The organism is Klebsiella sp. MBT K-1 (genome assembly GCF_002556465.1).
Classification (GTDB): domain Bacteria; phylum Pseudomonadota; class Gammaproteobacteria; order Enterobacterales; family Enterobacteriaceae; genus Klebsiella; species Klebsiella grimontii.
Map to the genome: position 1 here is coordinate 56,398 of NZ_PDEL01000015.1, position 57,671 is coordinate 114,068.

Annotated in this window: 48 protein-coding genes (2 of these 48 only partly in view); 17 read left to right on the plus strand and 31 right to left on the minus strand. The window is 56.4% G+C overall.

Going from position 1 to position 57,671, the window contains the following annotated elements:
* On the plus strand, positions 1-24 hold the 3' end of the coding sequence (locus CMQ96_RS21420) for a YpfN family protein (protein ID WP_004123464.1). The gene continues 180 nt to the left of window position 1, outside the view; 24 of the gene's 204 nt are visible here — the last part of the coding sequence; its start codon lies off the left edge, out of view; it ends in the stop codon at positions 22-24.
* 232 nt (positions 25-256) lie between these two features.
* On the opposite strand, the gene ypfH is transcribed toward CMQ96_RS21420, so the two are convergent.
* The 6 genes from ypfH to dapA form a co-directional block, all read right to left on the minus strand.
* A complete protein-coding gene (gene ypfH / locus CMQ96_RS21425) occupies positions 257-955 on the minus strand; it encodes an esterase (RefSeq protein WP_004136522.1) in 699 nt (232 codons plus the stop codon).
* Positions 956-1,032: 77 nt separating this feature from the next.
* Complete coding sequence (locus CMQ96_RS21430) at positions 1,033-3,033, minus strand: tRNA(Met) cytidine acetyltransferase TmcA (RefSeq protein WP_098067306.1); 2,001 nt, start codon at positions 3,031-3,033, stop codon at positions 1,033-1,035.
* A 12-nt stretch (positions 3,034-3,045) separates the two neighbouring features.
* Positions 3,046-3,915, minus strand: coding sequence for a neutral zinc metallopeptidase (locus CMQ96_RS21435; RefSeq protein ID WP_098067307.1), 870 nt, complete (start codon positions 3,913-3,915; stop codon positions 3,046-3,048).
* 120 nt (positions 3,916-4,035) lie between these two features.
* Positions 4,036-4,749, minus strand: coding sequence for a phosphoribosylaminoimidazolesuccinocarboxamide synthase (purC, locus tag CMQ96_RS21440; RefSeq protein ID WP_024359332.1), 714 nt, complete (start codon positions 4,747-4,749; stop codon positions 4,036-4,038).
* A gap of 108 nt (positions 4,750-4,857) precedes the next feature.
* Complete coding sequence (bamC, locus tag CMQ96_RS21445) at positions 4,858-5,892, minus strand: outer membrane protein assembly factor BamC (protein ID WP_004104418.1); 1,035 nt, start codon at positions 5,890-5,892, stop codon at positions 4,858-4,860.
* Positions 5,893-5,908: 16 nt separating this feature from the next.
* Positions 5,909-6,787, minus strand: coding sequence for a 4-hydroxy-tetrahydrodipicolinate synthase (gene dapA, locus CMQ96_RS21450; RefSeq protein WP_004136508.1), 879 nt, complete (start codon positions 6,785-6,787; stop codon positions 5,909-5,911).
* A 153-nt stretch (positions 6,788-6,940) separates the two neighbouring features.
* Between dapA and CMQ96_RS21455 the strand changes: the two genes are divergently transcribed.
* Entirely contained in the window at positions 6,941-7,510 is a 570-nt protein-coding gene (locus CMQ96_RS21455) for a glycine cleavage system transcriptional repressor (RefSeq protein ID WP_004123480.1), read from the plus strand.
* Positions 7,511-7,513: 3 nt separating this feature from the next.
* Complete coding sequence (gene bcp, locus CMQ96_RS21460; RefSeq protein ID WP_004104423.1) at positions 7,514-7,984, plus strand: thioredoxin-dependent thiol peroxidase; 471 nt, start codon at positions 7,514-7,516, stop codon at positions 7,982-7,984.
* A 78-nt stretch (positions 7,985-8,062) separates the two neighbouring features.
* On the opposite strand, the gene CMQ96_RS21465 is transcribed toward bcp, so the two are convergent.
* Complete coding sequence (locus CMQ96_RS21465) at positions 8,063-9,130, minus strand: AI-2E family transporter (protein WP_004123481.1); 1,068 nt, start codon at positions 9,128-9,130, stop codon at positions 8,063-8,065.
* A gap of 229 nt (positions 9,131-9,359) precedes the next feature.
* Here CMQ96_RS21465 and bepA point away from each other — a divergent pair, with 229 nt between their 5' ends.
* Both bepA and arsC read left to right on the plus strand, forming a co-directional pair.
* Positions 9,360-10,823 carry a beta-barrel assembly-enhancing protease gene (gene bepA / locus CMQ96_RS21470; RefSeq protein WP_004136506.1) on the plus strand — a complete coding sequence of 488 codons (1,464 nt, stop codon included), beginning with the start codon at positions 9,360-9,362 and terminating at the stop codon, positions 10,821-10,823.
* A gap of 9 nt (positions 10,824-10,832) precedes the next feature.
* Positions 10,833-11,192, plus strand: coding sequence for an arsenate reductase (glutaredoxin) (gene arsC, locus CMQ96_RS21475; RefSeq protein WP_004136504.1), 360 nt, complete (start codon positions 10,833-10,835; stop codon positions 11,190-11,192).
* 28 nt (positions 11,193-11,220) lie between these two features.
* Here the strand turns inward: arsC and CMQ96_RS21480 are convergent, their stop codons facing one another.
* From CMQ96_RS21480 to bglK, 5 genes are all read right to left on the minus strand, one after another.
* On the minus strand, positions 11,221-11,922 hold the full coding sequence (locus CMQ96_RS21480) for a DnaA inactivator Hda (RefSeq protein WP_212739160.1): 702 nt from the start codon (positions 11,920-11,922) through the stop codon (positions 11,221-11,223).
* Positions 11,923-12,017: 95 nt separating this feature from the next.
* Positions 12,018-13,307: a uracil permease gene (gene uraA / locus CMQ96_RS21485; protein WP_049130681.1), complete on the minus strand. Its 1,290-nt coding sequence runs from the start codon at positions 13,305-13,307 to the stop codon at positions 12,018-12,020.
* A gap of 95 nt (positions 13,308-13,402) precedes the next feature.
* The gene (upp, locus tag CMQ96_RS21490; RefSeq protein WP_004123492.1) at positions 13,403-14,029 is read right to left on the minus strand and encodes a uracil phosphoribosyltransferase; all 627 of its coding nucleotides are present in this window, start codon (positions 14,027-14,029) and stop codon (positions 13,403-13,405) included.
* A gap of 183 nt (positions 14,030-14,212) precedes the next feature.
* Complete coding sequence (locus tag CMQ96_RS21495; RefSeq protein ID WP_004136494.1) at positions 14,213-15,643, minus strand: 6-phospho-beta-glucosidase; 1,431 nt, start codon at positions 15,641-15,643, stop codon at positions 14,213-14,215.
* A gap of 9 nt (positions 15,644-15,652) precedes the next feature.
* Complete coding sequence (bglK, locus tag CMQ96_RS21500) at positions 15,653-16,546, minus strand: beta-glucoside kinase BglK (RefSeq protein ID WP_004136493.1); 894 nt, start codon at positions 16,544-16,546, stop codon at positions 15,653-15,655.
* 265 nt (positions 16,547-16,811) lie between these two features.
* On the opposite strand from bglK, the gene purM reads away from it, so the two are divergent.
* Entirely contained in the window at positions 16,812-17,849 is a 1,038-nt protein-coding gene (purM, locus tag CMQ96_RS21510; protein WP_004136492.1) for a phosphoribosylformylglycinamidine cyclo-ligase, read from the plus strand.
* Positions 17,846-18,487 (plus strand): phosphoribosylglycinamide formyltransferase, encoded by a 642-nt coding sequence (purN, locus tag CMQ96_RS21515; protein ID WP_004853109.1) that lies wholly within the window; start codon positions 17,846-17,848, stop codon positions 18,485-18,487. The genes purM and purN overlap by 4 nt, the downstream gene beginning before the upstream one ends.
* Positions 18,488-18,530: 43 nt before the next feature.
* Here purN and CMQ96_RS21520 read toward each other — a convergent pair whose 3' ends face one another.
* Positions 18,531-19,889, minus strand: a complete 1,359-nt coding sequence (locus tag CMQ96_RS21520) for a glycoside hydrolase family 28 protein (protein ID WP_049130676.1) — start codon at positions 19,887-19,889, stop codon at positions 18,531-18,533.
* Between the two features lie 422 nt (positions 19,890-20,311).
* On the opposite strand from CMQ96_RS21520, the gene CMQ96_RS21525 reads away from it, so the two are divergent.
* Both CMQ96_RS21525 and CMQ96_RS21530 read left to right on the plus strand, forming a co-directional pair.
* A complete protein-coding gene (locus CMQ96_RS21525; protein ID WP_098067309.1) occupies positions 20,312-21,766 on the plus strand; it encodes an MFS transporter in 1,455 nt (484 codons plus the stop codon).
* On the plus strand, positions 21,741-22,838 hold the full coding sequence (locus CMQ96_RS21530) for a glycoside hydrolase family 105 protein (RefSeq protein ID WP_098067310.1): 1,098 nt from the start codon (positions 21,741-21,743) through the stop codon (positions 22,836-22,838). Before CMQ96_RS21525 ends, CMQ96_RS21530 begins: the two co-directional genes overlap by 26 nt.
* A 3-nt stretch (positions 22,839-22,841) precedes the next feature.
* On the opposite strand, the gene CMQ96_RS21535 is transcribed toward CMQ96_RS21530, so the two are convergent.
* Positions 22,842-24,515, minus strand: a complete 1,674-nt coding sequence (locus CMQ96_RS21535; RefSeq protein WP_004136483.1) for a hypothetical protein — start codon at positions 24,513-24,515, stop codon at positions 22,842-22,844.
* A gap of 177 nt (positions 24,516-24,692) precedes the next feature.
* Here CMQ96_RS21535 and ppk1 point away from each other — a divergent pair, with 177 nt between their 5' ends.
* Complete coding sequence (gene ppk1, locus CMQ96_RS21540) at positions 24,693-26,753, plus strand: polyphosphate kinase 1 (RefSeq protein ID WP_004123499.1); 2,061 nt, start codon at positions 24,693-24,695, stop codon at positions 26,751-26,753.
* Between the two features lie 3 nt (positions 26,754-26,756).
* Positions 26,757-28,298, plus strand: coding sequence for an exopolyphosphatase (gene ppx, locus CMQ96_RS21545; protein WP_004136480.1), 1,542 nt, complete (start codon positions 26,757-26,759; stop codon positions 28,296-28,298).
* Positions 28,299-28,335: 37 nt separating this feature from the next.
* Here ppx and CMQ96_RS21550 read toward each other — a convergent pair whose 3' ends face one another.
* Positions 28,336-30,558, minus strand: a complete 2,223-nt coding sequence (locus CMQ96_RS21550; protein WP_098067311.1) for an EAL domain-containing protein — start codon at positions 30,556-30,558, stop codon at positions 28,336-28,338.
* Between the two features lie 370 nt (positions 30,559-30,928).
* Here CMQ96_RS21550 and CMQ96_RS21555 point away from each other — a divergent pair, with 370 nt between their 5' ends.
* Positions 30,929-31,120, plus strand: coding sequence for a YfgG family protein (locus CMQ96_RS21555; RefSeq protein ID WP_024359340.1), 192 nt, complete (start codon positions 30,929-30,931; stop codon positions 31,118-31,120).
* A gap of 16 nt (positions 31,121-31,136) precedes the next feature.
* Here CMQ96_RS21555 and CMQ96_RS21560 read toward each other — a convergent pair whose 3' ends face one another.
* On the minus strand, positions 31,137-32,024 hold the full coding sequence (locus tag CMQ96_RS21560; RefSeq protein ID WP_024359341.1) for a LysR family transcriptional regulator: 888 nt from the start codon (positions 32,022-32,024) through the stop codon (positions 31,137-31,139).
* A 97-nt stretch (positions 32,025-32,121) separates the two neighbouring features.
* Here CMQ96_RS21560 and CMQ96_RS21565 point away from each other — a divergent pair, with 97 nt between their 5' ends.
* Positions 32,122-33,318, plus strand: coding sequence for an MFS transporter (locus tag CMQ96_RS21565; protein ID WP_049086880.1), 1,197 nt, complete (start codon positions 32,122-32,124; stop codon positions 33,316-33,318).
* Positions 33,319-33,473: 155 nt separating this feature from the next.
* Here the strand turns inward: CMQ96_RS21565 and guaA are convergent, their stop codons facing one another.
* On the minus strand, positions 33,474-35,051 hold the full coding sequence (gene guaA, locus CMQ96_RS21570; protein ID WP_024359343.1) for a glutamine-hydrolyzing GMP synthase: 1,578 nt from the start codon (positions 35,049-35,051) through the stop codon (positions 33,474-33,476).
* Positions 35,052-35,119: 68 nt separating this feature from the next.
* Entirely contained in the window at positions 35,120-36,586 is a 1,467-nt protein-coding gene (guaB, locus tag CMQ96_RS21575) for an IMP dehydrogenase (RefSeq protein ID WP_004123540.1), read from the minus strand.
* A 158-nt stretch (positions 36,587-36,744) separates the two neighbouring features.
* Between guaB and xseA the strand changes: the two genes are divergently transcribed.
* The 3 genes from xseA (at position 36,745) to CMQ96_RS21590 (ending at position 39,569) form a co-directional block, all read left to right on the plus strand.
* A complete protein-coding gene (gene xseA / locus CMQ96_RS21580; RefSeq protein ID WP_098067312.1) occupies positions 36,745-38,118 on the plus strand; it encodes an exodeoxyribonuclease VII large subunit in 1,374 nt (457 codons plus the stop codon).
* 81 nt (positions 38,119-38,199) lie between these two features.
* Positions 38,200-39,228: a M4 family metallopeptidase gene (locus CMQ96_RS21585; protein WP_049088333.1), complete on the plus strand. Its 1,029-nt coding sequence runs from the start codon at positions 38,200-38,202 to the stop codon at positions 39,226-39,228.
* Positions 39,225-39,569, plus strand: coding sequence for a protealysin inhibitor emfourin (locus CMQ96_RS21590; protein ID WP_082236876.1), 345 nt, complete (start codon positions 39,225-39,227; stop codon positions 39,567-39,569). Before CMQ96_RS21585 ends, CMQ96_RS21590 begins: the two co-directional genes overlap by 4 nt.
* Here the strand turns inward: CMQ96_RS21590 and CMQ96_RS21595 are convergent.
* The 13 genes from CMQ96_RS21595 to CMQ96_RS21655 form a co-directional block, all read right to left on the minus strand.
* On the minus strand, positions 39,566-39,781 hold the full coding sequence (locus tag CMQ96_RS21595; protein ID WP_004136456.1) for a zinc ribbon domain-containing protein: 216 nt from the start codon (positions 39,779-39,781) through the stop codon (positions 39,566-39,568). The genes CMQ96_RS21590 and CMQ96_RS21595 overlap by 4 nt on opposite strands.
* A gap of 119 nt (positions 39,782-39,900) precedes the next feature.
* Complete coding sequence (locus tag CMQ96_RS21600; RefSeq protein WP_024359348.1) at positions 39,901-40,293, minus strand: cell envelope integrity TolA C-terminal domain-containing protein; 393 nt, start codon at positions 40,291-40,293, stop codon at positions 39,901-39,903.
* 58 nt (positions 40,294-40,351) lie between these two features.
* A complete protein-coding gene (locus CMQ96_RS21605; protein WP_004136454.1) occupies positions 40,352-40,729 on the minus strand; it encodes a TonB family protein in 378 nt (125 codons plus the stop codon).
* 158 nt (positions 40,730-40,887) lie between these two features.
* Positions 40,888-42,366 (minus strand): ribosome biogenesis GTPase Der, encoded by a 1,479-nt coding sequence (gene der / locus CMQ96_RS21610; protein ID WP_024359349.1) that lies wholly within the window; start codon positions 42,364-42,366, stop codon positions 40,888-40,890.
* Between the two features lie 114 nt (positions 42,367-42,480).
* On the minus strand, positions 42,481-43,659 hold the full coding sequence (bamB, locus tag CMQ96_RS21615) for an outer membrane protein assembly factor BamB (protein WP_004104478.1): 1,179 nt from the start codon (positions 43,657-43,659) through the stop codon (positions 42,481-42,483).
* 10 nt (positions 43,660-43,669) lie between these two features.
* Complete coding sequence (locus tag CMQ96_RS21620) at positions 43,670-44,290, minus strand: YfgM family protein (RefSeq protein ID WP_098067313.1); 621 nt, start codon at positions 44,288-44,290, stop codon at positions 43,670-43,672.
* 34 nt (positions 44,291-44,324) lie between these two features.
* Positions 44,325-45,599 carry a histidine--tRNA ligase gene (hisS, locus tag CMQ96_RS21625; protein WP_049100569.1) on the minus strand — a complete coding sequence of 425 codons (1,275 nt, stop codon included), beginning with the start codon at positions 45,597-45,599 and terminating at the stop codon, positions 44,325-44,327.
* A gap of 91 nt (positions 45,600-45,690) precedes the next feature.
* Entirely contained in the window at positions 45,691-46,812 is a 1,122-nt protein-coding gene (gene ispG, locus CMQ96_RS21630) for a flavodoxin-dependent (E)-4-hydroxy-3-methylbut-2-enyl-diphosphate synthase (RefSeq protein ID WP_004136451.1), read from the minus strand.
* A 26-nt stretch (positions 46,813-46,838) separates the two neighbouring features.
* Positions 46,839-47,798: a cytoskeleton protein RodZ gene (rodZ, locus tag CMQ96_RS21635; protein ID WP_049088335.1), complete on the minus strand. Its 960-nt coding sequence runs from the start codon at positions 47,796-47,798 to the stop codon at positions 46,839-46,841.
* Between the two features lie 275 nt (positions 47,799-48,073).
* Entirely contained in the window at positions 48,074-49,240 is a 1,167-nt protein-coding gene (locus CMQ96_RS21640) for a bifunctional tRNA (adenosine(37)-C2)-methyltransferase TrmG/ribosomal RNA large subunit methyltransferase RlmN (RefSeq protein WP_004123586.1), read from the minus strand.
* A gap of 288 nt (positions 49,241-49,528) precedes the next feature.
* Complete coding sequence (ndk, locus tag CMQ96_RS21645) at positions 49,529-49,960, minus strand: nucleoside-diphosphate kinase (protein WP_004114414.1); 432 nt, start codon at positions 49,958-49,960, stop codon at positions 49,529-49,531.
* 162 nt (positions 49,961-50,122) lie between these two features.
* Positions 50,123-52,447, minus strand: a complete 2,325-nt coding sequence (gene pbpC / locus CMQ96_RS21650) for a peptidoglycan glycosyltransferase PbpC (RefSeq protein WP_049133075.1) — start codon at positions 52,445-52,447, stop codon at positions 50,123-50,125.
* Positions 52,448-57,394: an alpha-2-macroglobulin gene (locus CMQ96_RS21655; protein WP_098067314.1), complete on the minus strand. Its 4,947-nt coding sequence runs from the start codon at positions 57,392-57,394 to the stop codon at positions 52,448-52,450.
* Positions 57,395-57,602: 208 nt separating this feature from the next.
* On the opposite strand from CMQ96_RS21655, the gene sseA reads away from it, so the two are divergent.
* A protein-coding gene (gene sseA, locus CMQ96_RS21660; protein WP_024359354.1) for a 3-mercaptopyruvate sulfurtransferase crosses the window boundary here: on the plus strand, positions 57,603-57,671 show its 5' portion. 777 nt of this gene lie beyond the right edge of the window; 69 of the gene's 846 nt are visible here — the first part of the coding sequence; its start codon is at positions 57,603-57,605; the stop codon falls past the right edge of the window.

A 57,671-nucleotide genomic window follows, 5' to 3' on the forward strand; every position in this document is an offset into this window, starting at 1 on the left:
AACGACCCGTCGAAGAAGAAGTAAGCAATTTATTTCAGATTGCAGCAAAGACATCGCCCGGTCCACGCAACGCTTCCGCCTGCGGGACCGGTAGCCTGGACAGATGCATAGCATCGCCTCCTGGAATGCGCGGTTCCCCTGCGCGCTTTGTTCCCGGGGGCGGCGCTCGACGCGCCTTGCCCGGGCTACGAGTTCACTGCCGTCTGTAGGTCCAGTAGCCCGGACAGATGCGCAGCATCGCCTCCGGGATTTTTATTTACAGCAGTTCAATAATATCGCTGTCTTTTGGCGTGCTACCGCTGAGCGCTTCGTCGAAATAGTGCTTCGGTACGGTAAAGCGCAGATGATCGAGGGCAAACTGCATACTGCGATCGTCAATCGCGTGCCCCAAATCTTCAACAATATCCAGCGTCACGTCACCGCCGGCCTGCTGCAGCGCCTCCTGCCCCGCCACCGCCCACGCCAGATCGATCACCCGATCTTCGCCGCCGTGGATCAGGTGCACGGTGGTCGCGGTCGTCGCCGTCTCCGGCAGCGTCGCATAGCGGCCGTTAAAGGCGATCACCCGTGATGCCAAACCCGGCTCGGCTTTAATGCTCTCCAGCGACATAATCGCCCCCTGCGAGAAGCCGATCAGCGCCGTCGCCTGCGGGCTGACGCCGCTCTTCTGTTGCCAGTAGCGAACCGTTTCAATGAAGGTCGGCATGATCGCATCCACGCGCTGCTGGCGGTTTTCTTCGCTGACGCCCTGCACGGAGAACCACTGGCGCCCCGGAGGCGGGCCGCACGGCTCCGCGCCGCCGATGCTGACGATCAGCGCTTCGGGAAAGAGCGGCGCAAACCAGCTGCCGATTTGCCCCATTGCCACCGGGTTATCGCCGACGCCATGAAACAGCAGCAGCAGTTGCTGTGCAGGTGTCGCGGGACTTTGAACAATAAAATGATCGTGTTTCATGGCTGTCTCCTTAATGTCTGCAAGGAAGTTTACGCCGCAGGCGAAATATGACCATGCCATTTAGCTGAAGGAGTTAGTTAAAAAAATTGCAGCATTTGAACCTGCTGGCGCAGGTCGTTGGCACGATCCGCATTCACGCCTGATAGCGCCTGCGCCGCTTCTTCGCGCAGCCTGACCAGAAGCGCTTTCCGTCCGGATAAACCTAGCGTTCGGCAAACCGCGGTCTCATCCTGCTGCTGCAGGCGGGCCCGCAGCGCCGGAAGCGGCAGATCCACCCGTATAAGCAGGCGATTGAGGCTACCCGCCGAGGTCAGCAGCGGACGATGGGCAAAAGCAAAACCCGCCACTTCCAGCCAGTCCTCTTCACTAAGAATAGTCGCTTTCCGCTCCGGCAACGGCGAAGGCTCATCTCGCCAGTCGCGCAGCCAGAACTCATCGCGCAGCAGACGCGCGGACTCTTCGCTTGCCAGCCGCTGGCCCGCTTCGCTGAGAGGATAGAGCGCCATCGCGGTATAACAGCCGCTGCTGGCTTCCCGATGGGTGCCCAGCCGCACCAGCGTAAAACCGCAGCGTTGCCAGAAGCGCCACAGCTCAGGCGTGTAGCCGAAACTCACCGACAGATAATCCCGCTCCGCAGCCTGCGACGCCGCCTGGGCCACCAGCCGCTGCCCCAGCCCTTCGCGCTGGCGAGCCGGATGCACGGCAATACGGCTGATACGCAGCCCTGTCAGCGTGGCCGCTAGCGGGCTGCCGCCGTGCGCCGCCAGCGACTGCGCCACCAGATTACCGCGCGGACGGCGGTAGCCGGCCCACACCGCCTGGCTAAGGGATGCCTCAAGACCGCCCTCCTCCACCAGCCACAGCGCCCCGGCGATGCGGTTGCCGCTGCGGGCGCAGGTAAAATGCTGCCCCGGCGCATCCATCATGCGCCGCAGGTCCAGCGGCGACGTGCGATAGTGGGCGCCGGAGAGCAGCTGATACATCGCTTCCGGTAACGCAGGCTGTCGCCGCCAGCTCTGCTGGCTGACGCTTTCCAGCGCGATATCGCCGCCAGGCGCGTGCTGAAAGGTCTCGTCGTTGAACAGCAGCAGCCGCGCAATCGCCGCCTCCAGCGGACAGCCGCTCGCCCAACGGATGGGCGCCGTCAGGCTAAACTGCCGCAGATGCGCAAAGCTGGCGCAAAACTTAAGCAAAAAGCCGCGTCCGGTCCCTTCGTACCCCTGCACGGTGGTGGTCAATAGCGTCCTCGGGAAGCGGGAGACAAGCTGGCGCAGCAGCGGCCCGGGGATAGCGGCGGCCTCGTCAACAATCAGCCATCCGGCGGTGCAGTCGGAAGCCAGCAATGCGTCGGGGGCCATAAAGCGGAAAGCCTCACCGGCGAAAGCCGCCATGACCTCCGTCGCCGCGCGCGCCGGTGCCGTGACGATGGCATCGCCTGCCAGCTGGCGAATAAGCATTCCCGCGAGAGCGGACTTTCCTCGTCCGCGTTCGGCGGTCAGCGCCGCAATACCGGGAGGGAAACCGGTCAGTTCGGCAAGCACGGCGGCCTGCTCCGCCTGCGGATGACCATCGGCGGGACGCCATCGCGGACGCGCGGCAAACGCCGGCACCACGCACTCCTCGCCCTGCCGCCAGAGAATGGACGCGTTATCCGCACTACTCTGTTGGCAAAAACGATAAACAAAATTCGGCGTGGAGATGGGGTCGGGAGCGTCGCTCCAGCGCAGAGAATCCGCATCAGGACGAGCCGGCCATTGCGAGAAGTCGGGCGTGAGTAATACCAGCCAGCTCCCGGCGCGCAGCGTACCGGCTAACGCAGCAAACGCCGCGACGTCAAAACCCTCGCGGGCATCGAAAAAGGCGTGCTGAAATTCGCGGCCCAGTAGCGATTTCAGGGCAGCAGGCGAGGCGTATGGTTCAGGCATCGGCCGCGGACCGACCCACAGTCCGTCTGCGGCCAGCTCCGTACGTACTGTTTGCGCCTGACGCAGGGTCCAGGCATCGTCGCCGCTGAGAACCAGCAGACGACGAATACCTTCGCGCGCCATCTGCGCCGTCAGGTGACGCAGTTCATCCATGGCCGGAGAGCATTACAGCACGTTGCCGAAGGTGTTGCACTGCGCCGGGTCGCCGCTATCAAAGCCGCGTTTAAACCAGGTATAGCGCTGCTGCGACGTCCCGTGGGTAAAGCTGTCCGGCACCACGCGCCCCTGGCTCTGCTGCTGCAGGCGATCGTCGCCAATCGCCTCTGCGGCGTTCAGCGCCTCCTGCAGATCGCCGGTCTCCATATAGTCCTGCTTCTGCATATTGTAGCCCCAGACGCCCGCGAAGCAGTCCGCCTGTAGCTCCATTTTCACCGACAGGCGATTCGCTTCCGCCTGCGAAGCGTTTTGCTGCAGCTGGCGCACTTTCGATTCAATACCCAGCAGCTTTTGAACGTGATGGCCAACCTCGTGGGCGATAACGTAGCCCTGCGCGAAGTCGCCGCCGGCGCCGAGCTTGCTTTGCATCTCATCGTAGAATGACAGGTCGATATACACCGTGCTGTCCGCAGGGCAGTAAAAAGGCCCCATCACCGATTGGCCGGTGCCGCAGGCGGTCCGCGTCGCGCCGCGATACATCACCAGCTTCGGCTGCGCGTACTGGCGGCCCATATCTTTAAAAATCGCGCCCCAGGTATCTTCCGTGTCCGCCAGAATCACCTTCGTGAATTTCGCGGCCTCTTCATCCTGCGGGCTGATGGAGCGTTGAGTGGTGGTTTGCTGTTGTGTTACCGGTTCGCCGGTCAGCATGCCGGTTAAATCTACGCCGTAATAGCCCGCCACCAGGACAATAATCAGCAGCACGATGCCGCCTTTGCCGCTGGGGAGACGAAAACCGCCTCCGCCGCCCATCGGTGAACCTGATTGACCACGACGATCTTCCACATTGTCGCTTTCGCGACGTCCTTGCCAGCGCATAAGCACCTCAATTCATCATATTAACCAATGAATAAGATCGTAGGCGGTTCAGCGAAGGATTACCACAGGAAACAGCAAGAAGAGCGCCAGAAGAAGAAAACTTCTTCTGGCGTCGGGGGATTAGTCGAGCTTCACGCCCAGGCGATGGGCGACTTCTTCGTAGGCTTCAATCAGGCCGCCGAGGCTCTGGCGGAAGCGGTCTTTGTCCATTTTATCCATGGTTTTTTTATCCCACAGACGACTGCCGTCCGGAGAGAATTCGTCTCCCAGCACCACTTCGCCTTTGAACAGACCAAACTCCAGCTTGAAGTCCACAAGGATCAGGCCCGCGTCGTCAAACAGCTTTTTCAGCACATCGTTAGCTTTGAAGGTCAGCTCCTGCATCCGCGCCAGGTTCTCTTTGCTCACCCAGCCAAAGGTTTCGCAATAGGATTCGTTGACCATCGGATCGTGCATGGCGTCGTTCTTCAGGAACAGATCGAACAGCGGCGGATTCAGCTCAATGCCTTCTTCAATCCCTAAGCGTTTCACCAGCGACCCGGCGGCGCGGTTGCGCACCACGCACTCCACCGGCACCATATCCAGCTTTTTAACCAGACACTCGGTATCGGACAACAGCGCTTCCATCTGGGTCGGGATACCCGCTTCCGCCAGCTTGCTCATAATGAAATGGTTAAACTTGTTGTTCACCATGCCTTTACGATCGAACTGCTCAATGCGAGCGCCGTCCCCTGCTGACGTATCGTTACGGAATTCGAGTATCAACAGATCCGGGTTTTCGGTGCTGTATACCGTCTTCGCTTTACCACGATACAACTCAGCTTGCTTTTGCATCTTTGTCACTCCAGTGATGATTAACGATAAAAATTTGTGCTTTTCTGCCGACGCACACGTTTGCGTCACTATACATTAAAAAGGGCCGGATTGCTCCAGCCCTGTTAATTACTTACTTAATGCGGCCTGGAATACGGCGACCAGGGCATCATTTTGCGACTGCGTCAGAGTATGACCTTTCGGGTCGATGAACTGCAGACTGCTGCGGTTATCGAGGTCCCCGACCTGCAGTTTATAATCGCCGGACACCAGCTGCGGGTCGCGAGCGCCCAGATCGGTCCAGCCGCTGTCGGAAAGGGGTTTATAGGTCACGGACAAGTTACCCTGAGAGCGAGAACTATCAGTTACCTTCATACCCACTTTTTCCAGCGCGCCCGGCAGGCGTTGCCATACCAGATTAAACGGTGCGCGAACGATCAGCATCGGCAGGCCGGTATCATCAGCCCCGCTCTGCACGTCGAAGGTTGCCCCGGCATTTTTCTGCGCGGCGTTCTGCGCGCTGGTGGCGTTCAGATCCAGACCTTCGGAAATGACGTTCAGCATGGCGGTACTGTAGCGCTGCAGCGAAGCCGGATCGGCAACAGGTTTACCCGCCTGCTCCAGATTCACCAGCTTCACGATCACCGCCTGCTGATAGCCCTGCTGCTTAACTGAGATTTGATAGCGACCACGGTACTGCTGGTCTTCATCGAGGCGATTCCATTCGACCCAGTCGGTATTCAGCGTCTGGCTGGCATCGTCGCGTTTAGCGATAGTGTAGTTTTTCGACTGCACGATGCTTGCCACCTGCGCCCACAGCGAACCGCTGCGACCGTTTTCCACCATCAGCGTCGCGGTATCGCCGTTAAACTGCGTACGCGCGCCGCTGACCAGCGCCAGAGGCTGGGCCGGCGGACGGATGTCCAGGGCTTTGCCTGTGTTACCGGTGCTGGTTGCAACCGGAATATTATAATCACCCACCTGAACCGGCAGGATCATCCCTGCTGGCGCGTGAAGTTCACTAAGCGGCGTTGCCTGCAAATAGGCCTCGTCGCCGCTCACCTGACGCTTATAGCGCGAGTCAGAACTACAGGCCGCGAGGAGTAGAACCAGCGAAACACCCGCAACCTTCGCCAGGCGCGACTTCTGTACTGAGTAAGCCATCAAATCTCCCTAAACTTTACAGCAAACCGGCATGCTTCAGCGCTGCGGTAACGACCTTAGTACCGTTTTCGGTAATCGGGGTCATCGGCAGGCGTAACGTATCGGTCGCCACAAGACCCAACGCCTTACAGGCCCATTTGACCGGGATAGGGTTGGGTTCGACAAATAATTTGGTATGCAATGGCATCAGACGCTGGTTAATCGCACGAGCTTCGGCAAATTGACCTGCTAGCGCCAGTCGGCACATCTCGGCCATTTCGCGCGCCGCAACGTTTGTCGTTACGGAAATCACGCCGTGACCGCCAAGCTGCATAAAGTCCATTCCGGTCGCGTCATCGCCGCTCAGCAGAATAAAGTCATCTGAAACCAGCTCTTTGATCTGATGAACGCGGCTTAAGTTCCCCGTCGCTTCCTTAATACCGATAATATTTTTAATTTCCGCCAGACGGCCAACGGTTTCAGGCAGCATATCGCAACCGGTACGGGACGGCACATTATACAGGATTTGCGGCAGGTCAGTATGCTCTGCGATAGCTTTAAAGTGTTGGAACAGCCCTTCCTGGGTCGGACGGTTGTAATACGGCGTGACCGTCAGGCAGCCAACCACGCCGCTATCGTTAAATCGTTTGGTCAGGCTAATCGCCTCTGCGGTTGCATTTGCACCGGTGCCGGCAATAACCGGAATACGCCCGTCGGCCAGTTCCAGCGTCTGCATGACCACGTCACCATGCTCTTCATGGCTCAATGTTGCGGACTCTCCGGTAGTTCCTACCGAAACAATCGCCGAGGTGCCGCTGGCGACATGATAATCAATCAGTTTTTTCAGGCTTGACCGGCAGACGTTGCCGTTTTCATCCATCGGCGTGACAAGCGCTACAATACTTCCCGTAAACATGGGCCATCCTCAGAGCATAAGTGGGACAAGATTCTCAATGTTACGTTTGGAGTCGCAATAAAAGCAAGAGACCCGATGCCATCAGGGATGTTGTATGCCGGTTTTTTTTATGCTTTCCTAACGTTACCTCACCTTTTTAAAGGAAGAACAGGTTTGACAGCCTCATTACAACACTATCTGGTTATTACCGCGTTGGGTGCTGACCGCCCAGGCATCGTGAATACGATCACTCGTCACGTCAGCAGCTGCGGCTGTAATATCGAAGACAGTCGGCTGGCCATGCTTGGCGATGAGTTTACGTTTATCATGCTGCTTTCCGGCTCGTGGAATGCAATTAACCTGATTGAGTCAACTCTGCCGCTGAAAGGCGCCGAGCTGGATCTGCTTATCGTGATGAAGCGTACAACCGCGAGGCCGCCTCAGGCGATGCAGAACACCGTCTGGGTTCAGGTTGAGGTGCCGGATTCGCCGCATATCATTGAGCGATTTACGGCGCTGTGCGATACGTGGAAAATGAACATTGCCGAGCTGGTTTCCCGCACTCAGCCCGGTGCAAACGACGAGTCAGCACAGCTTTTTATCCAGATCACCGCCCACAGCCCGACTACGCAAAATGCATCAAATATCGAACAAGCGTTCAAAGCCCTATGTACAGAACTGAATGCACAAGGCAGTATTAACATTGTTAATTATTCACAGCATGATGAACAGGATGGAGTTTGAGTGATGAACCCACTGAAAGCCGGTGATATTGCACCGAAATTTAGCTTACCGGACCAGGACGGCGAGGAAGTAAATTTGACCGACTTCCAGGGACAGCGTGTTCTGGTTTATTTTTATCCGAAAGCCATGACCCCGGGCTGCACCGTACAGGCGTGCGGTTTACGCGATAATATGGACGACCTGAAAAAAGCAGGCGTTGAAGTACTGGGTATCAGTACGGATAAACCAGAAAAACTCTCCCGTTTCGCCGAAAAAGAGCTGCTGAACTTCACTCTCCTGTCTGATGAAGATCATCAGGTATGCGAGCAGTTTGGTATCTGGGGTGAAAAAACCTTTATGGGGAAAACCTACGACGGTATCCATCGTATTAGCTTCCTCATCGACGCCAACGGCAAAATCGAACATGTGTTTGATGATTTCAAAACCAGCAATCACCACGACGTGGTGCTGAACTGGCTGAAAGAAAACGCCTGACGCTAAGACAAACGCAAGACGCCGGGTCGTTCTCAACCACCCGGCGTCTTTTTTTAGGGCATTCCTTGCGGCTTCGCGCTAATGCTCGTCTTCCACGATCAGGCCATCCGGCCAGGCGTGCACCACCGCTTTGATGAGCGTCGCCAGCGGAATCGCGAAGAATACGCCCCAGAATCCCCACAGACCACCGAAAATCACCACCGACAGAATAATCACCAGCGGATGCAGGTTAACGGCTTCCGAGAACAGTACCGGCACCAGCAGGTTGCCATCCAGCGCCTGAATAATCAGGTACACCGCAAACAGGCTCCAGAACTCGGTTCCTGCGCCAAACTGGAACAGCGCCACGCCCACCACCGGAATGGTGACCACAAACGCGCCGATATAGGGGATTAATACCGAGAACCCCACCAGCACCGCCAGCAGCAGCGAATAGTTGAGGCCAAATAGGATAAAGCCAATCCACGTCGCCACGCCGACGACGATCATCTCCAGCACCTTGCCGCGGATATAGTTGGTAATTTGCTGGTTCATCTCTTTCCACACCTGCCCGGCCAGCCCGCGGTTGCGCGGCAGCACCCGGCGTACGGCGTTAAGCATCTGCTCTTTATCCTTCAGCAGAAAGAAAACCATCAGCGGCACCAGCACCAGATAGACCGCCAGGGTCAGCAGCCCGACCAGCGAGGCCAGCGAATACTTCACTACCGAATCGCCTACGGTTAACATGCGGCTGCGCATATTCTCCGCCATCGCGTCGATAATGCCGGCATCCATTAAGGCCGGATAACGGCGCGGCACCGTCGCGGCGAAATCGGAAAGTTTATTCAGCATCCCCGGCATATCGCGGATCAGATAAATGCCCTGCTGCCAGGCAACCGGCATCACCACAAACGCCATCAACAGCAGGATGCCAACGAACAAAATCAGAACGACCGAGGTGGCCCAGGTACGTGAAAAACCGATACGCTCCAGCCTGACGGTGGGCCACTCCAGCAAATAGGCCAGAACAATAGATACCAGTAGAGGTGCCAGCAGGCCGCTGAAGAAAAACATAATGCCGAACCCAGCCAGCAAAATGACCAGCAGCGCTATCGCCTCCGGATCGCTGAACCGACGACGGTACCACTGCATTAACATCTGAAGCATAAAACCCTTCCCTGAAGAGCGGAGCTGTAACAATCTCGGGAATTGTATCGAAATGTCACAAAAAAGACTTCGCTTTTTATGGGTAAAACCACAAACATTAATGACCGGGTGAATATCATATTTGCAACGCCGCGAACGACGGCTAAACTCGCTGAACCTGCTTGCGGTCAGGGAACATTACGCCGCACAATCGGTCAAACTGGCACACCTACATTACAGGACAGAGGTTATGTTCAGGCAGTTGAAGAAAACGCTGGTGGCGACCGTCATAGCGTCGCTGACGCTGGGTTCAATATTACCTGCTTTTGCCGATACCGCAGACACTCTGCCGGACATGGGCACCTCCGCAGGAAGCACGCTCTCCATTGGCCAGGAAATGCAGATGGGAGATTATTACGTGCGCCAGCTGCGCGGCAGCGCGCCGTTAATTAACGATCCGCTGCTGGTGCAATATATCAACGGTTTAGGCATGCGCCTGGTGGCGCACGCCAATTCGGTGCGCACTCCGTTCCACTTTTATCTGATTAATAACGATCAAATAAACGCCTTTGCTTTCTTCGGCGGTAACGTCGTACTGCACTCGGCGCTGTTCCGCTACTCGGATAATGAAAGCGAGCTGGCGTCGGTCATGGCGCACGAAATTTCTCACGTCACCCAGCGCCACCTTGCCCGCGCGATGGAAGACCAAAAGCGCAACGCTCCGCTGACCTGGGTTGGCGCGCTGGGGTCGATTCTGCTGGCGATGGCCAGCCCGCAGGCCGGCATGGCCGCGCTGACCGGCACCCTGGCGGGCAGCCAGCAGGGGCTGATCAGCTTTACCCGCCAAAACGAGGAAGAGGCCGACCGCATTGGTATTCAGGTCCTTCAACGTTCAGGTTTCGATCCGCAGGCGATGCCGGCGTTTATGGGCAAGCTGCTTGACGAGTCGCGTTACTCGACCCGGCCGCCGGAAATGCTGCTGACCCACCCCTTACCGGAAAGCCGTCTCGCCGACGCCCGCAACCGTGCGAACCAGATGCGCCCGGTGGTCGTGCAATCCTCGCCTGACTTCTACCTGGCGAAAGCCAGAACGCTCGGAATGTACACCTCCGGCGACAATAAGCTGGGCAACGACCTGCTGAGCAACTGGGAAAAAGGCAATATTCGCGAACAGCACGCCGCCCAGTACGGCCGCGCGCTGCTGGCGATGGGCAGCAACAATTACGATCTGGCGCGCAAAACGCTACAGCCGCTGCTGAGCGCCGAACCGCAAAATGCCTGGTACCTTGACCTGGCGACCGATATCGATCTCGGACAAAAGCGAGCCACAGACGCGATTAACCGCCTGAAGGGCGCCCGGGAACTGCGTACTAACCCGGTACTACAGCTCAACCTCGCCAACGCCCTGCTGGAAGGCGGGCAGCCGGGGGAAGCGGCGACGATCCTTAACCGCTATACCTTTAACAATAAAGATGACGTCAATGGTTGGGATTTGCTGGCGCAAGCGGAAGCTAAGCTGGGAAATCGCGATCAGGAGCTGGCAGCGCGCGCGGAGGGCATGGCGCTGGTAGGCCGACTCGATCAGGCCATTACCCTGCTCAGCAGCGCCAGCTCACAGGTGAAATTAGGCAGCCTGCAGCAGGCCCGCTACGATGCGCGTATCGATCAGCTGCGTCAGCTGCAGGAACGCTTCAAACCGTACCAGAAAATGTAAGGAGATCTCATGTCCGATACGGTCAAAATCTATCACAATCCGCGCTGCTCCAAGAGTCGCGACACCCTGAGCCTGCTGAAGGCTAACGGCATCGACCCTGAAGTGGTGCTCTATCTGGAGACGCCGCCGGATGCCGCCACGCTGCGCCAGCTGCTGAAGATGCTGGGAATGGCCAGCGCGCGCGACTTAATGCGCCAGAAAGAAGATCTCTATAAATCCCTCGATCTCGCTAATCCGCAGCTCAGCGAAGAGGCGCTGATCCAGGCAATGATCGATAATCCAAAGCTGATTGAGCGGCCTATCGTCGTCAGCCACGGCGAGGCCCGTATCGGTCGTCCGCCGGAGCAGGTACTGGAGATCGTCAACTAAACAGGAGGAGCCTCAAGCCGCAGCTCTGCTAAAGCTTGAGGATCTCTTTTACAAAAGGAATGGTCAGCTTGCGCTGGGCGGTAATCGAAGCGCGATCGAGCTGATCGAGGGTCATAAATAGCGAACGCATTTCGCGATCCAGGCGCTTGAGCAGGAAGCGGCAGACGTCTTCCGGCATTTCGAAACCGCGCAGCCTGGCGCGCAGCTGAAGCGCCTGGAGCTTATCTTCATCCGACAGCGGCTGCAGCTTGTAGATTTGCCCCCAGTCGAGACGCGAGGCCAGATCCGGCAACCCGAGATTAAGCTGGCGCGGCGGTCGATCGCCGGTGATCAGCAGCCGGGTTTTACCAGACTCGAGGATGCGGTTGTAGAGGTCGAAAATCGCCATTTCCCACAGTTCATCGCCCGCCACGCATTCAATATTATCGATGCAAACCAGCGACAGCTGTTCCATTCCATCCAGCACTTCAGGAACGAACCACGTCCGTTTATCCAGCGGAACGTAGCCCACCGCATCGCCGCGCTGGGAGAGTTCCGCGCAGGCCGCGTGCAGAAGATGGCTGCGCCCCGCCCCTTCCCGTGACCAGATATAGATGTATCCGCTATGATCCTGCCGCAGCACGTTCTGAAGGGCGGCAAGAAGAGAAGGGTTATCACCCGGCCAGAAACTCGCGAAAGTTTCATCATCGGGAAGATACAGTGGCAAAGAGAGCTGTGCCGGTGCGTTCAGATGGACCTCAACATAGGCTTGCAGAAAAACGCGGAGAGTTTAGCACAGAAATAGGCAAGGAGAGAACCGGGCGGGATCGCCGCCCGGTATAGGGATCAATGTTTTGCTTCTTCGCTATCCACAGCGTCGAGGACCACCTCTTCCGGACGCAGCACGCTTATCAGCTTGAAGATCAGGCTCAGGCCGATGCCGACAATGGTCGCCAGCGCCATGCCTTTCAGCTCAGCGGCGCCGATATGCACTTTCGCGCCGCTGACGCCGATGATCAGGATAACGGAGGTCAGAATCAGGTTCTGCGCCTTGTTGTAATCGACTTTAGATTCGATCAGCACGCGAATCCCGGATGCGCCGATGACCCCGTACAGCAGCAGCGAAACGCCGCCCATTACCGGCAGCGGGATAATCTGGATCGCCGCCGCCAGCTTGCCGACGCAGGAGAGCAGAATCGCGATGATCGCCGCGCCGCCGATAACCCAGGTGCTGTAGACGCGGGTGATCGCCATCACGCCAATGTTCTCACCGTAGGTGGTGTTTGGCGTTGAGCCAAAGAAGCCGGAAATCACCGTAGACAGGCCGTTGGCAAACATTGAACGATGCAGGCCCGGATCGCGGATCAGATCTTTTTTGACGATATTGGCCGTCACCACCAGATGTCCAACGTGTTCGGCGATCACCACCAGCGCGGCGGGCAGAATGGTGAAAATCGCAAACCATTCAAAGCGCGGGGTGTAGAAGGTCGGCAGCGCGAACCAGTGGGCCTCGGCGATGGGCGTGGTATCGACGACGCCCATCACGAAGGAGAGCGCGTAGCCGACCAGCACGCCGATTAAAATCGGGATAATCGCCAGGAAACCGCGGAACAGCACCGAACCGAAAACCGTCACCGCCAGCGTCACCATCGAAATAATGATGGTTTTGCTGTCCGGCGATTGCCCGTCAGCGGGCAGCAAACCGGCCATGTTCGCCGCGACGCCCGCCAGCTCCAGGCCGATAACCGCGACAATCGCCCCCATCGCCGCCGGCGGGAACATCACGTCCAGCCAGCCGGTTCCAGCTTTTTTGACGATAAAGGAGACGATGCAAAACAGCACGCCGCACATGATGAATCCGCCGAGAGCGACTTCGTAACCTAGCGGCAGCAAAAGCAGCACCGGAGAGATAAACGCAAAGCTCGATCCCAGATAAGCCGGAATTTTGCCTTTGCAGATGAAAAGATATAACAGCGTTCCGATGCCGTTAAACAGCAGTACCGTAGCCGGGTTGATATGGAACAGAACGGGCACCAGTACCGTTGCGCCAAACATGGCGAACAGATGTTGCAAACTAAGCGGGATTGTCTGTAAAAGCGGCGGTCTTTCACTCACCCCGATAGCACGGCGCGTCATGGCATTTTCCTCTGAGAGTCGTTTGTTGATTGCTGTTGGTGTGTTTTATTCAAAAAAAAGCCGACTCTCAAAGTCGGCTTTTTCTACTTCATCAATTATTTCGTACCAAAAATCTTATCGCCGGCGTCGCCGAGCCCCGGAATAATGTATCCGTGCTCGTTCAGGCCCTGGTCAATGGACGCGGTGTACAGCTCAACGTCCGGATGCGCTTTTTCCAGCGCGGCGATGCCTTCCGGGGCCGCCACCAGAACCAGCACCTTAATGCTGCTGCAGCCCGCTTTTTTCAGCAGATCGATGGTGGCGATCATTGAACCGCCGGTTGCCAGCATCGGGTCAACCACCAGCGCCATGCGTTCGTCGATATTAGATACCAGCTTCTGGAAGTAAGGAACCGGCTCAAGGGTCTCTTCGTTACGGTAGATGCCCACCACGCTGATGCGCGCGCTGGGTACGTGCTCAAGCACGCCTTCCATCATCCCCAGACCCGCGCGCAGAATCGGCACAACGGTAATTTTCTTGCCTTTGATCTGCTCAATTTCTACCGGGCCGTTCCAGCCTTCGATGGTGACTTTTTCAGTCGCCAGATCGGAAGTTGCTTCATAAGTCAGTAAGCTGCCAACTTCTGAGGCGAGTTCACGGAAGCGTTTGGTGCTGATGTCGTGCTCACGCATCAGGCCCAGCTTGTGTTTGACGAGTGGGTGTTTCACTTCCACGATCTTCATTCTCTTTCTCCTCTGAGGGGCAGCCACAAAAAAAATCGCCGGATTATACCGCCTTTTACCTTTTACGCCATAGCCGATATGTTTGACCGGGATCAACCAAAATGCTTTACGCTGCCTGAGCCAGTATAAGACAAAATAAAAAAACCCCGCGAAGGCGGGGCTGGATGGGGCTTTACGGCAGTTTTATAGCTTGTCGCCGTTGCTGCCGATAACCTGCTGATACCAGGCAAAAGATTTCTTGCGGCTACGCGCCAGCGTGCCGTTGCCCTCATTGTCCTTATCAACATAGATAAAGCCGTAGCGTTTTTTCATCTCACCGGTTCCCGCGGAGACCAGGTCGATACAGCCCCATGGGGTGTAGCCCATCAGGTCCACGCCATCCTCAACGACCGCTTTTTTCATCTCGGCGATATGGGCAGAGAGATAGTCGATTCGATACTGGTCATCCACCGAACCGTCCGCTTCGCGAACATCAATGGCGCCGAAGCCGTTCTCGACGATAAACAGCGGCAGCTGATAGTGATCCCAGAACCAGTTCAGGGAGTAGCGCAGCCCGACCGGATCAATCTGCCAGCCCCAATCTGACTTCTGCACGTACGGGTTAGAGACCAGGCTCTTGCTTTCATCATAATCCAGCTGCGGGTTGTCATCCGTTGCTTTCGTGGCGAACGACATATAGTAGCTAAAGCCGATATAGTCGACGCAGCCCTGGGTCAGCGCCACGCGGTCTTCTTCGGTGATATCCAGCGCAAATCCGCGGCGCTCGAAGTAGTTCAGCAGATGCTGCGGGTAGCGGCCGCGGACGTGAACATCGGTAAACCAGTAGCGGCGGTGCATGGCGTTCATCGCCATCATCATGTCGTTGGGCGCGCAGCTCAGTGGGTAAATCGGGCACATGGCGATCATGCAGCCAACCCACAATGACGGGTTAATTTCGCGAGCGGCTTTAACCGCCAGCGCGCTGGCGACCAGTTCATAGTGCGCCGCCTGATACATAACCGGCTCGCGGTCCTCTCCCGGCAGATATTTCAGTCCGGAGTTGGTAAACGGCGCAAAATCCTCGTGGAAGTTGGCCTGGTTATTGATCTCATTGAAGGTCATCCAGTACTTCACTTTATGCTGGTAGCGGGTAAACACCACCTGGGCAAAGCGGACGAAGAAATCAATCAGTTTACGGTTACGCCAGCCGCCGTACTCCGTCACCAGATGGTACGGCATTTCGAAGTGGGAGAGCGTAATCACCGGCTCGATGCCGTGCTTGCGGCACTCATCGAACAGGTCGTCGTAAAACTGCAGCCCGGCTTCGTTAGGCTCTTGCTCATCGCCCAGCGGAAAGATGCGCGTCCAGGCAATGGAGGTACGGAAGCACTTGAAGCCCATTTCGGCAAACAGCTGAATGTCGTCTTTATAGCGATGATAAAAATCGATCGCCTCGTGGTTGGGGTAGTTTTTCCCCGGCAACACGCCATCGGTGATTTCGCGCGGTACGCCGTGCGCGCCTGCGGTCATCACGTCGGCGACGCTAACCCCTTTACCGCCCTCTTTCCAGCCGCCTTCCAGCTGATGCGCCGCCACCGCGCCGCCCCACAGAAAACCTTCTTTAAATCCAGACATGTTCTCTCCCTATGCGCAGTCGCCGCTATGCGACCGGTATTGCTGATTGAAATGGTAAACCGCGCCTACCAGCCCGGCATCGTTGCCGTGGCTAACGGTGTCGATATATTCCGCAATGCCAAACCAGGCCAGATGTTCGCGCAGCAGCGCCAGAAAGCCCGGCCGTTCCACAATCCCGCCGCCGATCAAAATCGTTTGCGGGTCGAATAAGTTAACGAGGTTATATAGTCCGGTGCCCAGGCCGTTAAAGAATTCCGCGACCAGACGTCGACAGATGGCGTCGCCCGCATCGTAGCGGTCAAAAATCTCTTCGCCAGTGACGTCATCCAGCGCCTTGCCGATATGCTCAGCGTAGCGATGGCGCAGCACGCGCAGCGTGCAGTTTTCATTCATCGAATAGCGCCGCACATCGCGGGTACCCGGACGCGCGGTTTGCATATAGCCGAACTCGCCGGCGCGGAAGCGCGCGCCGTGGACCAGCTGGTTATTACAGAAAATCGCCCCGCCGATGCCGGTGCCGATGGTCAGGACCAGAAAGTTGCTCATGTCGGCGGCTTTACCCCGCCAGCGCTCGGCCAGCAGTACGCAGTTAGCATCGTTCTCAATGGCCACGGGCAGGCGCACCTGCTGCTCAAGCCAGTCCTTGATGGCGAAGTTATCGAATTTACGGATGGCGCCGCCCATTTCGATAAAGCCGGTATGCGGGTTAACGTAGCCGGGCGCGCTGATGGCCACCCCTTCGCACGCCGGGTGCGCGGCGATCCACACCAGCATCGCCTGCAGGATCTGGTCGCCGTCGCTGTCGATGATGGTCTGCTTTCCTTTCTCCAGCAGCGTGCCTTCGCGCGTCATTACCCCCATTTTTAACGCCGTGCCACCGATATCAAATGCGGCAATTTTCATCCTCAGCTTTCCTCCAGAATCCATCAAATTCACGGTTTCTCTCTGCTTGCAGCACAAAAGAAACCGGTTTCAGTGGCATGATGATTATTCCCGGCAACGCTGGCAAGCAGAAGACTGTACCCGGTTTCATTTTCGTGAACAGTATCAAATTTGCGCACTTAACGGCCGTTTTACGTCGACTGCAAAGCAGGCTCGCAAACGTTTGCTATCCCTGTTAGAATTGCGCCGTTTTTTATTGCTACCGCAAACGCGTGGAGACTTCGCAGTGACCGATAAAACCTCTCTCAGCTATAAAGATGCCGGCGTGGATATTGATGCAGGCAACGCTCTCGTCGACCGTATTAAGGGCGTGGTGAAGAAAACCCGTCGCCCGGAAGTGATGGGTGGACTGGGCGGATTCGGCGCGCTGTGCGCGCTGCCGCAGAAGTATCGCGAACCGGTTCTGGTCTCCGGCACCGACGGCGTCGGCACCAAGCTGCGTCTGGCGATGGACCTGAAGCGTCACGACACTATCGGTATCGACCTGGTCGCCATGTGCGTAAACGACCTTGTGGTTCAGGGCGCAGAGCCGCTGTTCTTCCTGGATTACTACGCCACCGGCAAACTGGATGTCGATACCGCGGCGAGCGTAATCAGCGGCATCGCTGAAGGCTGCCTGCAGTCAGGCTGCGCGCTGGTGGGCGGCGAGACGGCGGAAATGCCGGGCATGTACCACGGCGAAGACTATGATGTGGCTGGTTTCTGCGTCGGCGTAGTAGAAAAATCAGAAATTATCGACGGTAGCAAAGTGGCCGACGGCGACGTGCTGGTGGCGCTGGCTTCCAGCGGCCCGCACTCGAACGGCTACTCTCTGGTGCGCAAAATTATCGAAGTCAGCGGCGTTGACCCGCAAACCACCGATCTCAACGGTAAACCGCTGGCCGACCATCTGCTGGCGCCGACCCGCATTTATGTGAAATCCGTACTCGACCTGATTGCCAACGTCGACGTGCACGCCATCGCCCACCTGACCGGCGGCGGCTTCTGGGAAAACATCCCGCGCGTCCTGCCCGACAACACTCAGGCAGTCATCGATGAATCCTCCTGGCAGTGGCCGGACGTGTTCAACTGGCTGCAAACCGCCGGTAACGTCAGCAGCCACGAAATGTATCGCACCTTTAACTGCGGCGTTGGCATGGTTATCGCGCTGCCGGCGGAAGCGGCGGATAAAGCCGTTGCCTTCCTGAACGACAAAGGTGAAAGCGCGTGGAAAATAGGGTATATCAAAGCCTCTGATTCCGAACAGCGTGTGGTCATTGAATGAAAAACATCGTGGTGCTGATTTCCGGTAACGGTAGCAACCTGCAGGCGATCATTGACGCCTGCGCCCGGAAGAAAATCAACGGCACCCTGCGTGCAGTCTTCAGCAACAAGGCCGACGCGTTCGGCCTTGAGCGCGCGCGCGCGGCCAATATTCCGGCTCACGCGCTCGCCGCCAGCCAGTTTGCCAACCGGGAAGCCTTTGACCGCGAGCTGATGCACGAGATCGATGCTTACGCGCCGGATCTGGTGGTGCTGGCCGGCTACATGCGGATTCTTAGCCCGGCTTTTGTCGCCCACTATCAGGGGCGTATGCTGAATATCCACCCTTCCCTGCTGCCAAAGTATCCGGGGCTGCACACCCATCGCCAGGCGCTGGAAAATGGTGATGAAGAGCACGGAACATCGGTGCATTTCGTCACTGACGAATTGGACGGAGGCCCGGTGGTTCTGCAGGCTAAGGTACCGGTGTTCGCTGAAGATACCGAAGACGACATCACCGCCCGCGTACAAGCTCAGGAACACGATATCTACCCCCTGGCTATCAGCTGGTTTGTCGACGGCCGCCTGCGCGCGGAGGGCAACGAAGCCTGGCTTGACAATGTTCCTCTTCCGCCGCAGGGATACGCGGCAGAAGAGTAAACTTTCCCGCCTCTGGCGTCCGCTGGAGGCGTTTTTCATTGGCTCAGGCTTCCCGCACCGATGACCGCTCGCACTTTTCCAGACACAGCGCTTGCGTGTTCCAGCCTGCCGGTAGGGGGACTGGACGCTGCCAATCAAGTCCTCTGACGACCAAATCGGAAACCCCTTGCGCAAACAGGACGGGTAGCCCTCCAGGATAGGGTTCGACTCCCCAGGCCTTTCCCGTCTCTGGATTGAGGCACCAGGCGTTATCGATACCCATTCCTGTTGGCGAAAGAGGATTACAAGGCGGACGAATATCATAATTCCCCTGCCCGCCGTGGCGATGCAGCCGCTGGGTAAGCTGAATATTCTCAAGTCGTATTCGATTGATCGTGGCTGGGGTTTCACTGTGCATATTGATGGCGCCTTCACATTCTCCGCTAAGCCCGCGAAACTGGATTTGCGTAATCTCACCGGGCTCGATCTGCGGATGCCTGCGACGCGCGGAGAGGAAAATCGGGTCCGCCTCCCCCCAGTGACAGGCTGGCGCCGCCACACACGCAAAAGTCATGCTGGTAAAGAGCATTCTTCGTAGCCGGCCACCATCGCGTGAAATCAGGCCAATACCGCGATTCGAATCAAAGATAGTGCAATTGCTGACCACAATATCTTCAATATCTTGCCAGGTTTCCGTGCCGATTTTAAAAGCGCAGCTTTTTGAGCGCAGGGTACAATTGACGATTGTCACTTGACGTAAAGGTCGTTGGATAGCCGCCGGTTTATCGGTGGTTTTCAGACAAATTGCATCGTCCGCCGCACTAAAAAAACTATTAGCAATATGTACCTGCTGACAGCTATCGATATCCAGCGCATCAGTATTCGCCATGGTCAGATCGTTATCAACGCTAATGCCATCAATCACCACCTGTGAACACGAAACAAGATGAATGGTCCACATCGGCGCATGGTGTACACGGATATTTTCCAGCCTGACCCGCTGGCAATTTTCCAGAAGAATGATGCGCGGTCGCTGTTCGGCGGGCGTGCGATAGCCCATATCGTCAACCGATGAGGAGAACCAACCATCGGCATTACCGTAAATAGTACCGCCCCCACAAATCGAGATATTTTCGGCATCCCGGGCATAGAGAAAAGCCCGGTCGGAGCACTCTGCGCGGCTTAAGGCCACCGCCTGGGTGAAGTCAGCATAATTATCGCTGACGATGAGTTCCGCACCGGGTGACAACCACAGACAGGTATTTGACCCCATGCGTAACCCGCCAAGGTAATATTTTCCACTTTCCACCACCAGCGTACCGCCGCCCGCTTGCGATAAGGTATCCAGCGCTTTTTGAAAAATCTCAGTGTCGCGAGTCATACCATCTGCGTGCGGGTGCCAGTTTGAAAGAAAAATGTTCATAGGTTTTCCTGAGATGAAACGGGAAAGCTATCTGAACACAGTCATTATCGATCGCCGTAGGGCAAAACAGCCCTGACATAGGTAATCTGTCGGCATTCTCACAACTCCCTTTTTTCCCGCTGTTCATCTGTGATTAAGCACACATTTCTTCTCCCATCTTCCGCAGAAATAGCGATGGACATCACATTTCATTTTTTCGCCCGTGCGAATACTGCTGGCCATATCACGCTATTTATTTCATTTAATCCGCTTTCAACGCCTCGCTCTCAGTTCTTAACAAAAGCGACTTGATGACGATTCCGCAAAATTTTCACCTCTTTTACTGTGCTACTTCCTCTTTACTGACAGAAGAGACAGGAAAAATGACGAGGACAGTAACGGCACCACGGGAAGTAAAAACACGCAATATTCTCTGCTGGGGGATGGGCGATATCTTCGGCAGCGGCGCAATGACGATCACCGGGCTTTGGCTGCTTTATTTTTATATTGAAGTGGCGGGTCTTTCTCCCGCCGCCGCCGCATCCATCTTTGCGATCGCCAAAATTTGGGATGGCATCACCGACCCGATCATGGGTTATATCACCGACAATATTCGCACGCGCTGGGGGCGACGCCGACTATTCTTTATTATCGGCGCGCCGCTCTCTTTTTGCTTTGCCCTGATGTGGGTAAGCGGTTTTGGCTATGCCTGGTATCTTGGCACTTATTTGTTATTCAGCACCGTTTTTACCCTCTTGATGGTGCCCTACGATACGCTGCCCGCGGAGATGACATCGCGTTACGATCTGCGTTCAAAAATGTCTGGCGCGCGGATGCTATTTGCCCAGGCGACAGCGTTTTTATCTGCACTTATCCCAGGACAAATTTTGGCGCACGTCGCCGATAAATCGCAGGCATTTTTATATATCGGCCTGGTCTTTTCCGTACTCTTCGCCCTACCGTGGATCTTCGTTTGGCGGGGAACCTGGGAGCGGGAGAATCTGCCGCCGCCTTCGGCTCAGCGCGGGATGGGAAAAACACTTATCTCGCTGTATCGAGAGATGGCTTCAACTTTCCGTTTACGTACTTTTCGCATTCACATCATGATGTACGTGGGCGGAGCCGTCGCCCTGGATATTTTCGGCTCGCTGTTTATGCACTATCTCACCTACGTACTTCAGGTCGGCGCATCCTTAGCTTCCCAGGCAATGAGCCTGATGACGCTATTTCAATTTTTTGCCATCCCTTTCTTTACCTGGCTTTGTATTCGCATCGGCAACGGCAACGCCTACAAATTGGCGATTGGATTGATTATGTGCGCCTTATTGTGGTTCAGCCAGCTTTCCGCCTCCATAAGTCATTTGTCATGGCTCTTATTGGGTGGAGCCATCGTGATGGGTATCGCACGCGGCGGAACCTATCTTATCCCATGGAACGTCTACAACTTTTTACCTGATGTGGATGAAGCTTATACCGGCGTCAGACGTGAAGGCATTTACGCGGGCGTCATGATGCTAACGCGCAAATTTTCCCAGGCGCTAGCCCTGTTTATTGTCGGACTGGCGCTGGAGGCGTTTGGCTTTACCAAAGGCGCTGAATCGCAAGATGCCGCCGCGCTAAACGGCATCTGGTGGGTATTCCTTATCGGACCGGGTTTACTCACTCTGCTGGCGATGTACGGCGCGTTTCGCTTTCGTCTAAGCCAGGAGTGTCATCAGACGCTGACCTGCGAGCTAGAGCGTCTGCGGTCTGGCGGTAAACCAGAAGATGCATCAACGCAGATACGACAAACCGTAGAGCTGCTTACCGGACATCCGCATATGAATACCCACTGGCAGCACATTGCTGAAACGACAACACAAGGGAATCACTATGTCGCAGAAAATAAGCCATCCTGAACTCATCCTTCTTATCGAAAAACTGATCGATAGCCTCACCGCTATTCAGGATGACAGCGGTCAATTCCTGCAGCGCCTGCCTGACGGGCGCGTGATTGACACAAAAGGCTGGGCGGGATGGGAATGGACACATGGCATCGGCTTGTTTGGTCTCTACCGCTACCATGAACTTACCGGATCGTCTCGCGCCAGGCAGATTATTGACGACTGGTTCAGCGCCCGCTTCGCCGAAGGAACGCCGGAGAAAAATATTAACACCGCGATCCCTTTTTTGACGCTTGCCGGTCGCTACCAGCAGGACGCTCGTCACGAATGGCGCGCGTATCTGGAAGTCTGGGGAGATGCGCTTTATCGTCAGATTCCACGTACTGATGAAGGCTGCATGCAGCATGTCACCTACGAAAACGCGCATTATCAGCAAATCTGGGATGACACCTTGATGATGGCGGTTCTGCCTCTGGCCAGGCTTGGGCTTTTATTACAAAAACCTTACTGGGTAGAAGAAGCAAAATTTCAATTTCTACAGCACCTTCACTACCTTACGGACAGAAAAAGCGGTTTATGGTTTCACGGCTGGAACTTCAACGGCAGGCACCATTTTGCCGGGGCGCTATGGGCTCGCGGTAATAGCTGGATAACATTGGCGATTCCTGAACTGCTGGAAATGCTCAATCTTGATGAGCATGACGCCTTCTATCGCCAGCTCTGTAACATCCTGCAGGGCCAGGTATCCGCCCTCGCCCGCTGTCAATCTGAAAACGGGCTATGGCCGACGCTATTAGATGATGCCACAAGCTACGCTGAAGCCTCAGCAACGGGGGGATTCGCAGCCGGTATCCTGAAAGCGATACGTCTCGGCTACCTCGACGACCGCTATCTGCCCGTTGCCGAACGAGCAATTGCAGGCATTATTGAGCATATCTCGCCGGAGGGGGAATTAACCCAGGTCTCATTTGGCACGGCAATGGGACACGATCTTGACCATTACCGGCGGATCCCCCTGACCGCGATGCCATATGGCCAGGCGCTGGCGATACTCAGCCTGGTCGAGGCTTTATACCGCACGCGGTAATACCTAATGCCTGAGCGCCGACAGTTCGCTGCTCAGGCTATCAGCCAGGCTACGAACCCGACCCGCATCGAACATAATATGAAACCCAGGCGATGCTTCGCGCATCTGCTGGCAAAGCATCTCCATTTCGGATGCCCCCTGATACAACGCCTGCACGTTGATATGGCAGATTTCTCTCATACTCCAGCTATTCTCCACCTCACGAGCAAAATGCAGCGTAAAAAAAGCCTTCTGCGCATGCGTGAACAGCTGACAGTAGAGCGCCAGCCCACGCCATTCATTCTGCCAGAGCCGATAGAGCGCCGCGGGAAACGCGGCATTCTCGGCAAACTCCAGCGCCTGCGCGCATAGTTTCAGGGCATCTGCCGCGACCTCATCCTTCTCTTGCGCAATTCGCGTGAGGTTTTCCATCGATTTTTGCGGATCGTCACGCGTGAAGTGGATGTCCTGGGCCGACCCCGGCAGCCAGTGATCGCGCGCCAGCTGGCTGTACAAACTCCATACGGCCTGACCATAGCTTTCCGGTAGCTGACTATGGCGGTGAAAAACGTGATCGCGGACGTAAATCGCCTGGTAAAGCAGCTCCGTTGCCTGCTCCAGTAGCTGCTGAAAACGGCGGGCGACTGAAACATCGGGGCACCAGCCGTAACGCTCAGCCAGCCAGAGATCCAACAGCTGCTCCTGGGTCTTTCCCGCACCATGACCTAACAGCTGGCTACAGGCAAACAAATTGCATTCGCTTAACGTTTCCGGTATCCAGTGGTTATCAACGCTCTCCCAACTGGTTTTGCATATCGCACCGGTGATTCTGGGATTCGCGCTTTGGCACCACAGCAGTCGGCCTTTTAACTCATCGATGCGCAAGAAAGGCATAACGCCCCAACCCACCTCTTCGCCGGCTAAATCAATATCAACCCAGACGTCGCGCAGAGTGACCTGAAGCAGCGCGGGATTATTTGGAAATGCTGGCCAGAAACGTTCTGGCGTTAACTTGATCGATACCGAAACGGTTGGCGGAAGCGGCTCGATAGCATCGAGAACGGTGCCAAGATCATCATTACTTGCAGGGAAAACCCGTAAAACCAGATGTTTATTTTGCGCGCTAACCACCTGGCTCAGCGCCTGAAAACAACGGCGATAGAGCACAAAGCTTTGCGACGGTTGCCGGGCATTTTCAGGCTCATCCCTGGCGTTTATATCCCATTTAGGACGCGTAATCGGCAATAAACCATCGGTGCTGGAAAGCGCAATAATTAACCCCGTTAACGCTGGAATTCCCTGACAAACGCCGCGAATTTTGTCTGTCAGCCAGCGGCTCCAGAAATCGACATCAAAAAGGATCCCTTGCTGGTTATCCAGCAGATACTTATGCGACAACAGCAATTCCGTTGGGAACCCCAGCTCTTTCGCCTGTAAATAAAATCGCAGCCCCTGCTCGCGGCAATACATGGCGAGACGATTAAGGTAGACACAGCGCGCTCGCTGCTGACTGGAAACGCTATCGTTATAGTGAAAAGGCGTATATCCCTTCGGGGACACCAGCTTACCGAAGAGATCTGCCTGCCCCACCACGATAGTATTAAAGCCGTGCTGAGAGGCATACCTGACCAGATTGCATACCGATGACCAGTTCCATATATCCTGATTATTCAGTTCTAACGCCCGCGTCTCCCACATGGTTTTGCTCCTGAATCTCACCTTGCCTTGACCATAACGTATGTCGTGAAAATCGTCTGTTTTTCTTCGCTATATACTGCAAGAAAACAGTCATACTTCTTTGACATAATTGGACATTCAGTGGCAAAGCTCGCCATAATGAAAAAGCAACATACATCAACCGGAGTGTGAGCTGTAATGGGCCAGGAAAAGCTATACATCGAAAAAGAACTCAGCTGGTTGTCCTTTAACGAACGCGTACTTCAGGAAGCGGCGGACAAAAGCAACCCGCTGATTGAGCGCATGCGCTTTTTGGGAATTTACTCCAACAACCTCGATGAATTCTATAAAGTGCGGTTCGCCGAACTTAAGCGCCGCATCATCATTAGCGAAGAACAAGGCAGTACCGCCCACTCTCGTCACCTGCTAGGCAAAATCCAGGCTCGCGTGCTTAAGGCCGATCAGGAATTTGACGGCTTATACAACGAGCTGCTGCTGGAAATGGCGCGTAACCAGATTTTCCTGATCAACGAACGCCAGCTCTCCGTCAACCAGCAGTCCTGGCTGCGTAACTACTTCAAGCTGTATCTTCGTCAGCACATCACGCCAATTCTGATTAATCGCGAAACGGATCTGGTGCAGTTTCTGAAGGATGATTACACCTACCTGGCCGTCGAAATTATTCGCGGGGATACCATCAATTACGCGCTGCTGGAGATTCCGTCTGACAAGGTGCCGCGTTTTGTGAACCTGCCGCCGGAAGCGCCTCGCCGGCGCAAGCCAATGATTTTGCTAGATAATATCCTGCGATACTGCCTGGATGATATCTTCAAGGGCTTTTTCGATTACGACGCACTGAACGCCTACTCGATGAAAATGACCCGTGACGCCGAATACGATCTGGTGCACGAGATGGAATCGAGCCTGATGGAGCTGATGTCCTCCAGCCTGAAACAGCGTCTGACCGCCGAGCCGGTGCGCTTCGTTTATCAGCGCGACATGCCGGACGCAATGGTCGAAATGCTGCGCGATAAGCTCTCCATCTCCAACTACGATTCGATGCTGCCGGGCGGTCGTTACCACAACTTTAAAGACTTTATCGGCTTCCCGAACGTCGGCAAAGCTAATCTGGTCAATAAACCGATGCCGCGTCTGCGCCATCTGTGGTTCGATAAATTCCGTAACGGCTTTGACGCGATTCGCGAACGTGACGTGCTGCTGTACTACCCGTACCATACGTTTGAACACGTCCTTGAGCTGCTGCGCCAGGCCTCTTTCGACCCAAGCGTGCTGGCTATCAAAATCAACATCTACCGCGTCGCGAAAGATTCACGGATTATCGATTCGATGATTCATGCCGCCCACAACGGTAAGAAAGTGACGGTGGTCGTGGAGCTGCAGGCGCGTTTCGATGAAGAAGCCAATATTCATTGGGCTAAGCGCCTGACCGAAGCCGGCGTGCACGTTATCTTCTCCGCGCCGGGCCTCAAGATCCACGCCAAGCTGTTCCTGGTTTCGCGAAAAGAGGGCGATGAAGTCGTTCGCTATGCGCATATCGGTACCGGAAACTTCAACGAAAAAACCGCGCGGCTTTACACCGACTACTCGCTGCTGACCGCCGATGCGCGCATCACCAATGAAGTCCGCCGGGTATTTAACTTTATTGAAAACCCCTACCGCCCGGTCAGCTTCGATTATCTGCTGGTGTCGCCACAAAACTCGCGTCGCCTGCTTTATGAGATGATCGATCGCGAAATAGCCAACGCGCAGAATGGCCAGCCGTCGGGGATCATGCTGAAGCTGAACAACCTCGTCGATAAAGGCCTGGTAGACCGTCTCTATGCCGCGTCTAGCTCCGGCGTGCCGGTTAATTTACTTATTCGCGGCATGTGCTCGCTGATCCCCGGCCTCGAAGGCATCAGCGAAAACATTCGCGTGACCAGCATTGTTGACCGTTTCCTTGAGCATGACCGGGTTTATTGCTTTGAAAACGGCGGCGATAAGCAGGTTTGGCTATCGTCGGCGGACTGGATGACGCGCAATATTGACTATCGTATCGAAGTTGCCGCGCCGCTGCTGGATCCGCGGCTGAAACAGCGGGTGCTGGATATTTTCGATCTCCTCTTCAACGATACGGTGAAAGCGCGCTATCTTGATAAAGAACTGAGCAATCGCTACGTGCCGCGCGGCAATCGCCGTAAAGTCCGTGCACAGATGGCGATATACGACTACCTCAAATCACTTGAACAGCCCGACTAACCTATGCCAATAAACGATAATGCCCCTCGGCCGCAGGAGTTCGCTGCGGTCGACCTCGGTTCGAACAGTTTTCATATGGTGATCGCCCGCGTCGTTGACGGGGCAATGCAGATCATCGGTCGTCTGAAACAGCGCGTACATCTGGCCGACGGTCTGGATGAAAACTCTGTACTGAGCGAAGAGGCTATGACGCGCGGGCTGAACTGCCTGTCGCTGTTCGCCGAGCGCCTGCAGGGTTTTGACCCGTCCAGCGTGTGCATCGTCGGCACGCACACGCTGCGCCAGGCGACAAACGCCGCAGAGTTCCTCAAGCGCGCGGAGCAGGTCATCCCCTACCCCATTGAAATCATCCCCGGCAACGAGGAAGCGCGTCTGATTTTTATGGGCGTGGAGCATACGCAGCCGGAGCGAGGCCGTAAGCTGGTCATCGATATCGGCGGCGGCTCTACCGAGCTGGTGATCGGCGAGGATTTCGAGCCTCGCCTGGTGGAAAGCCGCCGTATGGGCTGCGTGAGCTTCTCTCAGGCCTACTTTGCTGGCGGCGTCATCAACAAAGAGAATTTCCAGCGCGCGCGTCTGTCGGCCGTGCAAAAGCTGGAAACCCTGGCGTGGCAGTTCCGCATCCAGGGGTGGAACGTCGCCCTCGGCGCGTCGGGCACCATTAAAGCCGCCCACGAAGTGCTGGTGGCCATGGGCGAGAAAGACGGGTTCATCACTCCCGAGCGCCTCGAGATGCTGGTCGAAGAGCTGCTGAAGTATAAAAACTTTGACTCGCTGAGCCTGCCCGGGCTCTCGGAAGATCGTAAAGCCGTTTTTGCGCCCGGCCTGGCGATTCTCTGCGGGGTGTTTGACGCGCTGGCGATTAAAGAGCTGCGCTTATCCGACGGCGCGCTGCGCGAAGGCGTACTGTACGAGATGGAAGGACGTTTCCGTCACCAGGATATCCGTAGCCGCACCGCGCAAAGCCTGGCTAACCAGTACAATATCGACCGCGAGCAGGCGCGTCGGGTACTGGAGACCACCACGCATATTTTTGAGCAATGGCAGGAGCAGAACCCTAAGCTTGCGAACCCTCATCTGGCGGCGCTGCTGAAATGGGCGACGATGCTGCATGAAGTCGGCTTAAATATTAACCACAGCGGCATGCACCGTCATTCGGCTTATATCCTGCAAAACAGCGATCTGCCGGGCTTTAATCAGGAACAGCAGATGCTGATGGCCACCTTAGTTCGCTATCATCGTAAAGCGATTAAGCTGGATGATTTACCGCGTTTCACGCTGTTTAAGAAAAAGCAGTTTCTGCCGTTAATACAGCTGCTGCGCCTTGGGGTGCTGCTGAATAACCAGCGACAGGCGACGACCACGCCGCCAACCCTTACGCTGAAAACCGAGGCGAACCACTGGACGCTGACCTTCCCGCATGACTGGTTTAGCCAGAATGCGCTGGTATTACTCGATCTGGAAAAAGAGCAGGAGTACTGGGAAGGCGTGCCTGACTGGTGGCTGAAAATCAGCGAAGAAGAGAAGCCTGACGCGACAAGCTAGCTTCACTCATATGGGCCGGACTTTCCGGCCCATTCGTTTATTCATCCTCAACCAACGCCTCAAGCGGGGCCGGTTTGCCGATATCATAGCCCTGCATGTAATCAATCCCCAGTGAAACCACGGCCTGACGAATCTCTGGCGTTTCGACATATTCAGCCACCACCTGCATATTTTTCATCCTCGCAAGAAGGCAAATAGAGGCAACGGCCTGATAGTCCAGACTACTGGTCACCAGGTTACGAATAAAACTGCCGTCAATTTTCAGCAGATCCGCATTCATCGTTTTCAGCCGCGCGTAGCTGGCATAGCCGGTGCCAAAATCATCAATCGCGACCCGACAGCCCAGGTCCTGAAGCTGCGCGAGGGTTTTCCGCGCTTGTTCGGGATTGGTCAGCGAATGGTTCTCCGTCAGCTCAAAAATAATCTGCCAGGGTTCGATGTCATAATGCTCCAGCAGCGTTTTTACCTGCTGATGGAAATGGCTGTTACTCACAGAAAAAGGTGAGATATTTATCGCCAGACGCATTCCCGGAAGCTTTTTGCGCCGCTTGTCCATAAAGATGAGCGTATGTTCAAGGACCCAGCTATCAATACGCGCCGACAGTCCAAACTCGTGCGCCACCGGTAAAAAGGTATCCGGCATGATGACTTCATCATCGTCGTTCAGCATCCTGAGCAGAACTTCGTGGTAGCTATCCCCCCAGATGCCGACAATGGGTTGCGCCATCAGCATGAAGCGATCCTGCTCCAGCGCCTTCACCAGCTGATTCATTATAGTGACTTTGTCTTTCAGCTCCTGTTGCGTATTGATGGCTCCGCGACGCTGTAAATTTTCAGGACTGCCGGTGGCGAGGGAAAGGTCGGCCGCGCTGCTGAGTTCACCCAGCAGTAAATGCAGATGAATCACCGGAGAGCGAACGTTGCAATAGCTGAACCCCACGGGTGGCTGCAAAGGCATGCCATTCCAGACAAAACGAAACTTTTTGAGATGCTCATAAAGCAGGGGGATTCGCTGCTGATGCTCTTCGCTGTTCAGATGGACTACCAGCTCATGCCCGGCCATCTGATAGATATCCTCCCCACTCTGCAATAGCTCGCTGAGTGACTCGGCCAGCAGCTGCTTGTACTGGATACGCAACAGAACGCCGTAATGGCGGCCTAATATTTCCAGCTCAGGAATGCGTAAGAAGCACAACACTGACCAGGAGGATTTATTTAACGCCCGGCTCAGCGCCCGAATATTGGGCAAGCGTACAACCGGATCCATGAAGGCCATCCTGCGCATGCGCGCATAAAAAATTCTCTGCTGCGTCGCCAGCATCGCCATATAGGCGATAATAAATGAAAACACCAGATAGCTGGAGGAGGTAATAGCCAGCTGATTGTTGTAAATCGGTGAATGTGGGAGATATTGATTATGAAAGTGAATTATAACAATTAAAACAGGAGACCAGACCAATGAAATGAAGCGATAACCAAAGCGCATAGCGCCCCAAAGCATCACTGGCATAAGTAAAGACAAGGTATAATTTGTGCTAAAAATAGTGCTCGTACTATTCAACGGCATTAATAGCAGCACCAATAAAATGATCAGCACTGCCGCCCATAAAATAAATTCTAAGCGTTTTATTTTTGGATCGATCTGCAGGCGAATCTGAGAAACAAACCCTCGAATATAGAGAGGGTTGCGGATAATTCGAATAAGAAAATAGCATAACGGCACGCCGGTCAAGCACCCAGCCATAAGGGCCTGAAAGGTGATAAGCGAACGCAAGCTTAAGGGATTAACACCAATCAACCCAGTAGCGCGGGGATGAATTCCAAGGTACTCAGCGAGTTGGGAAAGAACAAGAAAGATCAGCGATGGCAGCAGCATCTGCCAGACCAATCTCTGAGGCATCAGTCTCACATTGCCATGCGAGATTTGCTGCCTGCGCGGGACAAAAACGCGATACCCGCCCCAGGAAAGAACCGTCGGAATAAGAAAATGAAAAATCACGCCGATGGAATCTTCCAACGTCATGCCGCGCGTAATGGTAAGCAACAAACCGAGAACGATTCCCGGCAAAGCGGCCCAGCCGAAAAACAGCATCAGGCTCAGTACTAACGCCAGGGGTAAATAGTAAAGATAAACTTCATTACCATCGAGTAATGCATCGGTGTTAGCCCATCTTGCCAGAGGGAGTAAAAGAACAGGCAAGATCAGCGGCAACGCCCACCATTTATCCCGATATTGCCTGTACAGTTTAATTATTTTCATAGATGCTCTACGGATAACCCTAAATCCTGCAGGGTATATTCAGGCGGGCATCCAACCAACCTTCATTATCGCGCAAGGAATAACAACGCGGAACTGGCTGGTGATTTTAGTTGTCGGAAAAAATAGACGATTGATATAAATCAAGAAATCTCGAGGCTAATATTAATAATGCCTTTTTTTTAACATCAATCTGCGATAAGCAGAAAGCATGTAAATACGAGGATTATCTTATATAACATTAATTAATGTTTTATCCCTGGGATTTTTACATCCTCATCAATTGACCCTTCCGCTTTACTGTGCCTTAATACGCACATCGCCCATCTTTTGGGTATACTTTAAGGAACCTTTTGTGAGTCAGGCACCCAGTATGCGTAAACGACATCGATTTAACCGTCGCATGACCCGTATCGTACTGCTTATCAGCTTTATCTTCTTCTTTGGACGCTTTGTCTACTCCTCCATCGGCGCCTGGTATCATCATCAGGATAAAAAGCAGTCGCAACAATCCACCATCACCGTTGATCCTTCCGACTCGCTGAAAACGCCTGTGCAAAAGTAAGCGCTGCGTACCGCGTTCAGCAACCGATTTGAGGTAGCAAACGCAGCACTTCAGCAATGCCTTTGCTGATGATTTTATCCTGGCGCATGACGACGCCTAGCTGGCGATACAGCAGCGGAGTCAACGATTGCACATTCAGGCCGATGCGATCCTGCGGATGCTCTACCGCCATACGCGGCACAATGCTGTACCCCAGTCCCGCGCGCACCATACGCTTAATTGCCTCAATGCTGCCTAACTGCATGACGGGCACAACCATCAGTCCATCATGACGAAACCAGCCATCAATCAGATCCCGGGTTCCACTTCCCGCTTCAAAGGCAATTAACGGCAAGGATTGGAGTATTTCTGGCGTCAGCGGCAAGGGCGGCTCGTCCTGTCCATCGCTAAAAATACAGACAAACTCTTCATCTAATACCGGCGTTACCGCCAGGCTGCGTCCGTTCGCCGGCAGCGTACAAAGCCCGAGATCGAGCCGATTCTCTTCGATAGCCCGAACCACTTCCAGCGTATTGCCGACCGTGACCTTCACCGTCAGCAGAGGATGATCCTGATGCAGCTTCTGCAACAGCGAAGGTAACAGATGGATACAGGCGGTTGCCCCGCTCCCCAGCGTCACCGAACCGCTAATTTCCCGGTTGAATTCGCTAACCGATTGCACCGCTGCGCTCACCGCCTGCTCAATTCGATCGCTATGCGCCAGCAAGGCGATTCCGGCCGCCGTCGCCTTAATGCCCCGCCCGGTGCGCTCCAGCAGTCTGGTTTGCAGAAATTGTTCCAGCTGACGTACCTGTAGGCTTACCGCTGGCTGCGACAGCCCTAGCAGGTCAGCTGCGGCTGAGAAGCTTCCGCGCTGTACCACCAGGCGGAACGTCGCCAGATTTCCCAGATTGAGCGTCGTCATCACAAAGTTTCTCTTATAAGGGTCATAAATGGACCGGCCTGCCTCCACAATAGCGTGCAGGGTATGCTGCGACAACAGCGTAACAAAATGGACGATCATGGATACACCTACAAAATCACTCTCCGCGCCGGGCTTTGTCACGCTTGCCGCCGGGTGCAACCAACTGATTAATTGGGGCATATCGTTTTATATGCCCGGCACTTTCGCCAGGGCTATCGCCCATGAAACCGGCTGGGCCGCAACGGAAATCTACTTTGGCCTGACTATCGCCATGCTGATGATGGCGATGCTCTCCCCGTTTGTCGCCCGGCTACTGGCCCACTTTGGCGGCCAACGGATAGTGGTCACAGGTACGCTGATGATTTCAGCAGGCTGCCTGATCATGGCTTACGTTCATAGCCTGTCGGCCTGGTTTGCCGCCTGGGCCCTGACCGGAGTCGGCATGCGCCTGGCGCTCTATGACGCGCTGTTCGCCGCGCTGGTGAATAGTTATGGGCAAAGCGCCAGACTCACCATCTCGCGCGTGACGCTGGCCGGAGGGCTGGCTTCGGCTCTGTTCTGGCCGCTCGGGGCAGGGTTGCTGACGCAGATGAACTGGCGGCATGCGCTGCTGATCTATGCCCTGTTCGGCCTGCTTAGCGCTATGCTGCTGTGGAAAATGCCAAATCATAAATTGCCCTCCCCCCGGCGGACAATTAAACGCCAGCGGCTCTCCGGCCGCGATAAGCGCTCCGCCCTGCTCTACGCGTCGCTGATTGCGCTGGTGACCTTCGTTTCCAACGGTACCTCGACGCATCTCCCGGAGTTTATCGCCAGCGTCGGGCTGCCTGTCGCAGTGGGAATGCTGTGGGGGATTGGGCAAACCGGCGCGCGCTTTCTCGAAGTAGCGTCCGGTTCCGCCCTTACGCCGTTAAGGTTAACGCTATTGACCACCCTGGTGATGCCGCTCTGCTTTGCGCTCGGTCTGAGCGGGTCTTATCTCTCCTGGGCGGCCGGCGGATTTGTACTGGGTTACGGCGCGATCAACGGCCTGACGACCGTATTTAAAGCCACCCTGCCGCTGCAGCTTTTCGCCGCGGAGGATTATGCCCGGCGAACCGGCATTCTGTTGATTCCCGCGCAGCTGCTGGCCGCCGCCTCGCCGTTTGTCTACGCGTGGCTGAATCATCATCTTGGGATGAGGGGCAGTTTAGCGGTTTCCGCCGCGCTGGCGCTGGTGGTTTTCGGCCTGGCGATGTCAATTGCATGGGATCACCGTGAGAAGACGCCCGCGGAGATTGAAGAACGGGGCTAACAGTATGAATCCGGTGACTTTGATTTATCGGTAAGACAAACCGTATTCATCGTTTTAGAGGATGCCGTAAGTTACGGTAATTCTTATAAAAAATGCCATTAATGACGTCAATCACTAATGGCATTATTTTATTCAATTAACACAAAGAATAAATTTTATTCCCACTCAATGGTCGCCGGCGGCTTACCGCTGATGTCATACACCACGCGGGAAATACCGTTGACTTCATTGATGATGCGGTTGGACACGCGGCCTAAGAAATCATACGGCAGGTGCGCCCAGTGCGCGGTCATAAAGTCGATGGTTTCGACGGCACGCAGGGAGACCACCCAGTCGTACTTACGGCCATCGCCCATGACGCCGACGGAGCGAACCGGCAGGAACACGGTGAACGCCTGGCTCACTTTGTTGTACAGGTCAGCTTTGTGCAGCTCTTCGATGAAAATTGCGTCCGCGCGACGCAGCAGGTCGCAGTACTCTTTCTTCACTTCGCCCAGCACGCGCACGCCGAGACCCGGGCCCGGGAACGGGTGACGGTACAGCATGTCGTACGGCAGACCCAGCTCGAGGCCAATCTTACGCACTTCATCTTTGAACAGCTCGCGCAGCGGCTCAACGAGGCCCATCTTCATCTCTTTCGGCAGGCCGCCCACGTTGTGGTGAGATTTGATGACGTGCGCCTTACCGGTTGCGGAAGCGGCGGATTCGATGACGTCAGGGTAGATCGTGCCCTGCGCCAGCCATTTAACGTCTTCCAGCTTCAGCGCTTCTTCGTCAAACACTTCCACGAACACGCGACCGATGATTTTACGCTTCGCTTCCGGATCGTTTTCCCCCGCCAGCGCAGACAGGAAACGCGCCTCGCCTTCAACGTGAACGATATTCAGGCCGAAACGGTCGCCGAACATGTCCATAACCTGCTGGGCTTCGTTCAGACGCAGCAGACCGTTATCCACGAAGACGCAGGTCAGATTTTTGCCGATGGCGCGGTGCAGCAGCATGGCGGTCACGGAAGAATCCACGCCGCCGGAGAGGCCGAGGATCACTTTATCGTCGCCAACCTGCTGACGAATGCGCTCAATAGCATCGTCGATAATTTTGGCTGGCGTCCATAGCGCCTCACACTGGCAGATATCGCGTACGAAACGCTCCAGCATGCGCAGACCCTGACGGGTGTGGGTCACTTCCGGGTGGAACTGCACGCCGTAGAAGCGCTTCTCTTCGTTAGCCATAATGGCGAACGGGCAGGTTTCAGTGCTGGCAACGGTGACGAAGTCAGACGGGATGGCGGTGACTTTGTCGCCGTGGCTCATCCAGACGTCCAGCATCGGCTTACCATCCGCGCTCAGCGCATCTTCAATACCGTGGATCAGGGCGCTATCGGTTTGAACCTCAACCTGGGCATAGCCAAACTCACGCTCATTAGACGCTTCAACGTGTCCGCCCAGCTGCATCGCCATGGTCTGCATGCCGTAGCATACGCCGAAAACCGGCACGCCGGCTTCGAAGACATACTGCGGCGCGCGCGGGCTGTTATCTTCGGTGGTGCTTTCCGGGCCGCCGGAAAGAATAATGCCGTTAGGATTAAACTCACGAATTTGAGCTTCAGTCACGTCCCATGCCCACAGTTCGCAATAGACACCTAATTCACGAACGCGACGCGCAACCAGCTGGGTGTACTGAGAACCGAAGTCCAGGATAAGAATACGATGTTTATGAATGTTATCCGTCATTGACGATAATTCCGAGGCAAGTGATACAGGTTAAATAAATCGCCCGGCGCGTGGCCGGGCGATGAAAATCAGGAGCCCATGCGGTAGTTCGGGGATTCCTTAGTGATGGTCACGTCGTGAACGTGGCTCTCCTGGATACCCGCGCCGCTGATGCGCACGAATTCCGCTTTGGTCCGCAGGGTGTCGATGGTACCACAACCGGTCAGACCCATACAGGAGCGCAGGCCGCCCATCTGCTGGTGAATAATCTCTTTCAGACGCCCTTTATAGGCGACGCGACCTTCGATACCTTCCGGCACCAGTTTGTCGGCGGCGTTATCGGTCTGGAAGTAGCGATCGGAGGAACCTTTAGACATCGCGCCCAGGGAACCCATACCGCGGTAAGACTTGTAAGAACGGCCCTGATAGAGTTCGATTTCGCCAGGAGACTCTTCGGTACCCGCCAGCATCGAACCGACCATGACGGCGGCCGCGCCCGCGGCAATCGCTTTCGCGATATCGCCGGAGAAACGGATACCGCCGTCGGCGATAACCGGGATACCCGTGCCTTCCAGCGCTTCAACCGCGTCGGAAACGGCGGTGATCTGCGGAACGCCCACGCCGGTCACGATACGGGTCGTACAGATGGAACCAGGGCCGATACCCACTTTCACCGCGCTGCAGCCGGCTTCCGCCAGCGCGCGAGCGCCCGCACCGGTCGCCACGTTGCCGCCGATGATTTGCAGGTCAGGGTATTTAGCGCGAGTATCGCGAATACGCTGCAATACGCCTTCAGAGTGGCCGTGAGAGGAGTCGATCAGCAGAATATCTACGCCCGCGGCAACCAGCGCATCAACGCGCTCTTCGTTGCCCGCGCCCGCGCCAACCGCCGCGCCAACGCGCAGGCGACCCTGCTCATCTTTACAGGCGTTCGGTTTACGTTCTGCTTTCTGGAAATCTTTAACGGTGATCATGCCGAGAAGATGGAAGCTGTCATCCACAACCAGCGCTTTCTCAACGCGTTTCTCATGCATTTTGGCAAAGACCACTTCGCGGCTTTCGCCTTCGCGAACGGTCACCAGACGCTCTTTAGGCGTCATATAAACGCTAACCGGCTGATTCAGGTCGGTGACGAAACGCACATCGCGACCGGTGATAATGCCGACCAGCTCGTTGTCTTCGGTCACCACCGGATAGCCAGCAAAACCGTTGCGTTCGGTCAGTACTTTGACTTCGCGCAGGGTGGTGGTTGGCAGGACGGTCTGCGGGTCGGTCACCACGCCGGATTCATGCTTTTTCACGCGCCTTACTTCTTCAGCCTGGCGTTCAATAGACATGTTTTTATGAATAAAGCCGATGCCGCCTTCCTGTGCCAGGGCAATTGCCAGACGCGCTTCAGTCACGGTATCCATTGCAGCGGAAAGCATAGGAATATTCAGACGAATGGTTTTCGTCAGCTGAGTGCTGAGATCGGCGGTATTTGGCAGAACGGTTGAGTGAGCGGGAACGAGGAGGACGTCGTCAAACGTCAGGGCTTCTTTAGCGATACGTAGCATGGGCAATATCTCGACCAGGGTGGATAAATATTGCCGTGGCATTATACAGAGCGTAACCGATTGCATCTACCCTTTTTTGCAAATAATACTTGCGATCCCCTCCCAGCAGGTTACTATCGACTGAATAACCTGCTGATTTAAAATTTGATCTTGCTCACATGTTGCCATCTCAATCCCCCTCAATTTACACGGTTAGCCGCCTCAATCAGTCGGTTCGACTGCTGCTGGAACGTGAAATGGGCCAGGTGTGGATTAGCGGCGAAATTTCAAACTTCAGCCAACCCTCTTCTGGTCACTGGTACTTCACCTTAAAGGACGATAACGCCCAGGTGCGCTGCGCGATGTTCCGCAACAGCAACCGCCGCGTGACCTTCCGCCCGCAGCACGGGCAGCAGGTGCTGGTACGCGCTAATATCACGCTTTACGAGCCGCGCGGCGATTATCAAATTATCGTCGAAAGCATGCAGCCGGCGGGCGAAGGTCTGCTGCAGCAGAAGTATGAACAGCTCAAGGCAGCGCTGGCCGCGGAAGGCTTGTTCGATCAGCAGCATAAAAAAGCGCTCCCCTCCCCCGCGCACTGCATTGGCGTTATTACCTCTAAAACCGGCGCTGCGCTGCACGATATTTTGCACGTGCTCAAGCGCCGCGATCCTTCCCTGCCGGTCGTTATCTACCCGACCACCGTACAGGGTGAAGATGCGCCGGGGCAGATCGTTCGCGCCATTGAACTGGCCAACGCGCGCCATGAGTGCGATGTGCTGATTGTCGGGCGCGGCGGCGGTTCGCTGGAAGATCTATGGAGCTTTAACGACGAGCGGGTGGCGCGGGCGATTTTCGCCAGCCCTATTCCCATCGTCAGCGCCGTAGGCCATGAGACCGACGTCACTATCGCCGATTTTGTTGCCGACCTGCGCGCGCCAACGCCTTCCGCCGCGGCAGAAATTGTCAGCCGCAACCAGCAGGAGCTGCTGCGCCAGCTCCAGTCCGGGCAGCAGCGTCTCGAAATGGCAATGGACTACTTCCTTGCCAACCGCCATCGCCGATTTACCCAAATTTTTCACCGCCTGCAGCAGCAGCATCCCCAGCTGCGGCTGGCCCGTCAGCAAACGGAACTCGAAAGATTGCGCCAACGCATGCGTTTCGCTCTTGAGACGCAGATGAAGCGCGCCGACCAGCGCCAACAGCGCGCCGCGCAGCGCCTGAATCAACAAAATCCGCAGCCGCGCATTCACCGCGCCCAGAGCCGTATTCAACAGCTGGAATACCGGCTGGCGGAAAACATCCGCGCGCGTCTTGGCGATCAACGTGAACGCTTCGGTAATATGGTCACGCATCTGGAAGCCGTCAGCCCGCTGGCGACGCTCGCCCGCGGCTATAGCGTCACTTCCGCCAGCGACGGCAAAGTGCTGAAACAAACGACGCAGGTGCGCGAGGGTGACCTTCTCACGACCCGCCTGAACGATGGTTGGGTAGAGAGCGAAGTGAAGAACATCACGCCGGTGAAGAAAACCCGTACCCGCAAAAAAGCCTGATTATCCTGCCATTTCGACCGGTGATAACTATACTGCAGTCATGCCCTTTTAAAACGGTTTTACCCGGCTAAGGAGCGTGACATGCCAGAAGCTTATCCCCGTTATGTGATCCCGCCCTACATCTTACGTCGTATTGTCGATCGTGGTTCTCTTCAGCAGCAGCGCTGCGCGCAGAATACCCTCAGCCACGTTCAGACCCTGATGGCGCACGTTCCAGGGCGCCCTGCCGCGCCCCACGTCACCACGCCGGGCCTGCTTGAACGCGACATTTATGATGCCGGGCAGACCCAGGATCTACCGGGTACCCAGGTCCGTTTTGAGGGACAGCCCTCTAACGGCGACGTAGCCGTTGATGAAGCCTATGACTATCTCGGCATCACCCATGATTTTTTCTGGAAGAGCTACCAGCGAGATTCGCTGGATAACCGCGGGTTGAAGCTCACCGGCAGCGTCCACTATGGTCACGAATATCAAAACGCGTTCTGGAACGGCCAACAAATGGTATTCGGCGACGGCGATGGCGAGATTTTTAATCGTTTTACTATCGCTATTGACGTGGTGGCGCACGAGCTAAGCCACGGCGTGACGGAGAGCGAAGCCGGTCTCATCTATTTCGAACAATCCGGCGCGCTCAACGAATCGCTATCGGATGTCTTTGGATCGCTGGTCAAACAATATCAGCGCCAGCAGACGGCTGACAAAGCGGACTGGATCATTGGCGAAGGGCTACTCGCGAAAGGCATCCACGGCAAAGGTCTGCGCTCTATGTCGCAGCCTGGCACCGCTTATGATGACCCTATCCTTGGCAAAGACCCGCAACCCGCGCATATGAAAGATTTTGTTCATACCCAGCAGGATAACGGCGGCGTTCATATTAACTCCGGTATTCCTAATCACGCCTTTTATCTCGCCGCCAGCGCAATCGGCGGTTTTGCATGGGAAAAAGCGGGATATGCCTGGTACGACGCGGTGTGCGATCACTCTCTGGCAAAAGACGCCGACTTCTCCGCCTTTGCCAGACTGACGATTCACCATGGCGAGAAACGCTCAGGCAAAGAGGCCGCTGATGCGATTACTCAGGCCTGGGAGCGGGTCGGAGTCGCGCTATGAATCTCCCCGATCTCAGCGATGACGCGGTCATTGAGCTGGCGCGCGAGGGTGGCGTCGCCTGGATCCCGGCGCTCAGCGGGATGCGGAAGATTGTCGTTGCCCGGCTTAACGAGCAACAAAGGCAGCGGATCGCGACGATTCTCCAACAGTCGCTACCGCTGGGCAAACCGCCAGGTCAGCCCGACTCGCCGGGGAGCGGCGACCAGCGTTTCTTCCGCATTCAGATAATTAGCGAACAGCATTATCACAGCCTGATTATCCTCATTCCCGAGGAGCGTGCGCCAAATTCACTGATTGAACTCTGGCGCGACGGTGAAGGCTGCGTCAGCGATAAAGATTAAATAGGCACAAACTCGACGCGTTTTTTTGAAATCAGCCCGTGGCCGTGCTGGCAGAAGTAATCCACCGCGCCGCAGGCTTTTAATACTTCTAGCGGCTGGTGGCAATCCGGGCAGCGGGCTTCAACAGCATAATCTTTCGCACAACGCTCGCAATGGGCGCTATTGCCCTGCACAGCAAGCTGCGCATGGCACACGGGGCAATCAAATTCCATGGTGACTCCTGACAATGGGTATATAGCTTTATTTTATCACGGTTGCATAATCTGTGGCTGCTGCCGCTCATTAACCCTCCGCAGGCTATTCGCCCCCTGCCTGGCCGCCGCGTTTAATTTTATTCACCCTGCATACTGAATCGGGACTGAGCAAAAGCGTCATAGACCTGCTTATCGGTGAACGGCGGAAAAGTGGCCCGTTTAGCGGCATCAACCAGCGCGGCACAATATGCTTTATTACCTTCGCTCGTTGTCACGCTATTCAGTTTACCCTCATCGCTAAAACTCAGATGTATCGTGCATTTTTTACCCGTCCAGCCGTAGCGATTGGATAACCGGGAATCAATAGACTCTTTTATCGCTCTCGCCTGCCTGCCATATTCATCGTCATCGCTGAATCGTCCGGAGCTACAGCTCCCAAGCGCTGATGTTTTATGGCAGTCAGAAGGATGAAACGGCGCACAGCTGCTGGCTAAAATAACCAAACCGACCATCACTATTGTTTTTTTCATATCCCTGTTCCCGGCGTTTATTACGATTGTCCCTACGTTATTTCACGTGCGTTCAACTTTAGCGAAAAGGGACGCCCCTGCTTTGAATACTGCCGGGCTGGTTTGGCGCTGGCACCTCTACGCAAGACGGCCCGGGCGTGAAATGAATGGTAATGATGTTATTGCTGGAAGGCTTCCCTTTGACGTATCGCCATTTTTCCATTGCGGCCCTGACTTCATTATCAAACATTCCTGAAGGATCGGAGCTTAATAACTGAACGTTAATCACCCGCCCGTTCTCATCAACGTCAAATTGCGCTTTAACCTGACCTGGTATTCCTTTTTTTTCAGCTTTCGCGGGATAAGCAGGCTTAACGCGCGGTTCAATCGCTTGTGATTCAGCAGCACAGGCTATGGGAATAAGACACAGCATCAGGAGAGTTAAAAGGCTTTTCATTCTGACCTCATTGTCACAAAAATATCTATCCTCCTTGGTTTTTCTCACATTTATAACGCGGCCTCAAGCGAGTTTATTATTATTCTGCGCATGAACAATAGCGATAATAAAAAAGCCCGACGGGTGCGGGCTTTAGATTTTTGAGGCTGGCGGCTAACTTACTTGCTTTTCTTAATATGCTTGATCAAGCGCTTACGCTTACGCATCTGGTTCGGCGTCAGGGTATTACGTTTGTTGGCAAACGGGTTTTCCCCTTCCTTGAACTGAATACGAATCGGCGTACCCATCACTTCCAGCGATTTACGGAAGTAGTTCATCAGATAGCGTTTGTACGAATCCGGCAGGTCTTTAACCTGGTTACCGTGAATCACCACGATCGGTGGGTTATAACCACCGGCGTGGGCATATTTCAGCTTCACGCGACGGCCGCGCACCAGCGGCGGCTGATGGTCTTCGGCAGCCATAGTCATAATGCGGGTCAGCATAGCGGTGCCCACGCGACGGGTGGCGCTGTCGTACGCCTCGCGTACGGATTCGAACAGGTTGCCAACGCCGCTGCCGTGCAGCGCGGAGATAAAGTGCACGCGGGCAAAGTCGATAAAGCCCAGACGGAAGTCGAGGGTCTCTTTCACCTGCTCTTTCACTTCCTGGCTCAGGCCGTCCCATTTATTGACGACAATCACCAGCGAGCGGCCGCTGTTGAGAATAAAGCCCAGCAGGGAGAGATCCTGATCGGAAATCCCTTCGCGCGCATCAATGACCAACAGCACCACGTTGGCATCTTCAATCGCCTGCAGCGTTTTGATCACCGAGAATTTTTCGACGACATCGGTAATTTTCCCGCGCTTACGCACGCCTGCGGTATCAATAAGAACGTATTCCCGCTCATCGCGCTGCATCGGGATGTAGATGCTGTCGCGAGTGGTTCCCGGCATATCGTAAACCACCACACGATCTTCGCCCAGAATACGGTTAGTGAGCGTTGACTTACCCACGTTCGGGCGGCCCACAATCGCCAGCTTAATCGGCAGATCCTGCGGGTTAAAATCATCTTCCGGCTCTTCAACTTCTTCGCCGTTCTGCTCCGCTTCAAACTGCGCCCAGTATGCCGCGTCCTCGTCCACTTCTTCCGGCGGGTTCACCTCGTCAACCCACGGTAGCAGCACATGCTCCAGCAGGCTGGTGACGCCGCGACCGTGTGAAGCAGCGATGGGATAAATCTCGCCTAAACCCAGCGACCAAAAATCGGCAATCGCCTGATCGGCATCGATGCCGTCAGTTTTGTTTGCCACCAGGAAGGTCGGTTTTTCACGAGAGCGCAGATGTTTCGCAATTGCCGAATCCGCCGGCATCAGGCCCGCGCGCGCATCGACCATAAACAGCACGACGTCCGCTTCTTCGATTGCCAGCAGCGACTGTTCCGCCATCCGCGTTTCTACGCCATCTTCGGTACCGTCGATCCCGCCGGTATCGATACAGATAAATTCGCGGCCTTCCACTTCAGCACGACCGTACTTACGGTCACGAGTCAGCCCCGGAAAATCCGCGACCAACGCATCGCGAGTGCGCGTTAAGCGGTTAAAAAGCGTGGATTTTCCAACGTTAGGGCGCCCGACAAGCGCGACCACAGGTATCATGTTAAATGCCTCATACTAAAATCGATACAACGCCATTTTCACGGCGTTTTTAAAAAAGCCAAAACGGCCCCTGTCTGCCAGGGGCCGTTTCTCAAAAATAGACTACCGCTGTTGTTAACGCGTAATCGCGTACAGCGTGCCGTCTTTCGCCTGAATCAGCAGTTTGCCGTCAGCCACAACCGGATCGGTCAGGAAGCCTGAGCTGTCTACCTTCTGCTGAGCCACAAAGTGACCATCTTCCGGGTTGACCCAGTGCATATAGCCTTCGCTATCGCCAACCACCAGGTTGCCATTATACAGCACAGGCGCCGTCAGCAGACGGTGCAGCAGATCGCTTTGCGTCCACAGCGTCACGCCGCCGTCGGTGGTAAGCGCCAGCAGACGGTCGTTTTGATCAACCAGGTATATACGGTTGCCGTCGACGATGAAATCGTTCACTGAACCCAGCTCGCGTTTCCACATAATCTGGCCGCTGCGCAGATCCAGCGCCGTCAGGTTGCCGTTATAGGCCAGCGCATAAATCACGCCGTTCACGATAACCGGCGTCGTGTCGACGTCGTTAAGACGGTCGATTTCAGTCGGACCGGTGGCGGTAGAGATACGCTGTTGCCAAATCATCTGGCCCTGCTGCATCAGCACCGCGCTGACGCGACCGTTATCGCCGCCCACAATCGCTGCGCCGTACGCGGTAGCCGGAGCGGATTCGCCGCGCAGAGAGAGCGCTGGCATATCCAGGTTAACGGTCCATTTCACCGCGCCGTCAGCTTCGTTCAGCGCCTGCAGCTGACCGTTAGTAGTATGAATCAGCACCATACCGTCGCTGACGACCGGACGGGAAATCGCTTCACCCGCCACGCTCGCTTCCCATGCAACGGTACCGTCGCTGGTGTTCAGCGCGTAAACTTTCGCTTTTTCGCTACCGATATAAACATGGCCGCCGGAGACGGTCACGCCGCCGGAGAGCAGCGCAGGCGCGCGGGAGAACCAGCCGTCTTTCTCGGCCAGGTTAACCGACCACACCTCTTTGCCGTCGCCTGAATTCAGGGCTTTAACGGTGCCTTTACGATCGGCGGCATACACAACGCCATCAGCAAACGCCGGGTGCAGGTTAGAGTAGAATTCGCCAATACCGCCGCCAACGGAGGTGCTCCAGGACGTGGACGGCGTAAACTGGTTTTCCACCGTCGGCAGTGGCGACATTTTCACCACATCTTCTTCGCTGTTAAACAGCGAACAACCGCTCAATAAGGTAACGGAAAGCAGCCCTGGCAAAAGTAATTTACGCAATTGCATCGAGTCCCTCTCAGATGGACAAATTATTTATTTTCATACGCATCATTTCGCTGAGCGCCGGTGAAGCATCGCTTTTCGCGCCCGCTTCCCATGCCGCTTTCGCCCCTTGCTTATCGCCTTTGCTCAGCAGGATCTCGCCGCGCATGTCGGCGACAATCGCGGTCCAGCCTTCGCCTTTCACGGCATCCAGGGTTTTCAGCGCGGCATCAGGCTGCTTAAGCTGCAGCTGGACGCGAGCAAGACGCATATTGATAACCGATTTCAGGTTATCATCAGAAGCGGCTGCCAGCCCCTGCTGAAGCTGCTTTTCAGCGTTCTGCAGGTCGTTTTTATCGACAAACTGCTGCGCCAACTCAAGAGACGCAAACGCACCATAGGTGTTTTTGCTGTCGGCGGCAAATTTCTGCGCCGCGTTCAGCGCTTCTGGTTTATCCGATTTGAGCGCGGAAATCGCATTTTCATAAGCCAGAGACGAGCCCCTGGCGGTGTCCAGCTGATGGGAGGTCCAGTAGCGCCAGCCAACCAGCGCGCCAACGCCCAAAATCACCCCGACGGCCAGCGCCTTGCCATTTTCAGCAAAGAAACGCTTTAACGCATCGACCTGATCGTTTTCGTTATTGTAAAGTTCCACGCAGTCCTTCTCCTGACTAATGATTCCCGGGAGATTAACCCAGAAGTGTGCGCAAATGCGCGGCAACGCTATCCTGCGTTACGGTAGTTTGCTCACCTGAGCGTAAATCTTTCACTACCACGTTTCCGTCGGCGATTTCTGATTCGCCCAGCACCAGCGCAACGCGAGCGCCCCATTTATCAGCGCGCGCAAACTGCTTCTTAAAGTTGCCGCCGCCGTGGTTGGTCATCAGCTTAACGCCGGGTAACGCATCGCGTACCTGTTCAGCCAGGCGCATTGCTGCGGACTGGGTGTCAGTTCCGGAGGCTACCAGGTATATATCGACAACAGGATCGGCTTTAAATTCCGGATTCACTGCCTGAACCAGTAAAACAAGACGTTCCAGCCCCATCGCAAAGCCGACGCCAGGGGTTGCGCGACCGCCAAGCTGCTCAACCAGACCATCATAACGGCCCCCGGCGCAGACGGTGCCCTGAGAACCGAGGCTGGTGGTGACCCACTCAAACACGGTGCGGTTGTAATAGTCGAGACCGCGCACCAGACGCTGGTTCACGGTATAGCGGATACCGGCATCGTCCAGCAGCGCGCAAAGCCCGGCGAAGTGCGCTTTCGACTCTTCATCAAGATAGTCGCCCAGCGTCGGAGCGTCGTTCAGAAGCGCCTGTACATCCGGGTTTTTAGAATCCAGCACGCGCAGCGGGTTGGTGTACATGCGGCGTTTGCAGTCTTCATCCAGCTTATCTTTAAACTGCTCAAGATAGGCCACCAGCGCATCGCGATAGTTAGCGCGAGCCTCCAGCGAACCGATAGAGTTCAGCTCCAGCGCAACGTGGCCGGAGATGCCCAGCTCGCGCCACCAGCGGGCGGTCAGCATAATCAGCTCGGCATCGATATCCGGCCCCTGCAGGCCAAACGCTTCGGCGCCAATCTGGTGGAACTGACGGTAGCGCCCTTTTTGCGGACGTTCGTGGCGGAACATCGGCCCAATGTACCACAGGCGCTGTTCTTGATTGTACAGGAGACCATGTTCGATACCGGCGCGTACGCAGCCAGCCGTGCCTTCCGGACGCAGAGTCAGGCTATCGCCGTTACGGTCCTCAAAGGTGTACATCTCTTTTTCAACCACGTCGGTCACTTCGCCGATAGCGCGTTTGAATAACGGGGTCTGCTCTACAATCGGCAAACGGATTTCGCTGTAACCGTAGCTACCAAGCACCTGCTTCAGTGAGCCTTCAATGCGCTGCCAGAGAGCGGTTTCGCCCGGCAGATAATCGTTCATGCCACGGATGGCTTGAATGTTCTTTGCCACGTTTATTCTCTTTATATATACAAAAATGAACCCCGGCGCCTCGCGCCCGCAGGTTCAATCATACACGGGAAGCGTATCGCTTCCCAACACGTTATTTCGCTTCAACCTGCTGGATATCGATGCGACGCGCCTCATCCAGCATCGATGCTTTAGCGCGAATACGCGCTTCCAGCTGATCGATCATATCGTCGTTATCCAGCCTGTCTTTACGTACGCCGTCTTCGTACAGGCCGCTTTTCTTATTGCCGCCGGTTACGCCGAGGGTGGAAACCAGCGCCTCGCCGGGACCGTTTACCACGCAGCCAATGATCGAAATATCCATCGGCGTAATGATATCTTCCAGGCGCTGCTCCAGCGCGTTAACGGTACCGATAACGTCAAACTCCTGACGTGAACAGGTCGGGCAGGCAATAAAGTTGATCCCGCGAGAGCGAATACGCAGCGACTTGAGAATATCGAAGCCCACTTTGATCTCTTCAACGGGATCCGCCGCCAGAGAGACGCGCAGCGTATCGCCGATCCCTTCAGACAGCAGCAGGCCGAGGCCGATCGCGGACTTCACCGCGCCGCTGCGCGCGCCGCCCGCTTCGGTGATCCCGAGGTGCAGAGGCTGATCGATCTGTTTCGCCAACAGGCGATAGGATTCAACCGCGAGGAACACATCGGAGGCTTTTACGCTGACTTTAAACTGATCGAAGTTGAGACGATCGAGATGATCAACATGGCGCATTGCCGATTCCAGCAGCGCCTGCGGGGTCGGTTCGCCGTATTTTTCCTGGAGATCTTTTTCCAGAGAACCGGCGTTTACCCCGATACGGATAGGAATATTTTTATCGCGAGCGCAGTCCACCACCATGCGGATACGCTCTTCGTTGCCGATATTGCCCGGGTTAATACGCAGGCAATCAACGCCGTATTCCGCTACCTTCAGCGCAATGCGGTAATCGAAGTGGATATCGGCAACCAGCGGGACGTTAACCTGCTGTTTGATAAGTTTGAACGCTTCCGCCGCATCCATCGTCGGCACCGAAACGCGCACGATATCCGCGCCAACGCGCTCGAGGGCTTTAATTTGATTTACCGTCGCCGCCACATCGGTGGTGCGCGTGTTTGTCATCGACTGTACGGCGATGGGGGCGCCATCGCCAATCGGCACATTCCCAACGTAAATTCGTTTTGATTTTCTACGTTGAATCGGAGCCTGGTTATGCATGAAAAATCTCCCGCGTTACCCGTCTGTTACTGCGCCGGTGATTGTTCGGCATTAAGGGTCAGACGTGCAACCTGGTTAGTTCTGATAAAACGACTTAAATCGACAGGTTTACCCAAATACTGAATCTGTACCGCTGCCGGGGCGCCGATTTTCAGTTTATAAGGTGCCTGGCCGCTCAGGTTGAGGTTACCGCCTTTACGCTGCAAACCGCTGAACAGCTTTTTACCGGTCGCATCGCTCACTTCCAGCCAGCAGTCGGCGGTGAAGTTCAGCACCAGATCCTGCGCGGAGGCCGCCGCAGCGGTCACGTTTGCCTGATCGGTCGGTAACGGCGAAGTTGCCGCCGTATCAACGTTTGCCTGCGAAGGCGCGACCACGGCGTTATTCTCGACCGGAGCCGGGGCCGGTGCTGGAGTCGGCGCCGGAGAGGTCTCGACAGGCGCGCTATTGGCAGCGGTATCCGGTGCGGAATTCGCCGATTGATTATCCAGCGGGATGCTTTGGCTGTTGTTATCGCCAGAATTCAGTTCGGCGGAGGATTGATCGGCCATCGTGGAGATCTCATCCTGCTGCGCTTTGTGGTCCTGCCACCACCAGGCGCCGCTGAGGCCGATCACCACGAACAGCACCAGCCAGGTAAAGCTCATCAGCCAACCGTCGCGCTTTTTGCGACGTTTACCCAGCGAGAAGGTCTGCATGGGGGCAACTTTCGCCGCCCGAATCGGAGCCTGCTTGGCCATCATCGGCAGCAGCTCTTCTTCTGGAATGTGCACAAGGCGAGCATAAGAGCGGATATAGCCGCGCAGGAAGGTTGAAGCAAGATCGGCGGGTGCCTTATCGTCTTCAATATCACGAACCGTGGAAACCTTCAGGCATAAGCGTTCAGCCACCGCCTGCTGGCTGAGCCCGAGTTGTTCGCGGGCATTACGCAGACGCGCGCCCGTAGTGTTTGCTTCTTGATGGTCTTGAGTGGCTTCAGTATTCATTCGCTACAACTACTGGTACGTGAAATTTAAAATTCAGCGCCGGTTACCCCGCGCCGCGAGACATCTGCTCAACGTCAGACAAACAGTATAAGTCCGTATGACCTGGTATCACAGAGACTTATCAAAATTGAATGCTAAGCGGTTGTTGTACCGCTACATACTGCCTCAAAGTCGACAAAAACGCACCGTAATTATTAACCACAACAGCGTATTTCGCCCGGCTATTCCACAAATATGCAACGCACCGCCCAGGCTGTGCGCTGCATCATTTATGATCAGACCGCCTTCACGTCGATCGCTTCGCCCTGCATACGTTTACGCAGCGTACGCTTGGTACGGTCGATAACGTCGCCGGCCAGCTGACCGCAGGCTGCGTCGATATCGTCGCCGCGGGTTTTACGCACGATCGTGGTGAAACCATACTCCATTAACACCTTGGAGAAACGGTCGATACGGCTGTTGGAGCTACGGCCATACGGCGCGCCAGGGAAGGGGTTCCATGGGATCAGGTTGATCTTGCACGGCGTATCTTTCAGCAGCGCGGCCAGCTCATGCGCATGCTCGGTGCCGTCGTTGACGTGATCCAGCATGACGTATTCGATAGTGACGCGGCCCTGGTTGGCGTTGGACTTCGAAATATAGCCGCGCACCGAGTTCAGGAAGGTCTCGATGTTGTATTTCTTGTTGATCGGCACGATTTCGTCGCGAATGGTATCGTTCGGCGCGTGCAGAGAGATGGCCAGCGCGACGTCAATCATATCGCCAAGCTTATCAAGCGCTGGCACCACGCCGGAGGTGGAGAGCGTGACGCGACGCTTAGAAAGACCAAAGCCGAAGTCGTCAAGCATGATTTCCATGGCCGGAACCACGTTAGTCAGGTTCAGCAGCGGCTCGCCCATCCCCATCATCACTACGTTGGTAATCGGACGTACGCCGGTGGTCTTCACCGCGCCGACGATTTTCGCCGCGCGCCAGACCTGGCCGATAATTTCCGAAACCCGCAGGTTGCGGTTAAAACCCTGCTGGGCCGTAGAACAGAATTTACACTCCAGCGCGCAGCCCACCTGGGAAGAAACGCACAGGGTGGCGCGATCGTCTTCCGGGATGTACACGGTTTCGACGCGCTGATCGCCAACGGCAATCGCCCACTTGATGGTGCCGTCGCTCGAGCGCTGCTCTTCCACGACTTCCGGCGCGCGGATCTCCGCGACTTCCTTTAATTTTCCGCGCAGAACCTTGTTGATGTCGGTCATCTCATCAAAGTTATCGCAGCAGTAGTGATACATCCATTTCATCACCTGATCGGCGCGAAAAGGCTTTTCGCCCATGTTTTTGAAAAACTCGCGCAGCTGCTGACGGTTCAAATCCAGCAGGTTGATTTTGGCATCTTTGTTCGGCACCGTCAGAGCGGCGCTATCAGGCGTGACTATTTGTTCAGACATAATTGATTCCGGCCTCGTTATTACACGTTATGGCCCCTGGAGGGTTGAAAAAAGAAACGCCCCGGGAGCGACTGCTCATCCGGGGCGCTGTATTCTACAAATTCTGGCCCATCAATACCACGTTTGCACGCTGCAATGATGAAAAAATCTGTAACTGCCTGGCAGATCCTATAAGGATTTTCGATTGTCGCAAGGCGGCAAGCAAGTGAAGCCCCGGGAGCATAGATAACTATGTGACCGGGTGAACGCGCGCAGCCAATACCGCGACGGTCGAAAAGCCGACGAGGATTAGCGGGTGCGCGGACAAACCTCGCCTTCAGCAAAGAAAAACGCGATTTCGCGCGCGGCGGATTCAACAGAATCGGAACCGTGGGTGCCGTTCTCGGTGAAGCTGTCAGCGTAGTCTGCGCGCAGGGTACCCGCCAGCGCGTTCGCCGGGTTGGTTGCGCCCAGCAGGTCACGATGACGCTGAACCGCATTTTCGCCTTCCAGCACGGAAACCACGATCGGACCGGAAGTCATAAATTCAACCAGACCGTCAAAGAACGGGCGACCTTCGTGCTCAGCATAGAAGCCGCGAGCCTGCTCAACGGTCAGATGCAGCATTTTGGTGCCAACAATTTTGAACCCTGCAGCTTCAAAGCGAGAAAAGATGCCGCCAATAACGTTTTTTGCCACCGCGTTTGGTTTGATGATGGAAAAAGTACGTTCAATAGCCATGATAACCTCTTTATATATGTTGTTCTGTTTCGCAGATGAGACCGATAAATACGGCGCGAATTATAATCATCATCTAAGGCGGTTGCCTATGTGTTTAGGTAACATTTTTTTAAAAAAAAGCGACCTTAAACAACAAATCCGGCTAATTCAGGCAAGTTCTGTTTATTGCACGGTGAAGTTAGCGGCAACAATCTGCCCCGCCTCATCCATCACCACTAGCTGATAACTATCGGGGCGCTCAAGGTTAAGGATGGCGCTGGCGCCTTCCGCGGTCAGCGGTTCGCCGTTCAGAAACCACCAGCGCCGCCCTTCCCCGCCGGTCGTTTGCAGCGGCAGCATCACCTTCAGCTCGCCGGGCAGACGTTTAACCACCGCGCCTTCACGGATGCCGGATAGCACCAGCGGGGCGGCATCGACGGTTTGCACCGGCGGGCAGTCCGCCGAAACCGCCGGCAACCTGGCGCGACGCCGTTCGCCCGCGGGCAGCCAGGGTTCAAGCGGCAGCGGCCAGACGTCGAGGCTTTTCGCCACCGCGCCTGGGCAATCTGCCGCCACCCGCTCCCCTTTCTCATTCAGCCATACCGGAAAACGAATCCCGCGAATCCCCTCCTGACCAGGCAGCAGCAGGGTCGGCGGCTGGCTCTCGTCGAGCAGCCAGGTTGCCAACCGTCGGCGGCAGTTCGCGTCGCCCGCCGCTAAATTCTGCCCGCCGGGCCAGCACACGGTCCCGGCGCTGACCGACGACGGGCGAGGATCGGCCGGTAATCCGCCGCGGCTCATAGCCGGTCGCGCCAGCAGCAGATTATTGACCTGATTCAGCAGCGGCACCGCGCTGACGAAGCCAAACTGTCCGACGACCGGCGTGCCGTCGGGCCGTCCGGTCCAGATACCAATCAGATAGCGGGCATTCACGCCGATCGCCCAGGCGTCGCGATAGCCGTAGCTGGTGCCGGTTTTCCACGCCAGCGGCACCACCTTCACCAGCGACGCATCGGGCACCGGCTGCGCTTCGCCGGCCAGTATGCGCCGCACGATCCACGCGGCCCCCGGCGACAGCAGCGGCCTCTCAACCAGCGGCGAGTCCGGCGTGATGCGCAATTGTCCCGCCTTGCCGTGGCGGGCGAACGCGCTGTACGCCGCCACGATATCCGCCAGACGCGCGCCGGCGCCGCCGAGGATCAGCGATAAATTCGGCTCCGCGCCAGCGGGCAGCATCAGCGGCAATCCGGCATTGCGTAGCCTGGCGGCAAAACGCTTCGGTCCGTAGGCCTCCAGCACCTGCACTGCCGGAAGGTTCAGCGAGCGAACCAGCGCGTCGCTGGCGCTCACCGGCCCGTGAAACCCGCTGTCAAAGTTGCCCGGTCGGTAGTCGCTAAAGCGTCGCGGCACGTCCTGCAGTAATGAGGCCGGATGGATCAGCCCCTCATCCAGTGCCATACCATAGACAAACGGCTTCAGTACCGAGCCGGGGGAGCGGATCGCCGAGACCATATCAATATGACCAAAGCGGCTATCATCGCCAATATCCACCGATCCTACCCAGCCGCGCACCTTCATATTGGTATGGTCGACCACGATCATCGCTAAAGAACTGCGCGGCGGCAGGCGCGATTTCCAGTTCAGCGCCAGATCTTCCAGCTGCCGCTGTAGCCCGGCATCCAGCGTCGTGACCACCTTCTCTGCGCGGCTGCTCGCCAGCGCGCGGCGGGCAAAAAGCGGCGCCAGCTGCGGCATCTGCCGCGGAAACAGCCAGACGGGCTCTTCGAGAGCTTCTCCCACCGGCTGCGACGGCCACACGCCCTGGCTTTCCATTCGCAGCAGGACTTTATCGCGCGCTGCCTGCGCCCGCTCGGGCCAGCGGTCCGGACGTAAGCGGCTCGGCGCCTGCGGCAATACCGCCAGCAGCGCCGCTTCGCCGTAGCTTAGCTGCGCGGGGGGTTTACCCAGATAGGCCCAGCTGGCCGCGCCGATCCCCTGCAGCGTACCGCCGAACGGCGCGCGGTTGAGGTAGAGCGTGAGGATCTCGCTTTTTGACAGATGCCACTCCAGCTGCAGCGCTCGCCATAGCTGCCGCAGCTTGCCGCCAAAGGTGCGGGGATGAGGATCGAGCAGGCGCGCCACCTGCATGGTGAGGGTGCTGCCCCCGGAGATCACTCTGCCGGAAGTGAGATCCTGCCAGGCGGCGCGAGCGATCGAGAGCGGATTGACGCCGGGATGATCCCAGAACCAGCGATCTTCATAGTGGATCAGCGCCTGTAAATAGCGCGGCGAAACGTCGGCCAGCGTCACCGGATAGCGCCAGACGCCCTGCGCATCGGCAAAGCGCCACAGCGGCGTGCCGTCTTCCGCCACCACCACTCTGGCAGGCGTAACCTCATGCAGCGGCAGCGGCCATAGCCGATCGGCCGCCAGCAGCAATAGCCACAGCAAAAAAATAAACGCCGCCAGCCAGCGCCAGCGGCGTTTTATACGCTTCAATACCCGCATTTAGGGCGCAACGGTTAGCGGTCCGCTGGCCGCGCCGGTTGCCCGCCACTGCGGCACGTACATTGACTCGACCTGCGGCTGCGGTACCTGATAAGTGCCCGGCGTCACCGCGCGCGCCAGATAAACCAGCGTCACCGGCTGGCCTTCATTGATAGCCACCGCGGCGACGAAGCGATCGTCGCGAAACTCAATGTGCTGGATATCCGCCTGCTGCATCTGGTTAAGCAGATTCTGCACCGCTTCGCCATTTTCCTGCAGGCTGGCGCTGCTGTTAGCCAGATTCTGGTTTTCCAGCTCCAGCCCCGCCGGGAGTAAATCCACTACCAGCGCGTCCGGCACGTTGCGTTTGGCCGTGACTTCCAGCTTCACCAGCACCAGTTCGCCGCTGCGCAGCGAAGCGAGCGATTTCTGCTGGCCCTGGGTATCGAAAATTTGCCGCTCGATTCCCAGCACGTTGCCTCCCGGCTGCGGAGCGCTCTGCGGATATCCGCTGCTGTCGAGGCGAAGCCACAGCGCCTGCTGGCCGGTGTTGGTGACCTGCAGCGCCGCCAGCTGGTCGCCGGTCAGGTTGCGGGTTTGCGCTTTATCGCCGGAGAGCGGTTCGGCCTGCACGGAGGTTTGCGCCTGCCAGCTGCCGGGACGGTCCTGCAACGTACGCCCGGCCAGGAACAGAGCATTACTCTCCTGCGTCGAAAGCCAGCGCTGGCCGTATGCCTCTTCCGCCAGATTGCTGAGCAGCGTATTTTGCGCTTCCGGCAGCAGTTTATTCTCCTCCAGCAGCGCCAGCTTCAGCGCATCGTCGCGCAGCTCGCTGCCGTAATCGCCGAGCCAGCGTTCCGCATCCTGGCGCGGCGTGGCCATCGCCAGCTTCAGGGCCTCGTCGCCGCGCGGCGCATCGCCCATCAATTTCAACGCTACGCCCAACTGCAGCAGCGGCAGACCGGAACGCGCCTGGTCGTGACGACTCCAGATCTCGCGCAGCGCGCCGAGCGGTGCTTTCTGCTGCCGGGCCAGCACCAGCGCGGCATAGGCCTGAGCGGCAAAGCGGCTGGCCTGGGCATCATCGCTATAGCGGACGGTCATCAGCCCCGGCTCCTGTAAATAACGCAGCAGACGCTGGTTACCGCTGTTGACGGCGTTAGTCGGGACACTGTAGCCCTGCTCGCCCGCCCGGACGAGGAAGTCCATCGCGTAGGCCGTTAGCCAGTACTCCTCCGGACCCTCTTTATCCCACAGGGCGAAACCGCCATCATCGCGCTGCATCTGCAGCAGGCGAGAAATGCCGATATCCACCGCCGCGCGTCGTTTTTCATCGCTATCGCCGCTGATGCCCAATGCTTTAAGCTGGACGGCGTTGGTATAGAGCGACGGGAACAGCCCGCTGGTGGTCTGCTCCAGGCAACCATAGGGATAGGCTTTCAGGTCGCGAATATAGCGCGCCAGGTTCAGCGGCGGCTTGCCGCTGAACACCAGCTGTCCCTGCAGCGTCGCCGGCGAGAAGCCCTCACTTTGCGCCGCCGGAGCCTGCCAGCTTTCGCCTGGTTGCAGGACGGCGCCCGAATTGACAGTTTGCGCCGGGAAAGCCGGACGCACGCCGAGCTTCCACTGCTTCTGCATCGGCGTAAAGGTTTCACCCGGCAGGTTCAGGCCGCTGATGATGGCATTCACCTGACCATCGCCGAAACCTTCATGCGCGCGGACGGGTACAAACAGGGTGCTGCGCGCGCCGGGCGCCAGCTGCACCGGCGGTATTTCTCCCCCTTCAAGCTGCAGCAGACCGCTGGCGGCCAGCGCAACGTTGAGGGTTTGCGGCTTATCGGTCAGGTTACTGAGATCCAGCGCCAGACGAGTGGTATCCCCGCTGGCGAGGAATCGCGGCATGTTCAGCTCGGCAATGACCGGCGCAGCCACGATCGTTTTCCCTTCGCTGCTGCCAAAATCGTCAGCGGTCCACGCCTGGGCCATCACCCGCAGTTCGCCGTTAAAGTCGCCAATCGGCAGAGTCACCGTCCCTTCGCCTTTCTCATCCAGCACCACCGGCTGCGCCTGCTGGGCGATAATCGTCACGTGGTTAACCGGCGGTTTGCCGCCGCGCTTAAGTTCATCACCGTCGCCGCCGAAGCGCAGGCTGGCGAGTCTCCCCTGCCCCTCAATCACCTGACCATAGATATCGTAAATATCGGCCCCGTAGCGTTTCTGGCCGAAGAAAGCGTTCCACGGGTCCGGCGTCGCGTAGTCGGTAATATTCAGTACCCCGCTATCCACGGCGGAGAGCAGAACGTTAACCTGTTTCGGCATCTCGCCTTCTTTGACGCTGGCCTTAACCTTCACCGTCAGCGGCTGGTTCGGGCGCATTTTAGCCGGCGCCTCCAGCGCCAGATTCAGACGACGGTTTTCGTCGCCGAGCGGCAGGTGCAGCAGGCCCACCGCCCGTTTTGGCGTCGCGGAGCGGGATTTATCCCCCTGACGAATAACCAGCGCGCTGAGGTACAGGTCGTGACGATTCCACGCTTTATCCACCGGGATCGATAAGTCCATCCCTTCCGCCGGGACGTCAATCTCCTGCCACCATAGCGGCCCTTCGCTTGATTCCACCAGCGCATAGCCTTTACCGGCTGCCGGCGCGGCGATATGAAGCTTGATGGTATCGCCCGGTTTATAGGCCGGTTTATCCAGCTTCATGGTGACGCGGTCCGGACGCGCCGCCCCCTGGCCGTCGCTGTTATCCTGCCAGCTGTATCCGGCCCAGAAGCGCACGCTGCTGACCACATCATCTGGCCCTTTGACTTCCAGGCGATAAGAACCCCACTCGACCGGGAAGCTCACTTTCGCCGTTTGTCCGGCTGAAATATCCAGCGACTCCTCGCCTTCCTGAAGATCTTTTTGATCGAACTGCGACTGCCAGCCTTCGCTATCGGACCAGTTCCAGTAGTAGTCGCGGCGTTCGCGAATTAACCGCACCTGTAGCCCGGAGACCGCCTTCTTCTCACCTTTCGCATCGGCATACACAATCTCAAACGCGGCGGCGCCGTTTTCATCCACCACCGGCTGCTTGACGGTGCTGTCGGTGCGATAGTCATAAACCTCTTTCAGGGCAAATTCTGGCCGGATACCCGGTAGCGTATCGGCAGGCCAGATTGGCTGTCTGACGGTGCGCGTGACCGGACGTCCGCCGGACTCCAGCAGGCTGGCCTGCAGGATCACCTGCAGCGGAGAGCGGCTCTCCTGCCACTGGCTGGCGGCGGTGACTTCTGCATGGCCCCGAACGTCCAGCGTGGTCTGTACTTCATCCAGGCTGCGGGAAAGGTTCTCTTCGGCAATGTCGCCAAACTGGAAGCCCGGCAGCGCGGGCACGGCGTCGCGCAGCGGACGCAGGAACAGTTTGCCCTGCAGCGAGTTGCCGCTGGCCGGCGCGCCGTACAGATAAGCACCGGTCACCGCAAAGCTAACATCCGCAGCCGGAGAGACGGGCGCATTTTGCGGCGTGAGATTTAGCGCCATACGCTCAGGCATAAAATCTTCGACGTGAAAATCCCACTCGCGCGGCTGGTTGTCGCCGGTGCTGGCGCGAATGTGCCACATCCCGGTCGCCGCGCCGCTATCTAGGGGATAAGTAAACTGGTACAGGCCGTTAACCGGTTTGCTGACCGTCGAACGAATGACCTGGCCGTTCGGCTGCACCACTTCCAGCTTCACCGGCTGCTCGGGGAGCGGTTTACCGTCGCTATCGCGCAGTAAAGCGTTGAGGATCACCGTTTCGCCCGGACGATAGAGATCCCGCGGACCAAACATAAATAGCTGCTTGCTGAACCCCGGCGCGCCGGCAATGGAAAATTCAGCCAGGTCCAGCGCCGGGAGTTTGAGATCCAGCAGGGTGGTTTGCCCGTCCTTACGCGCCAGCAGCAGCGCCGCTTCTTTGTCCGTTTGCAGCGTCACATGGCCCTGGCCGTCGCTCTTCGCCTGCGCCAGCGTCTGCCCTTTGGCGTTCAAGAGCTGAACATCGATATCGGACTGCGCCGCGCCGTTTTCCAGACTTTGGGTAAAGACATCCAGCCGGTTGTGGTAACGGTGCGCGGATACGCCGATATCGCTGAGGGTGAACAGCGTCGCGGCGTTGCTGTAGCTGTAGCGGCCCGCCTGGTTCATCACCGCGATATACACGCCCGGCTCCTGCAGCGGTTTGATATCCGCCAGCGGCAGCAGCATTTTTTCACGCGTATTACGCGCGGGGTTGAGGTCAAAACGGCCGGTATAGACCAGATCGGCCATCTTCAGCAGCTCGTCCGACTCCCAATTGCTCAATGAATTACGGTATTCCCATTGGCTGACGAAGGCCGAAAGTGATTCCGGTTTAATACGGAAAAAATTGACGTCGACGTTATCGACATTCAGCGCCATCACCGGCAATCCGGCCACTACTTTCCCCGGCAGCAGCGAGCCGCGGCTGGCAAAGCCGATGCTCGGGGCAATATCGCGGGTGGTAATGGTTTTTTCAAAGCTGCTGTCAAAGGTCGCTTTATTCAGCGCCGCCAGGGTTGGATCTACCGATACAATCAGCTCGCGTTTTGGCTCAAGATGGCGAAGCCGCAGCTCTTTCAGGTTAGGCGCCAGCTCCCAGGCCCCATCAACTTTGCCGCTTTTTTTATCGACCAGATGTACGCTACGGGAGAAATCCTGGTCCGGCTGCAGAGGGATTGAGAAGGTCAGCACCATCGTCGACGCGCCGTCGAGCTGTACTTCCGAGGCATCCAGCAGCGTTAGCGCTTTGCCTTTGCTTTTTTCCGCCAGCGCCGCCAGCTGGCTGGCATCCGGCTTCGCGCTAGCTTTATCCGTCGCCGCAGACGCCGCGGGCGCAGCTGCCTGCGGTTTGCCGCTGTCGTCGCAGCCGGTCAACGATAGCGCGGTGAGCAGCGCCAGAGATAGTGCCGCCAAACGAAATGGTTTCATCCTTCTAACCCCTCGGCCCGCAGGCCGGATACATTAAGTGAACACATTATTATGCGTTAACAATATCATTACCAACAGCGACGAGAATAGAATCAAACTCCCGAGAGTGAATCATCCGTGATACGGTCGCCACTCTGGGATCCATAACTTGTCACTCTCCCGGAAAACGTCGACAATTCACTCTTGAACAATAAAAAAGGAGACGCCGATGTCTACCTCGTTTTTTGTCGCTGCCGACTGGCTGGCGGAACATATTGATGACCCGGAAATCCAGATT

Excerpts from the sequence above, each read along its gene's own strand:
- ypfH (WP_004136522.1), bottom strand. The coding sequence starts at position 955 with ATGAAACACGATCATTTTATTGTTCAAAGTCCCGCGACACCTGCACAG.
- CMQ96_RS21430 (WP_098067306.1), bottom strand. The coding sequence starts at position 3,033 with ATGGATGAACTGCGTCACCTGACGGCGCAGATGGCGCGCGAAGGTATT.
- CMQ96_RS21435 (WP_098067307.1), bottom strand. The coding sequence starts at position 3,915 with ATGCGCTGGCAAGGACGTCGCGAAAGCGACAATGTGGAAGATCGTCGT.
- purC (WP_024359332.1), bottom strand. The coding sequence starts at position 4,749 with ATGCAAAAGCAAGCTGAGTTGTATCGTGGTAAAGCGAAGACGGTATAC.
- bamC (WP_004104418.1), bottom strand. The coding sequence starts at position 5,892 with ATGGCTTACTCAGTACAGAAGTCGCGCCTGGCGAAGGTTGCGGGTGTT.
- dapA (WP_004136508.1), bottom strand. The coding sequence starts at position 6,787 with ATGTTTACGGGAAGTATTGTAGCGCTTGTCACGCCGATGGATGAAAAC.
- bcp (WP_004104423.1), top strand. The coding sequence starts at position 7,514 with ATGAACCCACTGAAAGCCGGTGATATTGCACCGAAATTTAGCTTACCG.
- CMQ96_RS21465 (WP_004123481.1), bottom strand. The coding sequence starts at position 9,130 with ATGCTTCAGATGTTAATGCAGTGGTACCGTCGTCGGTTCAGCGATCCG.
- bepA (WP_004136506.1), top strand. The coding sequence starts at position 9,360 with ATGTTCAGGCAGTTGAAGAAAACGCTGGTGGCGACCGTCATAGCGTCG.
- arsC (WP_004136504.1), top strand. The coding sequence starts at position 10,833 with ATGTCCGATACGGTCAAAATCTATCACAATCCGCGCTGCTCCAAGAGT.
- uraA (WP_049130681.1), bottom strand. The coding sequence starts at position 13,307 with ATGACGCGCCGTGCTATCGGGGTGAGTGAAAGACCGCCGCTTTTACAG.
- upp (WP_004123492.1), bottom strand. The coding sequence starts at position 14,029 with ATGAAGATCGTGGAAGTGAAACACCCACTCGTCAAACACAAGCTGGGC.
- CMQ96_RS21495 (WP_004136494.1), bottom strand. The coding sequence starts at position 15,643 with ATGTCTGGATTTAAAGAAGGTTTTCTGTGGGGCGGCGCGGTGGCGGCG.
- bglK (WP_004136493.1), bottom strand. The coding sequence starts at position 16,546 with ATGAAAATTGCCGCATTTGATATCGGTGGCACGGCGTTAAAAATGGGG.
- purN (WP_004853109.1), top strand. The coding sequence starts at position 17,846 with ATGAAAAACATCGTGGTGCTGATTTCCGGTAACGGTAGCAACCTGCAG.
- CMQ96_RS21520 (WP_049130676.1), bottom strand. The coding sequence starts at position 19,889 with ATGAACATTTTTCTTTCAAACTGGCACCCGCACGCAGATGGTATGACT.
- CMQ96_RS21525 (WP_098067309.1), top strand. The coding sequence starts at position 20,312 with ATGGGCGATATCTTCGGCAGCGGCGCAATGACGATCACCGGGCTTTGG.
- CMQ96_RS21530 (WP_098067310.1), top strand. The coding sequence starts at position 21,741 with ATGTCGCAGAAAATAAGCCATCCTGAACTCATCCTTCTTATCGAAAAA.
- CMQ96_RS21535 (WP_004136483.1), bottom strand. The coding sequence starts at position 24,515 with ATGTGGGAGACGCGGGCGTTAGAACTGAATAATCAGGATATATGGAAC.
- ppk1 (WP_004123499.1), top strand. The coding sequence starts at position 24,693 with ATGGGCCAGGAAAAGCTATACATCGAAAAAGAACTCAGCTGGTTGTCC.
- ppx (WP_004136480.1), top strand. The coding sequence starts at position 26,757 with ATGCCAATAAACGATAATGCCCCTCGGCCGCAGGAGTTCGCTGCGGTC.
- CMQ96_RS21550 (WP_098067311.1), bottom strand. The coding sequence starts at position 30,558 with ATGAAAATAATTAAACTGTACAGGCAATATCGGGATAAATGGTGGGCG.
- CMQ96_RS21555 (WP_024359340.1), top strand. The coding sequence starts at position 30,929 with ATGCGTAAACGACATCGATTTAACCGTCGCATGACCCGTATCGTACTG.
- CMQ96_RS21560 (WP_024359341.1), bottom strand. The coding sequence starts at position 32,024 with ATGACGACGCTCAATCTGGGAAATCTGGCGACGTTCCGCCTGGTGGTA.
- CMQ96_RS21565 (WP_049086880.1), top strand. The coding sequence starts at position 32,122 with ATGGATACACCTACAAAATCACTCTCCGCGCCGGGCTTTGTCACGCTT.
- guaA (WP_024359343.1), bottom strand. The coding sequence starts at position 35,051 with ATGACGGATAACATTCATAAACATCGTATTCTTATCCTGGACTTCGGT.
- guaB (WP_004123540.1), bottom strand. The coding sequence starts at position 36,586 with ATGCTACGTATCGCTAAAGAAGCCCTGACGTTTGACGACGTCCTCCTC.
- xseA (WP_098067312.1), top strand. The coding sequence starts at position 36,745 with ATGTTGCCATCTCAATCCCCCTCAATTTACACGGTTAGCCGCCTCAAT.
- CMQ96_RS21585 (WP_049088333.1), top strand. The coding sequence starts at position 38,200 with ATGCCAGAAGCTTATCCCCGTTATGTGATCCCGCCCTACATCTTACGT.
- CMQ96_RS21590 (WP_082236876.1), top strand. The coding sequence starts at position 39,225 with ATGAATCTCCCCGATCTCAGCGATGACGCGGTCATTGAGCTGGCGCGC.
- CMQ96_RS21595 (WP_004136456.1), bottom strand. The coding sequence starts at position 39,781 with ATGGAATTTGATTGCCCCGTGTGCCATGCGCAGCTTGCTGTGCAGGGC.
- CMQ96_RS21600 (WP_024359348.1), bottom strand. The coding sequence starts at position 40,293 with ATGAAAAAAACAATAGTGATGGTCGGTTTGGTTATTTTAGCCAGCAGC.
- CMQ96_RS21605 (WP_004136454.1), bottom strand. The coding sequence starts at position 40,729 with ATGAAAAGCCTTTTAACTCTCCTGATGCTGTGTCTTATTCCCATAGCC.
- der (WP_024359349.1), bottom strand. The coding sequence starts at position 42,366 with ATGATACCTGTGGTCGCGCTTGTCGGGCGCCCTAACGTTGGAAAATCC.
- bamB (WP_004104478.1), bottom strand. The coding sequence starts at position 43,659 with ATGCAATTGCGTAAATTACTTTTGCCAGGGCTGCTTTCCGTTACCTTA.
- ispG (WP_004136451.1), bottom strand. The coding sequence starts at position 46,812 with ATGCATAACCAGGCTCCGATTCAACGTAGAAAATCAAAACGAATTTAC.
- rodZ (WP_049088335.1), bottom strand. The coding sequence starts at position 47,798 with ATGAATACTGAAGCCACTCAAGACCATCAAGAAGCAAACACTACGGGC.
- CMQ96_RS21640 (WP_004123586.1), bottom strand. The coding sequence starts at position 49,240 with ATGTCTGAACAAATAGTCACGCCTGATAGCGCCGCTCTGACGGTGCCG.
- ndk (WP_004114414.1), bottom strand. The coding sequence starts at position 49,960 with ATGGCTATTGAACGTACTTTTTCCATCATCAAACCAAACGCGGTGGCA.
- pbpC (WP_049133075.1), bottom strand. The coding sequence starts at position 52,447 with ATGCGGGTATTGAAGCGTATAAAACGCCGCTGGCGCTGGCTGGCGGCG.
- CMQ96_RS21655 (WP_098067314.1), bottom strand. The coding sequence starts at position 57,394 with ATGAAACCATTTCGTTTGGCGGCACTATCTCTGGCGCTGCTCACCGCG.